General features: G+C 70.8%; 44 protein-coding genes (2 of these 44 cut by a window edge). 26 read left to right on the forward strand and 18 right to left on the reverse strand.

What is annotated here, in order from left to right; genetic code table 11:
* The 3 genes in view from pglZ to KUM03_RS05585 are tightly spaced (each overlapping or abutting the next) and all read left to right on the forward strand, a layout consistent with a single transcriptional unit that may run on beyond the window.
* A protein-coding gene (pglZ, locus tag KUM03_RS05575; protein WP_217245870.1) for a BREX-2 system phosphatase PglZ crosses the window boundary here: on the forward strand, window positions 1-151 show its 3' end. It extends 2,651 nt beyond the left edge of the window; only the last 151 of its 2,802 coding nucleotides appear in the window; its start codon lies off the left edge, out of view; it ends in the stop codon at window positions 149-151.
* Window positions 148-1,482: a BREX system ATP-binding protein BrxD gene (gene brxD, locus KUM03_RS05580; RefSeq protein ID WP_217245871.1), complete on the forward strand. Its 1,335-nt coding sequence runs from the start codon at window positions 148-150 to the stop codon at window positions 1,480-1,482. Before pglZ ends, brxD begins: the two co-directional genes overlap by 4 nt.
* Window positions 1,479-3,638 carry a DEAD/DEAH box helicase gene (locus KUM03_RS05585; RefSeq protein ID WP_217245872.1) on the forward strand — a complete coding sequence of 720 codons (2,160 nt, stop codon included), beginning with the start codon at window positions 1,479-1,481 and terminating at the stop codon, window positions 3,636-3,638. The genes brxD and KUM03_RS05585 overlap by 4 nt, the downstream gene beginning before the upstream one ends.
* Window positions 3,639-4,365: 727 nt before the next feature.
* Here KUM03_RS05585 and KUM03_RS05590 read toward each other — a convergent pair.
* Window positions 4,366-6,906, reverse strand: coding sequence for a helix-turn-helix domain-containing protein (locus KUM03_RS05590; RefSeq protein WP_217245873.1), 2,541 nt, complete (start codon window positions 6,904-6,906; stop codon window positions 4,366-4,368).
* A gap of 128 nt (window positions 6,907-7,034) precedes the next feature.
* On the opposite strand from KUM03_RS05590, the gene KUM03_RS05595 reads away from it, so the two are divergent.
* A complete protein-coding gene (locus tag KUM03_RS05595; protein WP_217245874.1) occupies window positions 7,035-7,511 on the forward strand; it encodes a hypothetical protein in 477 nt (158 codons plus the stop codon).
* A gap of 2 nt (window positions 7,512-7,513) precedes the next feature.
* Entirely contained in the window at window positions 7,514-8,200 is a 687-nt protein-coding gene (locus tag KUM03_RS05600; RefSeq protein ID WP_217245875.1) for a hypothetical protein, read from the forward strand.
* Here the strand turns inward: KUM03_RS05600 and KUM03_RS05605 are convergent.
* From KUM03_RS05605 to KUM03_RS05615, 3 genes are all read right to left on the reverse strand, one after another.
* The gene (locus tag KUM03_RS05605) at window positions 8,149-8,442 is read right to left on the reverse strand and encodes a DUF397 domain-containing protein (RefSeq protein WP_217245876.1); all 294 of its coding nucleotides are present in this window, start codon (window positions 8,440-8,442) and stop codon (window positions 8,149-8,151) included. The two genes, KUM03_RS05600 and KUM03_RS05605, sit on opposite strands and share 52 nt — an antisense overlap.
* 148 nt (window positions 8,443-8,590) lie before the next feature.
* Window positions 8,591-10,120 (reverse strand): UDP-N-acetylglucosamine 1-carboxyvinyltransferase, encoded by a 1,530-nt coding sequence (locus KUM03_RS05610; RefSeq protein ID WP_217245877.1) that lies wholly within the window; start codon window positions 10,118-10,120, stop codon window positions 8,591-8,593.
* A 73-nt stretch (window positions 10,121-10,193) separates the two neighbouring features.
* Window positions 10,194-10,403, reverse strand: a complete 210-nt coding sequence (locus KUM03_RS05615; protein ID WP_217245878.1) for a DUF4236 domain-containing protein — start codon at window positions 10,401-10,403, stop codon at window positions 10,194-10,196.
* Between the two features lie 308 nt (window positions 10,404-10,711).
* Between KUM03_RS05615 and acnA the strand changes: the two genes are divergently transcribed.
* Window positions 10,712-13,429 (forward strand): aconitate hydratase AcnA, encoded by a 2,718-nt coding sequence (gene acnA, locus KUM03_RS05620; protein WP_308406257.1) that lies wholly within the window; start codon window positions 10,712-10,714, stop codon window positions 13,427-13,429.
* An 87-nt stretch (window positions 13,430-13,516) separates the two neighbouring features.
* On the opposite strand, the gene KUM03_RS05625 is transcribed toward acnA, so the two are convergent.
* Window positions 13,517-14,047: a hypothetical protein gene (locus KUM03_RS05625; protein ID WP_217245880.1), complete on the reverse strand. Its 531-nt coding sequence runs from the start codon at window positions 14,045-14,047 to the stop codon at window positions 13,517-13,519.
* A gap of 177 nt (window positions 14,048-14,224) precedes the next feature.
* Window positions 14,225-18,028, reverse strand: coding sequence for a GH92 family glycosyl hydrolase (locus KUM03_RS05630; protein WP_217245881.1), 3,804 nt, complete (start codon window positions 18,026-18,028; stop codon window positions 14,225-14,227).
* Window positions 18,029-18,706: 678 nt separating this feature from the next.
* Between KUM03_RS05630 and ngcE the strand changes: the two genes are divergently transcribed.
* The 9 genes from ngcE to KUM03_RS05675 all read left to right on the forward strand — a co-directional run bounded on the left by ngcE (window position 18,707) and on the right by KUM03_RS05675 (window position 30,837).
* Window positions 18,707-20,050 (forward strand): N-acetylglucosamine/diacetylchitobiose ABC transporter substrate-binding protein, encoded by a 1,344-nt coding sequence (ngcE, locus tag KUM03_RS05635; RefSeq protein WP_217245925.1) that lies wholly within the window; start codon window positions 18,707-18,709, stop codon window positions 20,048-20,050.
* A gap of 7 nt (window positions 20,051-20,057) precedes the next feature.
* The gene (locus KUM03_RS05640; protein WP_217245882.1) at window positions 20,058-21,119 is read left to right on the forward strand and encodes a carbohydrate ABC transporter permease; all 1,062 of its coding nucleotides are present in this window, start codon (window positions 20,058-20,060) and stop codon (window positions 21,117-21,119) included.
* Window positions 21,116-22,024 (forward strand): carbohydrate ABC transporter permease, encoded by a 909-nt coding sequence (locus KUM03_RS05645; protein ID WP_217245883.1) that lies wholly within the window; start codon window positions 21,116-21,118, stop codon window positions 22,022-22,024. Before KUM03_RS05640 ends, KUM03_RS05645 begins: the two co-directional genes overlap by 4 nt.
* Window positions 22,025-22,277: 253 nt before the next feature.
* Window positions 22,278-23,489 (forward strand): ROK family transcriptional regulator, encoded by a 1,212-nt coding sequence (locus KUM03_RS05650; RefSeq protein WP_217245884.1) that lies wholly within the window; start codon window positions 22,278-22,280, stop codon window positions 23,487-23,489.
* A 133-nt stretch (window positions 23,490-23,622) separates the two neighbouring features.
* Window positions 23,623-24,726 carry a sugar ABC transporter substrate-binding protein gene (locus KUM03_RS05655; protein WP_217245926.1) on the forward strand — a complete coding sequence of 368 codons (1,104 nt, stop codon included), beginning with the start codon at window positions 23,623-23,625 and terminating at the stop codon, window positions 24,724-24,726.
* Between the two features lie 163 nt (window positions 24,727-24,889).
* Window positions 24,890-25,681, forward strand: coding sequence for an ATP-binding cassette domain-containing protein (locus tag KUM03_RS05660; protein WP_164412101.1), 792 nt, complete (start codon window positions 24,890-24,892; stop codon window positions 25,679-25,681).
* Window positions 25,678-26,970 (forward strand): sugar ABC transporter permease, encoded by a 1,293-nt coding sequence (locus KUM03_RS05665; protein WP_217245885.1) that lies wholly within the window; start codon window positions 25,678-25,680, stop codon window positions 26,968-26,970. The genes KUM03_RS05660 and KUM03_RS05665 overlap by 4 nt, the downstream gene beginning before the upstream one ends.
* Window positions 26,971-27,229: 259 nt before the next feature.
* Window positions 27,230-29,158 (forward strand): 1-deoxy-D-xylulose-5-phosphate synthase, encoded by a 1,929-nt coding sequence (gene dxs, locus KUM03_RS05670; protein WP_217245886.1) that lies wholly within the window; start codon window positions 27,230-27,232, stop codon window positions 29,156-29,158.
* A gap of 119 nt (window positions 29,159-29,277) precedes the next feature.
* Window positions 29,278-30,837 carry an amino acid permease gene (locus KUM03_RS05675; RefSeq protein ID WP_217245887.1) on the forward strand — a complete coding sequence of 520 codons (1,560 nt, stop codon included), beginning with the start codon at window positions 29,278-29,280 and terminating at the stop codon, window positions 30,835-30,837.
* 215 nt (window positions 30,838-31,052) lie between these two features.
* On the opposite strand, the gene KUM03_RS05680 is transcribed toward KUM03_RS05675, so the two are convergent.
* The gene (locus tag KUM03_RS05680) at window positions 31,053-31,430 is read right to left on the reverse strand and encodes an NTP pyrophosphohydrolase (protein WP_217245888.1); all 378 of its coding nucleotides are present in this window, start codon (window positions 31,428-31,430) and stop codon (window positions 31,053-31,055) included.
* 70 nt (window positions 31,431-31,500) lie between these two features.
* On the opposite strand from KUM03_RS05680, the gene KUM03_RS05685 reads away from it, so the two are divergent.
* Window positions 31,501-32,517, forward strand: a complete 1,017-nt coding sequence (locus KUM03_RS05685) for a hypothetical protein (RefSeq protein WP_217245889.1) — start codon at window positions 31,501-31,503, stop codon at window positions 32,515-32,517.
* A gap of 99 nt (window positions 32,518-32,616) precedes the next feature.
* Here KUM03_RS05685 and KUM03_RS05690 read toward each other — a convergent pair whose 3' ends face one another.
* From KUM03_RS05690 to KUM03_RS05710, 5 genes are all read right to left on the reverse strand, one after another.
* The gene (locus tag KUM03_RS05690) at window positions 32,617-34,746 is read right to left on the reverse strand and encodes a 3-hydroxyacyl-CoA dehydrogenase NAD-binding domain-containing protein (RefSeq protein ID WP_217245890.1); all 2,130 of its coding nucleotides are present in this window, start codon (window positions 34,744-34,746) and stop codon (window positions 32,617-32,619) included.
* The gene (locus KUM03_RS05695) at window positions 34,743-35,960 is read right to left on the reverse strand and encodes an acetyl-CoA C-acyltransferase (protein ID WP_217245891.1); all 1,218 of its coding nucleotides are present in this window, start codon (window positions 35,958-35,960) and stop codon (window positions 34,743-34,745) included. The genes KUM03_RS05690 and KUM03_RS05695 overlap by 4 nt, the downstream gene beginning before the upstream one ends.
* 157 nt (window positions 35,961-36,117) lie before the next feature.
* On the reverse strand, window positions 36,118-37,404 hold the full coding sequence (locus KUM03_RS05700) for a ribonuclease D (protein WP_217245892.1): 1,287 nt from the start codon (window positions 37,402-37,404) through the stop codon (window positions 36,118-36,120).
* Window positions 37,405-37,565: 161 nt separating this feature from the next.
* Window positions 37,566-38,228 carry a response regulator transcription factor gene (locus KUM03_RS05705; protein WP_003972894.1) on the reverse strand — a complete coding sequence of 221 codons (663 nt, stop codon included), beginning with the start codon at window positions 38,226-38,228 and terminating at the stop codon, window positions 37,566-37,568.
* 292 nt (window positions 38,229-38,520) lie between these two features.
* Complete coding sequence (locus KUM03_RS05710; RefSeq protein WP_217245893.1) at window positions 38,521-39,198, reverse strand: DUF3000 domain-containing protein; 678 nt, start codon at window positions 39,196-39,198, stop codon at window positions 38,521-38,523.
* Between the two features lie 162 nt (window positions 39,199-39,360).
* Between KUM03_RS05710 and hemE the strand changes: the two genes are divergently transcribed.
* A complete protein-coding gene (gene hemE / locus KUM03_RS05715; protein ID WP_217245894.1) occupies window positions 39,361-40,428 on the forward strand; it encodes a uroporphyrinogen decarboxylase in 1,068 nt (355 codons plus the stop codon).
* 281 nt (window positions 40,429-40,709) lie between these two features.
* Here hemE and KUM03_RS05720 read toward each other — a convergent pair whose 3' ends face one another.
* Window positions 40,710-42,236 carry a glycoside hydrolase family 3 N-terminal domain-containing protein gene (locus KUM03_RS05720; RefSeq protein ID WP_217245895.1) on the reverse strand — a complete coding sequence of 509 codons (1,527 nt, stop codon included), beginning with the start codon at window positions 42,234-42,236 and terminating at the stop codon, window positions 40,710-40,712.
* Window positions 42,237-42,715: 479 nt separating this feature from the next.
* On the opposite strand from KUM03_RS05720, the gene KUM03_RS05725 reads away from it, so the two are divergent.
* From KUM03_RS05725 to KUM03_RS05755, 7 genes are read left to right on the forward strand one after another with little or no spacing between them, the layout of a single operon-like run.
* On the forward strand, window positions 42,716-43,771 hold the full coding sequence (locus KUM03_RS05725; RefSeq protein ID WP_217245896.1) for a phytanoyl-CoA dioxygenase family protein: 1,056 nt from the start codon (window positions 42,716-42,718) through the stop codon (window positions 43,769-43,771).
* Window positions 43,753-45,087 carry a DUF6271 family protein gene (locus tag KUM03_RS05730; protein ID WP_217245897.1) on the forward strand — a complete coding sequence of 445 codons (1,335 nt, stop codon included), beginning with the start codon at window positions 43,753-43,755 and terminating at the stop codon, window positions 45,085-45,087. The genes KUM03_RS05725 and KUM03_RS05730 overlap by 19 nt, the downstream gene beginning before the upstream one ends.
* Entirely contained in the window at window positions 45,084-46,283 is a 1,200-nt protein-coding gene (locus tag KUM03_RS05735; RefSeq protein WP_308406255.1) for a type III PLP-dependent enzyme, read from the forward strand. Before KUM03_RS05730 ends, KUM03_RS05735 begins: the two co-directional genes overlap by 4 nt.
* On the forward strand, window positions 46,276-46,824 hold the full coding sequence (locus KUM03_RS05740) for a GNAT family N-acetyltransferase (protein WP_217245898.1): 549 nt from the start codon (window positions 46,276-46,278) through the stop codon (window positions 46,822-46,824). The genes KUM03_RS05735 and KUM03_RS05740 overlap by 8 nt, the downstream gene beginning before the upstream one ends.
* A gap of 5 nt (window positions 46,825-46,829) precedes the next feature.
* On the forward strand, window positions 46,830-48,026 hold the full coding sequence (locus KUM03_RS05745) for an MFS transporter (RefSeq protein ID WP_308406256.1): 1,197 nt from the start codon (window positions 46,830-46,832) through the stop codon (window positions 48,024-48,026).
* A 9-nt stretch (window positions 48,027-48,035) separates the two neighbouring features.
* On the forward strand, window positions 48,036-48,587 hold the full coding sequence (locus KUM03_RS05750) for an AAA family ATPase (protein ID WP_308406258.1): 552 nt from the start codon (window positions 48,036-48,038) through the stop codon (window positions 48,585-48,587).
* Window positions 48,588-48,597: 10 nt separating this feature from the next.
* The gene (locus KUM03_RS05755) at window positions 48,598-48,942 is read left to right on the forward strand and encodes a hypothetical protein (protein ID WP_217245900.1); all 345 of its coding nucleotides are present in this window, start codon (window positions 48,598-48,600) and stop codon (window positions 48,940-48,942) included.
* Between the two features lie 22 nt (window positions 48,943-48,964).
* On the opposite strand, the gene KUM03_RS05760 is transcribed toward KUM03_RS05755, so the two are convergent.
* Both KUM03_RS05760 and KUM03_RS05765 read right to left on the reverse strand, forming a co-directional pair.
* Window positions 48,965-50,362, reverse strand: coding sequence for an FAD-dependent oxidoreductase (locus tag KUM03_RS05760; RefSeq protein ID WP_217245901.1), 1,398 nt, complete (start codon window positions 50,360-50,362; stop codon window positions 48,965-48,967).
* 27 nt (window positions 50,363-50,389) lie between these two features.
* A complete protein-coding gene (locus KUM03_RS05765) occupies window positions 50,390-51,373 on the reverse strand; it encodes a DUF4349 domain-containing protein (protein ID WP_217245902.1) in 984 nt (327 codons plus the stop codon).
* A gap of 176 nt (window positions 51,374-51,549) precedes the next feature.
* Here KUM03_RS05765 and hemG point away from each other — a divergent pair, with 176 nt between their 5' ends.
* Both hemG and hemQ read left to right on the forward strand, forming a co-directional pair.
* The gene (hemG, locus tag KUM03_RS05770; RefSeq protein WP_217245903.1) at window positions 51,550-53,028 is read left to right on the forward strand and encodes a protoporphyrinogen oxidase; all 1,479 of its coding nucleotides are present in this window, start codon (window positions 51,550-51,552) and stop codon (window positions 53,026-53,028) included.
* A 4-nt stretch (window positions 53,029-53,032) separates the two neighbouring features.
* Window positions 53,033-53,764: a hydrogen peroxide-dependent heme synthase gene (hemQ, locus tag KUM03_RS05775; protein WP_217245904.1), complete on the forward strand. Its 732-nt coding sequence runs from the start codon at window positions 53,033-53,035 to the stop codon at window positions 53,762-53,764.
* Window positions 53,765-53,903: 139 nt separating this feature from the next.
* Here hemQ and KUM03_RS05780 read toward each other — a convergent pair whose 3' ends face one another.
* The 3 genes from KUM03_RS05780 to KUM03_RS05790 all read right to left on the reverse strand — a co-directional run.
* Window positions 53,904-55,484 carry an alpha/beta hydrolase gene (locus tag KUM03_RS05780; protein ID WP_217245905.1) on the reverse strand — a complete coding sequence of 527 codons (1,581 nt, stop codon included), beginning with the start codon at window positions 55,482-55,484 and terminating at the stop codon, window positions 53,904-53,906.
* Window positions 55,485-55,598: 114 nt separating this feature from the next.
* Window positions 55,599-56,393, reverse strand: coding sequence for a TIGR04222 domain-containing membrane protein (locus KUM03_RS05785; RefSeq protein ID WP_217245906.1), 795 nt, complete (start codon window positions 56,391-56,393; stop codon window positions 55,599-55,601).
* Between the two features lie 105 nt (window positions 56,394-56,498).
* Window positions 56,499-57,671: the 3' portion of a DUF692 domain-containing protein gene (locus KUM03_RS05790; protein ID WP_217245907.1), read on the reverse strand. The gene runs 162 nt beyond the window's last position; the window shows 1,173 of its 1,335 coding nt (coding positions 163-1,335); the start codon falls outside the window, past its right edge; its stop codon occupies window positions 56,499-56,501.

Genomic DNA, 57,671 nt, shown 5'->3' on the forward strand with positions numbered 1-57,671 from the left:
CACCGTGCAGCGTCTGCTCAACGTCGAGGGATATCCGGTGCTCGGCTTCGTCGACGCCGGTCACGCGGTGAAGCTCGACGTCGCCCTGCTCCGGGACCAGTTCCTGGCGGACGAAGCGAAGACCGGCTCGGCGAGGAAGGAGACGTCATGAGCGCGGTGACCCCGGCCAGCCCCGTACGCATGCGGGAGGTCGTGGACGCGCTGCGGCGCGGCACCGTACCGCAGGCCGGGCTGGACCTGCTCGCCGTCGGCTTGGACCGGTTCGAGACCGCGCTCGACGACGACCTGGCGACGACGGCACGAGGCGGAGCGGCGTTCCACGCCGTCCGCGGCGAGTACGGCTCCGGGAAGACGTTTTTCGCGCGGTGGCTCGCCGAGCGCGCCAAACGTGCCGGACTCGCTACGGCGGAAGTCCAGATCTCCGAGACCGAGACCCCGCTGCACCGGCTGGAGACGGTCTACCGCAGGCTCACCGAGCGCTTGACGACCGCTACCCACCAGCCCAGCGCACTGCGCGCGGTCATCGACTCGTGGTTCTACACCCTGGAGGAAGAGGTCCTCGACGCCGGGGGGACGAACGAAGAGGACGAGGCGGCACTCACCGCGGCCGTCGACGCGCTCATGGAACGCAGACTCGCCGACGTCGCCAGGACCACCCCCGCCTTCGCCGCCGCTCTGCGCGGCTACCGGCGGGCCGTGGCCGCCGGGGACGGGGCGACGGCGGAAGCCCTCATCGCCTGGCTCGGAGGACAGAAGTCGGTCGCGGCTTCCGCCCGCCGCAGCGCCGGCGTCCGAGGGGACCTCGACCACTTCGCGGCCCTCGGCTTCCTGCAAGGGCTGCTCACTGTGCTGCGGGACTGTGGCCATCCGGGCCTCCTCCTCGTCCTCGACGAGATCGAGACCCTGCAACGCGTACGGGGCGACGTCCGGGAGAAGGGCCTCAACGCGCTGAGGCAGCTGCTGGACGAGATCGACGCGGGCCGGTTCCCGGGCCTCTTCCTCGTCATTACGGGAACCCCGGCGTTCTACGACGGGCAACAGGGTGCGCAGCGGCTTCCCCCGCTAGCACAACGGCTGGCCACCGACTTCACGACCGACCCGCGCTTCGACTCCCCGCGTGCCGTCCAGCTCCGGCTGCCGGGGTTCGACCTGCTCCAACTCGGCGAACTCGGTCGTGCCGTGCGCGATGTGTACGCCCGGACCGCACGCCATCCCGAGCGGGTGACCGAGCGGGTCGACGACGCGTACCTGACGGAGCTGGCCAGAGCCGTCACCGGCGGACTCGGCGGCAAGGTCGGCGTCGCACCCCGCGTGTTCCTGCGCAAGCTGGTGGCCGACGTCCTCGACCGCGTCGACGAGTTCGAGGACTTCGCCCCCCGCACGCACTACGCGCTCACCATCACCGCGTCCGAACTCACCGACACCGAACGCAACGCGGCCGCGTCCGGCGACGCCGGTGCCATCGAGCTGGAGCTGCCTTGAGCGCCGGGGACTTGGACCCGGCGCTCCTCCACCACATCGTCAACACCCTGGGCTGGCGGAGCCTGCGTCCACTCCAGGAGGCAGCCGCCACCCCCCTGGTCTGCGGAGACGACGCCGTCCTGCTCGCTCCCACCGCGGGTGGCAAGACCGAGGCGGCCGCCTTCCCCCTGCTGACCCGGATGGCGGGGGAGCGGTGGAGCGGTACGTCCGTCCTCTACGTCTGCCCCCTGAAGGCCCTGCTCAACAACCTGCTGCCGCGCTGGGAGACCTACGCCTCCTGGCTGGGCCGCACCGCGGCCCTGTGGCACGGCGACACCTCGGCCGGTGCCCGCAAACGGATCCTCGCCGCCCGCCCCGACGTCCTGCTCACCACGCCGGAATCACTCGAAGCGATGCTGGTGAGCGCCAACGTCGACCACACCTCGTTCTTCTCGGGGATGCGGGCCGTCGTGGTGGACGAGGTGCACGCCTTCGCCGGTGACGACCGGGGATGGCACCTCCTCGCAGTGCTGGAACGGCTGCAACGGGTTGCGGGCCGACAGGTGCAACGTGTCGGCCTCTCGGCGACGGTCGGCAACCCCGATGCACTGCTCACCTGGTTGCAGGGCTCAGGCGCGGGCAAGCGGCCCGGACAGGTGATCGCTCCCCACCTCGACGGGTCCCCGCCCACGGCACCCGCGGTCACGTCTCCCCCCGCAGCAACCGGTGGATCGACTGCCGTCCCGCCGGGAGACGTCCAACTCGACTACGTCGGCTCGCTCGACAACGCGGCCACCGTCATCGCCGCACTGCACCGTGGCGAGAAGCGCCTCGTCTTCTGCGAGTCACGGAGATACGTGGAGGAACTCGGGGAGAAGCTTCTGGCGAAGGGCGTCACCACCTTCCTCTCGCACGCCTCCCTCTCCCTCGACGAGCGCCGGCGTGCCGAGGCGGCCTTCGCCGAAGCCCGGGACTGCGTGATCGTCTCCACCAGCACGCTGGAACTCGGCATCGACGTCGGTGACCTGGACCGGGTCATCCAGATCGACGCCCCCGCCACGGTGGCCTCCTTCCTCCAACGGCTCGGCCGCTCCGGGCGACGCGAGGGCACCGCACGCAACTGCCTGTTCCTCGCCCTGGACGAGGAAGGTTTGCTGGGAGCGGCCGGACTGCTGCTCAAGTGGTCGCAAGGATGGGTGGAGCCCGTCGTGGCACCACCGGAACCCCGGCACATCGTCGCCCAGCAACTCCTTGCCCTGTGCCTGCAGGAGAACCGTGTCGGCGAGCACCTGTGGCAGGAATGGTGGAACGGACTCGGCCCCTTCGGCGCGCCGGCCGAGCCGATCGTGCGCCACCTCATCGACCAGGGGTACCTGGACCGGGACGGCGGCATGCTGTTCATCGGCCCGGAGGCAGAACGGCGCTTCGGACACCGCCACTTCATGAACCTCACCGCCGTGTTCACCGCGCCCCCGCAGTTCACCGTCCTGCAGGGGCGTGCGGAGATCGGCCGGACCGATCCCAGCCTCCTCACCGAACGGGTCGACGGCCCGCGTCGGCTTCTGTTGGCCGGCCGGAGCTGGCAGGTCACCTACATCGACTGGCGGCGCAAGCGCTGCTTCGTCGAACCCGTCGACGGGGGAGGCAAGGCCAAGTGGAGCAGCCCCGGGTTCGGCTCGGCGGACTCCTACGAACTCACCCGCGCGGAACGCCGTGTGTTGCTGGGTGAGGATCCGCCCGTGAAAGTGACGGGGCGGGCGGCCAGTGCCCTGCGGCGAGCCCGTGAGGAGTACCTGGAGCGGGTACATCCCGGAGGCACCCTGATCATTCAGGATGCGGGGGGACAGAAGCGTTGGTGGACCTGGGCGGGCCACCGCGCGAACGCCACACTCGCCACGACCCTCGACTCGGTCGCCGTGCCGCGACAACACGTCAACGACCGCTGGATCCGGCTGCGCGAGGACGTCACTGTGCATACCTGGAATGAGGTGAAGAAGGATGCGACCGACCGGTTGTGCCTGCCGGACGTAGACGAACGCGCGGTACGCGGCCTGAAGTTCGGCGAGGCTCTTCCACCACGCCTGGCCGAGGCCACGCTGTCGGCCCGGCTGGCCGACACGGAGTCCGCCACCGCTGTGCTCACGGAACCGGTGCGCTTCATCCAACACGAACGATGACACCACTCGGCGTGCGGGCTGAGTGAGGAGAAGAGCAGCCGCACAGGCTGAGCATACGGAAACCGGGCATCCGGCCGTCGCTGCCATGGACCCGGAACAATGAACCGCCGATGACCTCGCAGATCTCTCCGGCTTCCCGCCCTCACAGAGCCACTTCCGTGGACTATGCCCCCTTCGCTCACCTCACCACCCCCAACGTGCCATCCACTGCCAGGTCCTGCGTGCGTTCCTCGCCGCCAAGGAGCGGTTCGCGGTGCATCTGCGGCCGGATGACGTGTACGCCGCCTTGGACGTGGGGAGCCGACCCGCCGACACGGTGGCGGTGGCGCAGACGTAGGCAGTGGCGTGGCCGGACACGCATCCTCTCCGCGAGGTCAAACCAACGTGGGAACGGGAGACCCCGCTCCGAACCGAACGGACGCGCAGAGCCCCGCTCGTGGAGATCGGTGCCCTTGTCGCAGTCTGGGCTCGGAGTGAGCGCAGACGCGTTTGCGGCCGTGTACAGGTCCAGGTCCTCAATCATGCAGGAGCTCGACGCCAACGAGCGCTAGATTGCAGGCACTGGGCATACGTACGGCTTCGACCAGACCAAAGGACCACGACTAGCAGTTTCACGCCTACTAAACGCAGGGCCGCTGCGAGCCCCCGGAGGGCCACACCGCTCCCTTCTGCAAAGGCCGACCGCGAGAAGGAGGTACGCGAGGCACACGGCCCCCTCACCGAGCAGCTACGGGGTGCCATCGCCAAGGGCGAGTGAAGGGCGGCCACCCTCTGCCGCCTTTGGGTCAGTACCGTGGTGGAGGCGCTCGCTGTCTCGGATCGCCCTGTCCAGTGCGCGACGTAGTCCGAGGTGCCGGCCCTTCTCGTACGCACGCGTGTACTCCGTGTCTCCGAGCAACCGACGAGCGTTCTCCAGAGCCCGCTCCCGGTGGGCAGTCAAGAGAGCGAAACCGAAAAGCCGAGGAGTGCCGGACGGCTGCCACACGCGGTCCACGGCTCCCAGCAGGACCGCCGCCGAGCGTGCGTCGCCGTAGGAGGAGAGAATCCAGGCGAGAGTCTCGCTGAGGGTTGCCTCTCCCAGGTGCTCGCCGATCGTTCTGGTGTGCTGGACGGCACGGCGAAGAAGCTGTTGGGTAATCTGCGGCTGCCCGGCTTCAGCATGGTGGACTGCGAGGGCCCACAGCAGGTAACACTGATGCCACGTGTTCCCTTGGGCCTCGGACATCGTCAGGGCCTGTTCGAGCAAGGTGAGAGAGCGGGTGCGCTCACCTTGGAGAACAGCGGAGAAGCCGAGTTGAGCGATGCACTGCTGCTGGGTCAGCATCGGCACGGACCAGTGCCCGGTTGCCAGAGAAGAGTTCGCATGCCGTGTCGCCGTTTCCGTGTCCCCGGCGACCAGTGCTGCCAAGCTCCGTAGTTGCAGAAACGCAGCGGTGAGTTCGGCCGGTGTGTCGGATTCGGCGGGCGCGTCGGCCAGGACCTGTTCGCTACGGTTGATCACATCGTGAGCGCTGTTGTGGTCTCCGTGGAGAAGCAGCAGAAACCCGGCCACCCATGCGGCTCGGCACCACGTGGTGGTGGTCTCGAAGGAGGGCGGTTGAGGGTGCCGTTGGAGGATCTGGCGCATCCACTGAGCTCCCTCACCTACATTGGCCGACGTCAGACAGTGCAGCCAGAAGCCGAGGGACGCGCGCAATACAGTTTCTGCACACTCGCCGGCCGGTGGCGGTGCCGTGACGATCTGCCGCAGGTTGAAATGCTCGGCGCGCAGACGACGCAACCACTCGGCCTGGTGAAAGGAGCCGTAAGCAGTTCCCGCTTGCGCGGCGAGTTCGAGGTACCAAGTGCGATGGCGGCGCAGAGCGAGCTGCGCCCGGCCGTTTTGTGTGAGGCGTTCCTGCCCGTACGCACGGACGGTCTCGAGCATGTGCAGGCGGGTGCGACCGTCTGTCTCGATGCTGGTGAGGAGTGACTTGTCCACGAGCCCGGACAGCGCTTCGAAAACATCATCGGTTGCGTCGGCATCAGGGTCTTCACCTGCTGTATATCCTCCGCAGAGTTGCTCAGCATCGGTGAGCAGCACACCGCCGAAACACAGCGACAGTTGCTGCCAGGCCGTTCGCTCGGCCTCGGTGCACAACTCGTAGCTCCAGTCGAAGAGTGCGCGCAGCGCCAGGTGGCGAGGGTGCGCTGTGCGGTCGCCCGCAGCGGGACCGAGCAGGCGGAACCTTTGGTCGAGTCGCTCAAGGAGCTCGTCGAGGGACAGGGTGCGCAGCCGTCGTGCAGCGAGCTCCAGGGCGAGGGGCAGGCCGTCCAGTCTCTGGCATACCCGAGCGACGGTGTGCGGGTCTGCCTCGCGGGCCCGGAACCCGGAGGCGGCAGCCTCTGCACGGTCCATGAAGAGGGTCATGGCGGGAGAGGCCAGAGAACACTCGTCCGTGGCACCTGTCTCGTGCACGTTTCCGTCCAGCAAGGTGGGCAGACTCAACGGTCGTACTTGGAGTACATGCTCGGCGCCGACATCGAGGGGCTGTCGACTGGTAGCGAGGATGCGCAACTCCGGCAAGCGCGTGAGCAAGTCACGGACCGTGCGAACGCATCCGTCCAGCACATGTTCACAATTGTCGAGCAGCAGGAGGACATTGCGGCCCCGCAGTGCTCCGACAAGTGCTGATATAGTCTCCTGCCTCGCCCCGGCAACCACGCCGAAGGCAGAGGCAACCGCCTCGGTGACGGCGCCGTCGCTGCTGAGATCGGCCAGCTCCGCACAGTACGTACCGTCCGCAAACCGCTCTGCCACCTCCTGGACGATTCGCCCGGCCAACCGAGTCTTACCCACTCCGCCGGTCCCGACCAGCGTGACCAGTCGGCATCGCTCCAGCAGGCGACCGCCGGCCGCAAGTTCACGTGAACGGCCCACGAAACTGGTGGTTTCACCATGGCCGAAGCCAAACGGGGTGTCGCGGGCTGGGTTCTCCTGCGTCGCCGACCTGTATACGGCACGTCGTACCTGCTCCCAGCGTTCGTCCCACGAGTGGGGATCCTCGCCGCAGGCGCGGACGTACGCGTGGAGTACCTCTCGGCTGGGCAGCCGCTGCCCGGCGGCTGCCTGCGACAGGGTACTGGGCGAGAAATGGGCCAAGTCGGCCATCGCTGAGTAGGTGAGTCCAGCTCTCTCGCGAAGTGAGCGCAGTCCCAGCGCGAGGCGTTCCAGCGGACCCGCCTCTGGATCGAGCGGCTGCTCTCGACGCCCCGGCCTGCCTGCCAACTCCGTCCACCTCTCCGGACATGCAGATTGATTGGTTGATTATGGCTGCTCATGCAGAGTGGCGAACAATCCGTGCCGTCTCCGATGCTCAAGGAAATCGGAACGGTGGTATCCAGGAGGTTGTAGTGATGGGCGTCGAAATTGCGGTCGGATACGTGTTCGCCTGGTTGGTGGCCAAGGGGCGCCGGGTGGCAGGTCGTGCTGATGCGGAGATCGACCGCGGCCTGGACTCCGGAATGGACCGACTGCACGACTTGGTCAGCCGCAAGCTCGGGCAAGACTCTGCGTTGGAACGTGCCCGTGAGGAGGCGGAGACTGGACAGACCGAGATCTCGGAGCGGACGCGACGGCGGCTGGTGGATTCGCTGACGGACGCGGCTGAGCGGGATGAGGCCTTTGCCGAGGCCTTGGAGAAGGTGATTGCGGATCTTGAGGCGGAAGCAGGCTCCGGCTCCGGGAGCGTATCCGCAACGAGTGGCGGTCTGGCCGTCGGAGGGAAAGTGGACGTCCGAGCTGAGGGCGGTTCGGTGGCCGCGCTGAGGATGGGGAATGTGACGCTCGGGTCGTCCCCAAACCCTCGTCAGCCGGGTTCGAACAAGGGCTGACCGTGCCCGGCGCTCCTGCAGACCATGACTCCGTACCGCATGCCCCTGCAGGCAACACAGCCATTACTGCCAATCGCGGCAGCATCGCTGCTGGCAGCATTGGGCAGCTCACTCACATCCGAAACAAGAAGACTATCAGCTTTTGGGGGATCGCAGCTGCGGTCCTGCTTGCCGGTGGTGGTGCCACGTACGGGATCATCGAAGCCAACTCGGCGTCCAGCGTCGGTGCGGCCGACGGCGAAGCCGGTGTGCGCGACACGTGGCAGGCGACGGCTACGGCCGTCCAACTGCGCAGTGGCGAGACCGTCTGCGCGCTGATGACCCCGGAGTTCCGTAAAGGGCTGGAAGACAGGGCGTCAGGGACGTGCGCCCAGTCGGTCGGTGAGGTGTTCGGCAGTACCGACGCCTCCACCCTTGAAGAAGTCCGCTCCAACCGCCTTGAGGAGGTAGTGGTCAAGGGGCAGTGGGCCGAGGTAGTCGAGTCGGTACCGGGAACGTCAGAGCCCAGCTATCGATACATGGAGCGGCTCAGCGACCGATGGCGCTGGTCGCAGCACTTCTTGTACGCCGAGTTCCATCCGGACAATTGCCCTGAGATCAATCAATACAACTGGTATGAGCAAGCTACCGAAGGGGATCAGAAGTGTTTTCGGGATTCGGTCTTCGGTTCCGATGCTTCCGGACCATGACTGACCCCCACGCCGCGCCCCGCGTCGGTCGGATCCGGCGCGGGGCGTGAAAGTCGGATCTGGGCAGCGCAGGAGCTGAGGTCGCTCCACGCGGTGGGGGAGAGGGGCGAGTTCGGGGCTCCGCTGGTCCTTGGAGTCCCGGACGTGATCGCCTGTGTGCCGTTCGCCACCTCGATGCAGGCGCCACCCTCGGAACCGCTGTAGCTGCTCTTGAACCAAGCCCGCTTTTTGGTGCTGCTCATAGCGCTCCTCGCAGTCGGATGAGTAACTTACGAGCTGGAAGCGGCAGTTTGCAGGCCCACGGGACGTCCCAGAGGCGTCGCCACCTCCCTTCCCACCTTGCATTGATGCAGGTCATCAGGGGAGTGACGACGCCTTTCCTGAAGGATCTCAGATATCCCGGAAAATCTCGATCTGCGCCCCGATCGAGTTCAGCCGCTCCGCGAGATCCTCGTACCCCCGGTTGATGACGTACACGTTGCGCAGCACCGACGTGCCCTCCGCCGCCATCATCGCCAGCAGGACGACCACGGCGGGGCGCAGGGCCGGCGGGCACATCATCTCGGCGGCGCGCCAGCGGGTGGGGCCCTCGACCAGGACGCGGTGGGGGTCCAGGAGCTGGAGGCGGCCGCCGAGGCGGTTGAGGTCGGTGAGGTAGATGGCGCGGTTGTCGTAGACCCAGTCGTGGATGAGGGTCTGGCCCTGGGCGGAGGCGGCGATGGCCGCGAAGAAGGGGACGTTGTCGATGTTCAGGCCCGGGAAGGGCATCGGGTGGATCTTGTCGATCGGCGCCTCCAGCTTCGACGGCCGGACGGTCAGGTCCACCAGGCGGGTGCGGCCGTTGTCCGCGAAGTACTCCGGCGTGCGGTCGTGGTCGAGGCCCATCTCCTCCAGGACCGCCAGCTCGATCTCCAGGAACTCGATGGGGACCCGGCGGACCGTCAGCTCCGACTCGGTGACCACGGCGGCGGCGAGCAGGCTCATCGCCTCGACCGGGTCCTCGGAGGGGGAGTAGTCCACGTCGGCGTCGATGACCGGCATGCCGTGGACGGTGAGGGTGGTGGTGCCGATGCCTTCGACGCGGACGCCCAGGGCTTCGAGGAAGAAGCAGAGGTCCTGGACCATGTAGTTGGAGGAGGCGTTGCGGATGACGGTGACGCCGTCGTGGCGGGCGGCGGCCAGGAGGGCGTTCTCCGTCACCGTGTCGCCGCGCTCGGTCAGGACGATGGGGCGGTCCGGGCGCACCGTGCGGTCGACCACCGCGTGGTAGTGGCCCTCGGTCGCGGCGACGTCCAGGCCGAAGCGGCGCAGCGCGATCATGTGCGGCTCGATGGTGCGGGTGCCGAGGTCGCAGCCGCCGGCGTAGGGCAGCCGGAAGCGGTCCATGCGGTGCAGCAGCGGGCCGAGGAACATGATGATGGAGCGGGTGCGGACGGCGGCCTCGGCGTCGATGGCCTCCATGTCCAGCTCGGACGGCGGCACGATCTCCAGGTCGGTGCCGTCGTTGATCCAGCGGGTGCGGACGCCGATGGAGTTCAGCACCTCCAGGAGGCGGTAGACCTCCTCGATGCGGGCGACCCGGCGCAGCACCGTGCGCCCCTTGTTGAGGAGCGAGGCGCACAGCAGCGCCACGCAGGCGTTCTTGCTGGTCTTGACGTCGATGGCACCGGAGAGGCGCCGGCCGCCGACCACACGCAGGTGCATCGGGCCCGAGTAGCCGAGGGAGACGATTTCGCTGTCCAGCGCTTCGCCGATACGGGCGATCATCTCAAGGCTGATGTTCTGGTTGCCGCGCTCGATGCGGTTGACGGCGCTCTGACTGGTGTTGAGCGCCTCCGCAAGCTGTGACTGGGTCCAGCCGCGGTGCTGCCGGGCGTCACGGATGAGCTTGCCGATGCGTACGAGGTAGTCGTCTGCCATGAGGTTGAGGCTATCTCAGATATGAGATGGCGCCTCTCGGGGGGTCCGTTCGAGTGACGGGGCATCAAGGGGGTCAACGACCGCCTCGGCGGCGCCTGCTGGTTGTCGTGCGGCGCCATCCGAAAGGTCCGGGCAAATCCATCGATGTCGTATGACGTCCGGTGCTGCTGTGTGTGTGACGCGGGCCGTTCCTGCTGCCGGTCGTGACGGACCACGAGCGTTTGTTGATGTTCAGCCGCACTCCGGGGAGGATCCGGAAGCTCTTGCGGAACGTGAGCGGCATCGTGCCTCCTTCCGAGTCGTGCCGGGCGCGAGCGCCCGGCACAAGTCGGATACCCCCGTCCGGCGTACTGATGGCCGCACGGGTCACCCGGGATGGGGTGCACGCCACACCGTGCCCGGACATGACCAGTCCGCCCCCATGTACTAGAGTTATCTCGACATCGAGATATCTGCCGAGGCGCACCGGAGCCGCACGCCGCTGCCGGTCTAACGGTAAGGGTTACCTAACTTAGCCTTCCTTAGCGGATTGGCCAGGGCGACGTGGCGGCAGGATGCGGTGGTACGCGCACATAAATGAAGGAGACTGTCGTGTCGGCGAACAGCTTCGACGCCCGCAGCACACTGCAGGTGGGCGACGAGTCGTACGAGATCTTCCGGCTGGACAAGGTCGAGGGCTCCGCGCGCCTTCCCTACAGCCTGAAGGTGCTGCTGGAGAACCTGCTCCGCACCGAGGACGGCGCGAACATCACCGCCGACCACATCCGCGCCCTCGGCGGCTGGGACTCGCAGGCCCAGCCGTCGCAGGAGATCCAGTTCACGCCGGCCCGCGTGATCATGCAGGACTTCACCGGCGTGCCCTGTGTCGTCGACCTCGCCACCATGCGCGAGGCCGTCAAGGAGCTCGGCGGCGACGCGAACAAGATCAACCCGCTCTCTCCGGCCGAGATGGTCATCGACCACTCCGTCATCGCCGACAAGTTCGGCACCAACGACGCCTTCAAGCAGAACGTCGACCTGGAGTACGGCCGCAACCGCGAGCGCTACCAGTTCCTGCGCTGGGGCCAGACCGCCTTCGACGACTTCAAGGTCGTCCCGCCCGGCACCGGCATCGTCCACCAGGTGAACATCGAGCACCTGGCCCGCGTCGTCATGACCCGTGACGGCAAGGCCTACCCCGACACCCTGGTCGGCACCGACTCGCACACCACCATGGTCAACGGCCTCGGCGTCCTCGGCTGGGGCGTCGGCGGCATCGAGGCCGAGGCCGCGATGCTCGGCCAGCCGGTCTCCATGCTGATCCCGCGCGTCGTCGGCTTCAAGCTGACCGGCGAGCTGACCCCCGGCACGACCGCCACCGACCTCGTGCTGACCATCACCGAGATGCTCCGCAAGCACGGCGTCGTCGGCAAGTTCGTCGAGTTCTACGGCGAGGGTGTGGCGGCCACGAGCCTCGCCAACCGCGCCACCATCGGCAACATGTCGCCGGAGTTCGGCTCCACCGCCGCCATCTTCCCGATCGACGGCGAGACGCTGAACTACATGCGCCTGACCGGCCGCTCCGAGCAGCAGGTCGCGCTGGTCGAGGCGTACGCCAAGGAGCAGGGCCTCTGGCTGGACCCGAAGGCCGAGCCGGACTTCTCCGAGAAGCTGGAACTCGACCTCGCCACGGTCGTGCCCTCCATCGCCGGCCCGAAGCGCCCGCAGGACCGCATCGTCCTCGCGAACGCCGCCCAGCAGTTCAAGCAGGACGTCCTCAACTACGTGGACGTGGTGGACGAGGCGGGCAAGGAGTCCTTCCCGGCCTCCGACTCCCCGGCCGTCGCCCCGAACGGCGCCCCGTCCAACCCGGTCCCGGTCACCGCCCCCGACGGCACCACCTACGAGCTGGACCACGGTGCGGTGACGGTCGCGGCCATCACCTCCTGCACCAACACCTCCAACCCGTACGTCATGGTCGCCGCCGCCCTGGTGGCCAAGAAGGCGGTCGAGAAGGGCCTGACCCGCAAGCCGTGGGTCAAGACCACCCTCGCCCCGGGCTCCAAGGTCGTCACCGACTACTTCGAGAAGGCGGGCCTGACCCCCTACCTCGACAAGGTCGGCTTCAACCTCGTCGGCTACGGCTGCACCACCTGCATCGGCAACTCCGGCCCGCTGCCGGACGAGGTCTCCAAGGCCGTCAACGACCACGACCTCGCCGTCACCTCGGTGCTCTCCGGCAACCGCAACTTCGAGGGCCGGATCAACCCCGACGTCAAGATGAACTACCTGGCGTCCCCCCCGCTGGTCGTCGCCTACGCGCTCGCGGGCTCCATGAAGGTGGACATCACCAAGGAGGCCCTGGGCACCGACCAGGACGGCAACCCGGTCTTCCTGAAGGACATCTGGCCCTCCGAGGCCGAGGTCAACGACGTCGTCGCCAACGCCATCGGCGAGGACATGTTCTCCAAGTCCTACAGCGACGTCTTCGCCGGCGACGCCCAGTGGCAGGCGCTGCCGATCCCGACCGGCGACACCTTCGAGTGGGACGGCGAGTCCACCTACGTCCGCAAGCCCCCGTACTTCGAGGGCATGGGCATGGAGCCGGCCCCGGTCGAGGACATCTCCGGTGCCCGCGTGCTCGCCAAGCTGGGCGACTCGGTGACGACCGACCACATCTCGCCCGCCGGCGCCATCAAGGCCGACACCCCGGCCGGCAAGTACCTCACGGAGCACGGCGTCGAGCGCCGCGACTTCAACAGCTACGGCTCGCGCCGCGGCAACCACGAGATCATGATCCGCGGCACGTTCGCCAACATCCGCCTGCGCAACCAGATCGCGCCGGGCACCGAGGGCGGCTACACCCGCGACTTCACCCAGGCCGACGGTCCGGTGTCGTTCATCTACGACGCCTCCCGCAACTACATCGAGCAGAACATCCCGCTCGTCGTCCTGGCCGGCAAGGAGTACGGCTCCGGCTCGTCCCGCGACTGGGCCGCCAAGGGCACCGCGCTCCTCGGCGTCAAGGCCGTCGTCGCCGAGTCCTACGAGCGCATCCACCGCTCGAACCTCATCGGCATGGGCGTCCTGCCGCTCCAGTTCCCGGAGGGCCAGTCGGCGTCCTCCCTCGGCCTGACCGGCGAGGAGTCCTTCTCCATCGCCGGCGTCACCGAGCTGAACGACGGCACCACCCCGCGCACGGTGAAGGTCACCACCGACACCGGTGTGGAGTTCGACGCGGTCGTCCGCATCGACACCCCCGGTGAGGCGGACTACTACCGCAACGGCGGCATCCTGCAGTACGTGCTGCGCAGCCTGATCCGCAAGTAGGCGGCACCGCACCGCGGTCGAGGGCCGCATCCCCGGTGACGGGGGTGCGGCCCTCGCCGTGTCACGTGCCGGGGCCGGGATGCCGGGTCAGGCGATCGCCGCGCCGGTGCCGCGGGCCGCGTCGATGTAGTCGGCGCGGCCGGAGCCGTCGTAGAGCGTGATGTCCACGTAGGCGCCGTCCGGGATGTTCAGGTCCTTCACCGTCAGGTCCACGGTGTCCGAGGTGCCGGGTGCCGAGAAGGTGCCCACGTTGTGGTACGAACCGCCGGACGAGTAGCCGACGGCCACGTAGAAGGTGTCGCCGTCGTTCTTGGTGTCGTAGATCCAGAGCTTCTCGTCGTTCGGGTGGAACTCGACCTTGCCCACGAACCAGCCCGCGTCGTTCAGTTCCATCTTGACGGCCAGCCCGCCCGCGTCGCGGGCGAAGTAGGTGCCGTCGAACGGGTCGGTGAGCGTGCCGCCGCTGCACGGGCAGCCGTCGGTGTCGCGGTAGTACGTGGAGACGCTGGGGTCGGGGCTGTACGCCTGGGCCGGGGCGGCCGTCGCGAACAGGGCCCCCGCGGCCAGCAGCGCGCCCGTGACCAGTCCCGTGAACCGTCTGCCGATGTCCGTCCGCACGTGTTCCCCCTCAGATAGACGCGCGATGCGCCGTCCGGCGGCCGCCGGAGGCCCGCGCCATTCTGGTGCATCGGTCACGCACGGGGAATGGGTCCTCACACGGGAGAGGCGGGTTCAGGCCACGCCCGAAGGCCCCGGCCCGAACCCGCCACTCCACTCTGCTCCGACGGGATCCGCCTACGCCAGCAGCTCCACCTCCGCCAGCGTGTGCTCACCGTCGAGCACCAGGCGGTACTTCTGGTACGTCCCCGGCGACTTCACCGAGAACGCCCGGGTCTGCCGGTCCCAGGCGAAGGATTCGCCCGAGCGCTCGTCCAGCGTCCGCCATGCCGTGCCGTCGGCCGAACCCTGGAGCTTCCAGCCCGCCGGGGCCTTCGCGCCGTCCGCCGGCGACGTCAGCGTGTACTGGACGGCCTTGGCGCCCTCGCCGGACACCGGCAGCTCCACCAACGTCACGGCCGCCTCGGTCGCCGACGTGTTGTCGAAGAGGGCACCCTCGCCCTCGGTCACGTCGGCGCGCGGGGTGGGCACCTCGTCGTCCTTGGTGATCGACACCGGAGCGGCGTTCTCGCCGGTGCCCCAGGACGACGGCCGCGGGCCCATGTCGAACTCCAGGACACCGCCCCTGGCGATCAGGTCGTGGGGGAGCGCGGTGGAGTTCCAGCGCTTGCCGTTGACCTTCAGGCCCTGCACGTAGATGTTCCGGTTGCTGTTCTTCGGCGCCTTGACGACCAGCTCGCGGCCGTTCTCCAGGTGCACGGTCGCCTTCTTGAACAGCGGGGAGCCGATGGCGTACTCGCCGCTGCCCATCACCAGCGGGTAGAAGCCGAGCGCGGAGAAGAGGAACCAGGCCGACTGCTCGCCGTTGTCCTCGTCGCCGTGGTAGCCCTGCCCGATGTCGCTGCCGGTGTAGAGGCGGGAGAGCACCTCGCGGACGTTCTTCTGCGTCTTGTACGGCTGCCCGGCCGCGTCGTACATGTACAGGGCGTGGTGCGCGACCTGGTTGGAGTGCCCGTACATGCCCATCCGGACGTCCCGCGCCTCGGTCATCTCGTGGATGACACCGCCGTAGGAGCCGACGAACTCCGGGGAGGCCGTCTCGGGCGTGGACAGGTACTCGTCGAGCTTGTCGGCCAGGCCCTCGCGGCCGCCGTACAGGTTGGCGAGGCCGCGGCTGTCCTGCGGGGCGGTGAAGGCGTAGCCCCAGCCGTTGGTCTCCGTGTAGTCGTAGCCCCACACACGCGGGTCGTACTTCTCGGAGTCCACGCGCCAGTTACCCGCGAGGTCCTTGCCCTGGAAGAAGCCGGCCTTCGCGTCGAACATGTTGACGTAGTCCTGGGCGCGGTTGAGGAAGTACGCCGACTCCTCCTTGTACCGCTTCTCGCCCGTCTGTGCGTATAGCTTCTCGGCCATCTTCGCGATGCCGTAGTCGTTGAGGTAGCCCTCCAGCGCCCACGACATGCCCTCGTGCGTCTCGGTGCTGGTGTAACCGAGGAACGGCGAGGTCTCCATGCCCTTGCGGCCCACGCCCGAGGACGGGGGCACGACGGTGGCGTTCTTGACGGCCGCGTCGTACGCCGCCTTCGCGTCGAAGTCGACGCCCTTGACGTAGGCGTCGGCGAACGCCACGTCCGAGGAGGTGCCGGTCATCAGGTCCGCGTAGCCCGGCGAGGACCAGCGGGAGGTCCAGCCGCCGTCCTTGTAGTGCTGCACGAAGCCGTCGACCAGCTCACCGGCCTTGGACGGGGTCAGGAAGGAGTACGCGGGCCAGGTGGTCCGGTACGTGTCCCAGAAGCCGTTGTTGACGTAGACCTTGCCGTCCACGATCTTGGCGCCGGTCTCCGTCGGGGTGTCCTCCTTGACCGCCTTGGAGAACGGGGAGGCGTACTTGTACGTGCCGTCGACCTTCTCGTGGCCCGCGTTCGGGTACAGGTACAGCCGGTAGAGGCTGGAGTACAGGGTGGTCAGCTGGTCCTGCGTGGCGCCCTCGACCTCGACCTTGCCGAGGATGCGGTCCCACTGCTTGCGGGCGTCGCGCTTGACCTTGTCGAAGGAGGCGCGCTTCGGGATCTCCTGGCGCAAGTTGTCCTTCGCCTGGTCGACGCTGATCAGCGAGGTCGCGATGCGCAGCGTCACGGTGCGGTCCTTGCCCGCGTCGAAGCGCAGGTGGCCCTTGACGCCGCTGGAGTCGCCGCCGGTGACCTTGGAGTCGAACTCGCCGTAGACGAAGAGGCGGGTGGCGCCCGTGGAGAGCCCGGACTTGACGTCCGAGTAGCCGTGGAAGGTGCCGTTCTCCTCGTCCAGGGTCAGGCCGGCCTGGTCCTCGACGTTGTCGAAGATCACGCTCGCGTCGTCACCCGGGTAGGTGAAGCGCATCATCGCCGCGTGGTCGGTCGGCGCCATCTCGGCCTTCAGGCCGTTCTCGAAGCGCACGCCGTAGTAGTACGGCCTGGCCGTCTCGTTCTCGTGCCGGAAGGCCAGCTCGCGCTGCTCCCGGCCGGTGTCCGGGGTGCCGGCGGCGGCGGACGGCATCACCTGGAAGGTCTGCCGGTCGCCCATCCAGGGGCTCGGCTCGTGGCTCGCGCTGAACGCCTGGAGGGTGGGCAGGTTGTCCGCGTTGTTGCCGCGCGCGTAGTCGTACAGCCAGCTCAGCGACCCGGCGTTGGTCACCGGGACCCAGAAGTTGAAGCCGTGCGGCACGGCGGTCGCCGGGATGTTGTTGCCCCGCGAGAAGCTGCCGCTGGAGTTGGTGCCGCGGGTGGTGAGCGCGTAGTCGGACAGGTGGGCCTTGGGCCGCTCGGGCTTCGCTCGCTCGATCTCCACGTCGTCCAGCCAGCCCCGGAACTTCGCCGGGCCCTTGGGGGAGTCGTACGCCACCAGGATCCGGTCGACGGTCTTGCCGGCCGCGACCGACCCGATCCCGGACTTCACGCTGTTCCACTGGTTGACGTAGAGGATCTTGGCGTCGCCCTGACCGCGCGGCGTCAGCGGGAACCCGTGCTGGTCGGTGGCCTTGAGGTCGCTCAGGTAGGTGCCGTCGGTGAAGGCGAGGTCGACGGAGACGTTCGTGGCGTCGTAGTCGAGGTCGCCGTCCGCCATCGACGGGAAGATCTTGTAGCTGAGCTCGGTGCGGCGCTCGACCCTCACATTGACGTCGAAGACCTTGTTGTACGAGTACGCCCGGCCGTCCGCGGTGTGCCGGCCCGCGTACTTGAGGGCGCGCGTGCCGGTGAAGCCGGCGCCCGCCTTCGCCGTCGGCGAGCCGGTCGGGCCGCGGTCCACGTGGGAGAGCATGTCCTCGGGGACGGGCGTCTCGGTGTCGGCGGTGGCCAGCTGCACGTCCGCGAGCTGGAGGATGTCCCCGCCGTTGTTCTTGGTGATCTCCAGTCGGAAGTGCCGGTACTCGGCCGGTCCGTCCAGTTCGTAGGTCTTCGTCTCGAAGCGCTCGCCGAAGGATTCGCCCGAGCGGCTGTCCAGGGTCTGCCAGGTCTCGCCGTCCGCCGACCCCTTGAGCGTCCAGTCGGCGGGATCGCGCTCGTCGTGGTCGTTGGCCGAGGTGAGGGCGTACTTGGCGATCTTCGCCGGCTCGTCCAGGTCGAACTCGACCCAGCCGGTCCTCTCGAACGCCAGCCACTTGGTGGTGGGCTCACCGTCGACGAGGTTCTCCTTCACCTCCCCGCCGCCCGTGTTCTCGGCGCTCGCGCGCACCTCGGTGACGCGGTCGGTGACGTTGCCCGGTATGCCGGTGCGGTAGCCGCCGTCCACGCCCGAGGAGCGCTTCTTCCCGCCCGGCCCCGTGTCCACCGTGTCGAGCCAGTCTGGAACCGGGTCGTCCGCCTCGAACGAGGACGCGAACTCCCGGTCGGTCTTCGCGGGCGCGGCGGGCAGTGCGACCGCCGCCCCCTGTGAACCCACCGCCACGGCGAAGGCGGTCGTCAACACGACCGCCGGACCCCATCTGTGCCGAACTCTGTACCGCATGCCCGGACCACCCTCCCAGCGCCTGGGGACAACGTTGTCAATTCATCTGCGCAAGGACCAGTAGGGGTCAAGTGGCAAGTGATGTCAAGGGTGTTGGATGGGGCGTTCGGGGCTTATGCCGGGGATTCTTCCGGCAAGTGGCACACACCCCACTCATATTTCCGGGAGGTCTCAACTCGGAAAAGACGTACCGCCAACCTTGCATTCGATCTTGCTCAGCTGGCGTGAAGTGGACTATACCTGTCGGCATTCCGGGGCATCTTCACCGCACCCGACCTTGTACGGCCGCATTTCCTGCACGACCCAGCTTGACCCGAACGCGGTGCCGGGGAGGATCCGGTTCACCGCCTGAGTCCTGGAGAAGGCGAGGACTTGAGCATGGGATCCACCACCGGCGTAGGCCATCGCGATCTGATCAGGCGGAGCGCGACCGCTGCTCCGGCCCCGGCGACTGTTGTGCCGGCATCGCTCAGCTGATCATCGGCGTCGCACCGCGGCTCCGAGACGACGGCGACAACGCCCCACGTGCGGCCGGCGCAGGACCGGTCCGGCCCCGACGGGCGCACACGCAGCACACTCGTACAGATCCATTCGATCAGTGAGGATGCAGAGATGACCATTCGTGCCGGCTCTCTTGACAGGCGGACGCTCCTGCGGGGGGCCATCGCCACCGCGGCGATGGGTTCGTTCGCGGTCGCGTGCAGCTCTCCCTCCAGCGAGGACGGCGGCGGCGACGGCGGCCCGAAGGGCGAGAAGAGCGCCAACAACCCGTTCGGTGTCGCCGCGAACTCCACGGTCGAAGCGGCCATCTTCGACGGCGGCTACGGCACCGACTACGTCGACTACACCAACCAGGTGCTCGGCAGCCAGGTCAAGGGCCTCAAGGTCCAGGTCAAGCCGGTCGTCGACATCGCCCCCCAGCTCCAGCCCCGCTTCGTCGGCGGCAACCCGCCGGACCTCATCGACAACTCCGGTGAGGATCAGATCGGCTTCCTCGGCATCCTCGACCAGTTGGAGGAGCTCGACGACCTCTTCGAGGCCAACACCTACGAAGGCAAGAAGATCGCCGACATCGTCTACCCCGGTGTCAAGGCGCCCGGCACGTTCAAGGACAAGTTCGTCGCGCTCAACTACGTGATGACCGTGTACGGCGTCTGGTACTCGAAGACGCTCTTCGAGGAGAACGGCTGGACCCCGCCGAAGACCTGGGACGAGGCGCTCGACCTCGGCCAGCAGGCGAAGAAGAAGGGCAAGTACCTCTTCGTCCACGGCAAGGAGGCGGCGACCTACTACCGCACGCTCCTGATCGACTCGGCGATCAAGGAGGGCGGCGACGAGGTCCGGCTCGGCCTGGAGAACCTGGAGAAGGGCTGCTGGTCGCACCCGGCCATCCAGGGTGTCATCAAGGTCATGGAGACCATGGTCAAGCAGAAGATGTTCGTCCCCGGTGGCTCCGGCACCCAGTTCCAGAAGGCGCAGGCGATCTGGAGCAACGACCAGAAGGCGCTGCTCTACCCGTCCGGTGGCTGGATCGAGAACGAGATGAAGAAGGCCACCAAGGCGGACTTCCAGATGACCGGAATCCCGTCGATGACGCTCACCGACAAGCCGGCGCTGCCCTACGAGTCGCTCCGCGCGGCCGCCGGCGAGCCGTTCATCGTGCCCAAGCAGGGCAAGAACCCGGCCGGCGGCAAGGAAGTGCTGCGGGCGATGCTGTCGGAGAAGGCGGCCGCCAACTTCTCCAAGACGAAGCTGGCCCCGACGATCGTCAAGGGCACCGTGCCCGCCGACGGTTACGGATCGACGGCCCTCGTCTCGCAGACGACGATGCTGGAGGCCGCGGGCACCAACATCTTCAACTACATGTTCGTCGAGACCTACGGGATGAACACCGACCAGCTGGTGCCGTGGAACTCGTTCCTCGCCGGTGACCTCGACGGCAAGGGGCTGACCTCGGCCCTGCAGAACATCTCCGACAAGGTCCGGGAAGACGATTCCGTCGAGAAGGTCAAGGTCAGCTAGCACCGCGATGAAAGACACGATCCCCACTGCCGAAACTGCGAGCCGCCGGCCCGAGCCGGCCGCTCGCGGCGGGCGGCCACGGCGCCGCAAGCTCACGTTCGACCGGGTGACGTTCTTCCTCGCGTTCCTCGGTGTCCCGCTGGCCATCTTCGTGATCTTCGTTCTGATCCCGTTCGGCCAGGCGATCTTCTGGGGGATGACCGACTGGCGCGGCTTCAGCCCGGACTACAACTTCGTCGGCTTCGACAACTTCACGAAGATGTTCCAGGACGACATCTTCCTGAAGGCGTTGCGCAACGTCGCCCTCCTCGCGGCCTTCGTGCCGCTGGTGACCTTGACGCTCGCCCTCGGGGTCGCCGTGGCCGTCACCCTGGGCGGGCCCAGCAAGGGCCCCGTCCGAGGGATCCGGGGAGCGTCGTTCTACCGGATCATCTCCTTCTTCCCCTACGTCGTGCCGGCGATCATCGTCGGTCTGATCTGGGCGCAGATGTACGACCCGAACGCCGGCCTGCTCAACGGCGTTCTCACCGGCCTCGGCCTCGACCAGTTCGACACGTTCGCGTGGCTGGGCGAGAAGACGACCGCGATGCCGTCCGTGATGTTCGTCATCGTCTGGGGGCTCGTCGGGTTCTACGCGGTGCTCTTCATCGCCGCGATCAAGGGCGTTCCCGCGGAGCTGTACGAGGCGGCGAGGATCGACGGGGCCGGCCGGTTCCGCACCACGCTCTCGGTCACCTTGCCGGCGATCCGGGACAGCGTGCAGACGGCGTACATCTACCTGGGCATCGCCGCCCTCGACGCGTTCGTCTACGTCCAGGCGATGGTGCCGAACGGCGGCCCGGCCAACTCGACCCTGACGATCAGCCAGCGCCTGTTCAACGTCGCTTTCGCCAAGCAGCAGTTCGGCTACGCCACCGCGATGGGCGTCGTCCTCGCCGTCGTCACCCTGGTGTTCGCGGCGCTGGTGTTCCTCGTCAACCGCCTCACGGGCGGCGGCGAGGGCGAGAGCAAGAGGAAAGCACCTGGGTCCAGAGCTCGGCGTGCCGCAGCCAAGGGAGGGGCCCGGTGAGCGTCATCGCCGCCGACCGGAAGCCGGCCAGTGACCGGAAACCGGCGAGAGACCGGAAGCTGACGCGCGTCGCCGCGAGCAGCGACCGCAGATTCGCGGCGATCTCGCACGCCCTGCTGATCCTGTGGTCCGTGATCGTGATCGTGCCCATGCTGTGGGTGCTGATGTCGTCGTTCAAATCGACCGGCGAGATCCTTTCGTCGCCGTTCTCGCTGCCGGATCACTGGCGGTTCGAGAACTACGCGAACGCGTGGACCGACGCGAACATCGGGAAGTACTTCCTGAATTCCGTGATCGTCGTGGTCTCGGCACTGATCCTGGTGATGCTGCTCGGCGCGATGTGCGCCTACATTCTCGCCCGGTTCGAGTTCCCCGGCCGGCGGCTGATCTACTACGTGATGCTCGCCGGCCTGACTTTCCCGGTCTTCCTGGCGATCGTTCCGCTGTTCTTCCAGTTGCAGAACTTCGGGCTGCTGAACACGCGTCTCGGACTGATCCTCACCTATGTCGCGTTCGCGCTGCCGTTCACGATGTTCTTCCTCTATTCGTTCTTCCGGTCGCTGCCGCACGACGTGTACGAGGCCGCGCTGATCGACGGTGCCGGGGACTGGCGGGCGTTCTTCCAGGTGATGCTGCCGATGGCCCGCCCGGGCATGGCGGCGGTGGCGATCTTCAATTTCCTGGGCCTGTGGAACCAGTTCCTGCTGCCGGTGGCGCTCAACACCGACCAGGACATGTGGGTCCTCACCCAGGGCATGGCCGCCTACGCGTCCTCGCAGGTCTACGACATCGACTACGGCGCGCTGTTCGCGGCGATCGTGATCACGGTGGTGCCCGTACTGCTCGTGTACTGCGTCTTCCAGCGGCGGATCGCCGGTTCGGTGTCGCAGGGCACCTTCCGCTGACGCCCACCGCCGGTCCACCTGTCGTACACAGGGGTCCGGCCCCGGAGAGAACAGCTCTCCGGGGCCGGACCCCTGCGGTGTACCACCGGTAGTCGGCCGTGGACACGGTCTGGAACCGAGTGGACACGGCCTGGAACCGATTCCTGTCAAGGTCTTGACGCCACTGGGTGATTCATCGGAGCTTGGAGTTCATAACTTGTACAAGGTCCGGTCGCCCAAGGGTGACGCGGGCCAGGGATGAGGGTGAGAGTCAATGGAGACTCCGGGGTCGCAGTCGTCGCTGCACCGAGCTAACCTGGAGCGGGTCGTCCGAGCAGTACGTCTTGCGGGTTCGCTCACCCAGGCCGAGATCGCGAGGACGACGGGCCTGTCCGCGGCGACGGTCTCCAACATCGTTCGGGAGCTGAAGGACGGCGGCACGGTCGAGGTGACGCCCACCTCGGCGGGCGGCCGCCGGGCCCGCAGCGTCTCGCTGAGCGGGGACGCCGGCATCGTCATCGGCGTGGACTTCGGGCACACCCACCTGCGGGTCGCGGTGGGCAACCTCGCCCACCAGGTGCTCGCCGAGGAGTCCGAGCCGCTGGACGTCGACGCGTCCGCCGCACAGGGCTTCGACCGGGCGGAGCAGCTGGTCAGCCGGTTGATCGAGGCGACCGGCGTCGACCGCTCCAAGATCGCCGGAGTGGGCCTCGGCGTGCCCGGCCCGATCGACGTGGAGTCCGGGACCCTGGGCTCGACCGCCATCCTGCCCGGCTGGGGCGGCACCAAGCCCGCCGAGGAGCTGCGGGGGCGGCTCGGCGTGCCGGTGCACGTTGACAACGACGCCAACCTCGGGGCCCTGGGCGAGCTGGTCTGGGGCAGCGGGCGGGGCGTGCGGGACCTGGCCTACATCAAGGTCGCCAGTGGTGTCGGCGCCGGCCTGGTGATCAACGGCAAGATCTACCGCGGCCCCGGCGGCACGGCCGGCGAGATCGGGCACATCACCCTCGACGAGGCCGGCCCGGTCTGCCGCTGCGGCAACCGGGGCTGCCTGGAGACCTTCGCCTCCGCCCGCTACGTGCTCCCGCTGCTCCAGCCGAGCCACGGCACCGACCTCACGATGGAGGGCGTCGTGCGGCTCGCGCGGGACGGCGACCCGGGCTGTCGGCGGGTCATCGCCGACGTGGGCCGGCACATCGGCAGCGGTGTCGCCAACCTCTGCAACCTGCTCAACCCCAGCCGCGTCGTCCTCGGCGGCGACCTCGCGGAGGCCGGTGAGCTGGTGCTCGGGCCGATCCGGGAGTCCGTCGGCCGGTACGCGATCCCCAGCGCCGCGCGTCAACTCTCCGTCTTCTCCGGGGCACTCGGGGGCCGCGCCGAGGTGCTCGGCGCGCTCGCCCTGGCGCTCAGCGAGATGGGCGATTCGACCCTCTTGGACGGAACTGCGACCGGTGCTCTGCCGGTGGCCACCCCTGCCTTCACTTAGAGCACGGATGGCACCGTTGTCATCTCGTTAAGGATTTACTTCTTGACGTCGCACGTGCGGCCGAGTTGACTTCCAGCCACCTCGGCCGCAACGACGCGGCCTCGTCAGGGAGGTTTCTGAAGTGAACACGCGTATGCGTCGTGCCGCCGTTGCCGTTGCCACCACCGCGATGGCAGTCTCGCTCGCCGCCTGTGGCAGCGCCAAGGAGGCCGACGACAGCAAGGACTCGTCCGACTCGGCCGCCAAGAAGGGCGACGCCATCAAGGTCGGTCTGCTGCTTCCGGAGAACCAGACGGCGCGCTACGAGAAGTTCGACAAGCCCTTGATCGAGAAGAAGGTCAAGGAGCTCACGAACGGCAAGGGCGAGGTCGTCTACGCCAACGCCAAGCAGGACGCCACGCTGCAGGCGCAGCAGGTCGACACGATGATCACCAACAAGGTCGACGTGCTGATCGTGGACGCGGTGGACTCCAAGGCCATCGCCGGCTCCATCACCAAGGCCGAGCAGGCCGACATCCCGGTCGTCGCCTACGACCGCCTGGCCGAGGGCCCGATCGACGCCTACACCTCGTTCGACAACGTCACGGTCGGCAAGACCCAGGGCGAGGCCCTGCTGAAGGCGCTGGGCGACAAGGCCAAGGACGGCCAGATCGTCATGATGAACGGCTCCTCCACCGACCCGAACGCCGCCCAGTTCAAGGAGGGCGCCCACTCCGTCCTCGACGGCAAGGTGAACATCGGCCGCGAGTACGACACCAAGGAGTGGAAGCCGGAGAACGCCAACGCCAACATGCAGGCCGCGATCTCCGCGATCGGCAAGGACAAGATCATCGGCGTCTACTCCGCCAACGACGGCATGGCGGGCGGCATCATCACCGCCCTCAAGCGCGCGGGCATCGCCGACATCCCGGTCACCGGCCAGGACGCCGAACTCGCGGGCGTGCAGCGGATCATCACCGGCGAGCAGTACATGAGCGTCTACAAGTCCTACCCGCAGGAGGCCGCGGTCGCCGGTGAGATGGCCGTCGCCCTCGCCAAGGGCGAGTCGCTCGACTCCATCGCCACCAGCAAGGCCGACAGCGCCACCACCAAGGACATCCCGTCGGTGCTCGTCCCGGTCGTCTCGCTGACCAAGGACAACATCAAGGAGACCGTCATCAAGGAGGGCTTCTACACCCTCGACGAGATCTGCGCCGGCAACTACAAGGCCGCCTGCGACAAGATCGGCCTCAAGTAAGCAGTCCCGCTCCCCGTACCGCCTGAGCGCGTACGGGGCCGGCTGCCCCCGGTTTCCTCCGGTGCCCCGCACTCGACAGCCCCGCAAGCTACGCGGGGCGCCGGACGGAACAACCCCCCTCATACTTCTGCACAACCTCCCGCCGGGTCAGGCGGCGAAGGAGATGGTTCACGTGTCCGCTACGCCCGTGCTGGCGTTGCGCGGGGTCTCCAAGCGATTCGGTGCCGTCCAGGCGCTCACCGACGTAGAGCTTGAGGTCCACGCCGGTGAAGTGGTCGCCCTGGTGGGCGACAACGGCGCCGGAAAGTCCACGCTGGTCAAGACGATCGCCGGCGTGCACCCCATCGATGAAGGCGCCATCGAGTGGGACGGCAAGGCCGTCAGCATCAACAAGCCGCACGACGCCCAGAACCTGGGCATCGCGACCGTCTACCAGGACCTCGCGCTGTGCGACAACATCGACGTCGTCGGCAACCTCTACCTGGGCCGCGAGATCCGCAGGCGCGGTGTCCTGGACGAGGTCGAGATGGAGCGCCGCTCCCGCGAGCTGCTGGACACGCTGTCCATCCGCATCCCCAGCGTCCGCATCCCGATCGCCTCCCTCTCCGGCGGTCAGCGCCAGGTCGTGGCGATCGCCCGGTCCATGCTCGGCGAGCCCAAGCTGGTCATCCTCGACGAGCCCACCGCCGCGCTCGGCGTCGAGCAGACCGCGCAGGTCCTCGACCTCGTGGAGCGGCTGCGCGAGCGCGGTCACGCCGTCATCCTCATCAGCCACAACATGGCCGATGTCAAGGCGGTCGCCGACAAGGTCGCCGTCCTGCGCCTCGGGCGCAACAACGGCGTCTTCGAGGTCAAGTCGACCTCGCAGGAAGAGATCATCTCCGCCATCACGGGCGCCACGGAGAACGCCGTGACCCGTCGTGCGGCGCGCACCAATGGGGAGATCAAGAAGTGAGCATCGACAAGACCTCCACCCCCGCCGAGGACAAGACGCCGGAGAACCCCGCCGCGGCCTCCGGCGCGGCCACCGCGGTCGACCCGCGGCTGCTGGTGCGCGAGCAGGGATTCGCGGGATACCTCGGCGAGTTCAAGCGGAAGATGAAGGCGGGCGACCTCGGGTCCATCCCGGTCGTCGCCGGCCTGCTGATCATCTGGGCCATCTTCACCAGCCTGAACTCCAACTTCCTCACCGCCGGCAACTTCTCCAACATGTCGGTCACCATGGTCGGCACGGGCATGATCGCCATCGGCATCGTGTTCGTCCTGCTGCTCGGCGAGATCGACCTGTCGGTCGGCTCGGTCAGCGGTGTCGCGGGCGCCACCTTCGCCGTGCTGAACATCACGCACGGCATGAACGAGGTCCTGGCCCTGGTCCTGGCCATCCTCACCGGCACCGTGGCGGGCGCCATCCACGGCTTCTTCTTCGCCCGCATCGGTGTCCCCGCCTTCGCCGTGACACTGGCCGGCCTGCTGTTCTGGCAGGGCTTCATGCTGCAGATACTCGGCAGCAACGGCACCATCAACCTGAACAGCGACGGCATCGTCGTCAAGCTGACCAGCTACTACTTCAGCGACGTGGCCGCCGCCTACGGCCTGGCGATCGTCGTGACGGCGGGGTACTTCGTCTCCGCCTTCTTCGACAACCGCCGCCGCGCCGCCGCCGGGGTGCCGTCCCGGCCGCTGAACGAGGTCATCGTCCGCACGGTGCTGCTCGCCGTGCTGGCCTTCGCCGTGGCGATCGTCTTCAACCAGTACAAGGGCCTGCCGCTGGCCGTGGTGATCTTCCTGGCCTTCCTGCTGCTCACCGACTTCGTACTGCGCCGCACGTCCTACGGCCGCAAGGTCTTCGCGCTCGGCGGCAGCGTCGAGGCGTCCCGCCGCGCCGGCATCAACGTGGAGCTGGTCCGGATCTCGGTCTTCGCGATCGCCGGCACCTTCGCCGCGATCGGCGGCCTGTTCGTCGCGTCGAAGATCGCCTCCGCCAACCAGGGCGCGGGCACCGGCGAGTTCCTGATGAACGTCATCGCCGCGGCCGTGATCGGCGGCACGTCCCTCTTCGGCGGCCGCGGCCGCACCTGGGACGCGCTGCTCGGTGTGATGGTCATCGTCTCCATCCAGTACGGCCTCGCCCTGGAGGGCATCGCCTCGCCGGTCCAGTACATGATCACCGGTGGCGTGCTGCTGGCGACCGTCGTCATCGACGCGGTCACCCGCAAGACGCAGAAGACGGCCGGCCGCGCCTAGGCGCCCACCGCGCCCTCGCAGCCGACCCACCGCCCGCCCGGGCTGAGCCCCCGGGCGGGCGGTCCGTCGTCCGCCCGCCGCCCCGCACGCCGACCGGGACGGCGGGCGGACCACACCCCCGGACGCAGAAGTCGTAGAACCGGTTCCGGATGGGTAAGGCCGAACGCGTGACGTACGACGCACCGCCCGGACACGTTCCGCCGGAGCGGAACATTAGACTCGACGAGCCCGGCAACAGCTCTACTGCAAGGAGGCACGGGTGCCGCTGCTGACCCGCATCACGGGACCGCGCGATCTGGACCGGCTCAGCCTGGAAGAGCTGGGCCGGCTGGCAGAGGAGATCCGCACCTTCCTCGTCGACGCCGTCTCCAAGACCGGCGGCCACCTCGGCCCCAACCTCGGCGTGGTGGAGCTCACCCTCGCCCTGCACCGCCTCTTCGACTCGCCGAAGGACAAGGTGCTCTGGGACACCGGCCACCAGTCCTACGTGCACAAGCTGCTCACCGGACGCCAGGACTTCTCGAAGCTGAAGATGAAGGGCGGCCTGTCCGGCTACCCCTCGCAGGCGGAGTCCGAGCACGACGTCATCGAGAACAGCCACGCCTCCACCGTCCTCGGCTGGGCCGACGGCATCGCCAAGGCCAACCAGGTCCTGGAGCGCGACGACCACGTCGTCGCCGTCATCGGCGACGGCGCGCTCACCGGCGGCATGGCCTGGGAGGCGCTGAACAACATCGCCGCCGCCAAGGACCGCCCCCTCGTCATCGTCGTCAACGACAACGAGCGCTCCTACGCCCCCACCATCGGCGGCCTCGCCAACCACCTGGCGACCCTGCGCACCACCGACGGCTACGAGCGCTTCCTGGCCCGCACCAAGGAGGTCCTGGAGCGCACCCCGGTCGTCGGGCGCCCGCTCTACGACACCCTGCACGGCGCCAAGAAGGGCCTGAAGGACTTCATCGCCCCGCAGGGCATGTTCGAGGACCTCGGCCTGAAGTACGTCGGCCCGATCGACGGCCACGACCTCGAGGCCCTGGAGTCCGCCCTCACCCGCGCCAAGCGCTTCGGCGGCCCCGTCATCGTGCACTGCCTCACCGAGAAGGGCCGCGGCTACCAGCCCGCCCTGCAGGACGAGGCCGACCGCTTCCACGCCGTCGGCAAGATCCACCCCGACACCGGCCTGCCCATCTCCACCTCCGGCGCCGACTGGACCAGCGTCTTCGGCGACGAGATGCTGAAGCTCGGCCGGGAGCGCGAGGACGTCGTCGCCATCACCGCGGCCATGCTCCAGCCGGTCGGCCTCGACAAGTTCGCCAAGGCCTTCCCGGACCGCGTCTACGACGTCGGCATCGCCGAGCAGCACGGCGCGGTCTCCGCGGCCGGTCTCGCCCACGGCGGCGTCCACCCGGTCTTCGCCGTGTACGCCACCTTCCTCAACCGCGCCTTCGACCAGGTGCTGATGGACGTGGCCCTGCACAAGTGCGGCGTGACGTTCGTGCTGGACCGGGCCGGCGTCACCGGCACCGACGGCGCCTCCCACAACGGCATGTGGGACATGTCGATCCTCCAGGTCGTCCCCGGCCTCCGGCTCGCCGCCCCGCGCGACGCCGACCAGGTCCGCGCCCAGCTGCGCGAGGCCGTCGAGGTGGACGACGCGCCGACCGTGGTCCGCTTCTCCAAGGGCGCCGTCGGCCCCGCCGTGCCGGCCGTCGGCCGCGTCGGCGGCATGGACGTGCTGCGCGCCCCGGGCACCGACGACCCGGACGTCCTGCTGGTCTCCGTCGGCGCCCTCGCCCCGATGTGCCTGGAGGTGGCGGACCTGCTGAACAAGCAGGGCATCTCCACCACCGTCGTCGACCCGCGCTGGGTCAAGCCCGTCGACGAGGCCATGGCCCCGCTCGCCGAGCGCCACCGCGTCGTCGTCACCGTCGAGGACAACTCGCGCGTCGGCGGTGTCGGCTCCGCCGTCGCCCAGGCGCTGCGCGACGCGGGCGTGGACGTCCCGCTGCGCGACTTCGGCATCCCGCCGCGCTTCCTCGACCACGCCTCGCGCGCCGAGGTCCTCGCCGAGATCGGCCTCACCGCGCCGGACATCGCCCGTCAGGTCACCGGCCTGGTCGCCAAGCTCGACGGCCGCTACGAGCGCACGGGCGCCGACGTGGACTCGGTGGAGGCCGCGCGCGACTGACGCACGCGACCGAGGTACGGCCGGATGGGCAGGTACTCCACTCGTTGCAGTGGTGAAACCTGCCCATCCGTATGAATCCGCTCACGCCGGGGCATACGCAGTACGCCCCCCTCTCGATCATGTCGGGGACGACAAGCTCGGAGGTACCCGTGAGCAGCAGCAGTCTTTTCAGGACCAAGAAGATCGAGCAGTCCATCCGGGACACGGAGGAGCCCGAGCACGCGCTCAAGAAATCCCTGTCCGCCCTGGACCTGACGGTCTTCGGCGTCGGTGTCATCATCGGCACCGGCATCTTCGTACTGACCGGCACGGTCGCCAAGAACAACGCCGGGCCCGCCGTGGCCCTGGCCTTCGTCGTGGCCGGCGTGGTCTGCGCGCTCGCCGCGCTCTGCTACGCCGAGTTCGCCTCCACCGTGCCGGTGGCCGGTTCGGCGTACACCTTCTCCTACGCCTCGCTCGGCGAACTGCCCGCCTGGATCATCGGCTGGGACCTGGTCCTGGAATTCGCGCTCGGTACGGCGGTGGTGGCCGTCGGCTGGTCGGGCTACATCCGTTCGCTGATGGACAACGCGGGCTGGCAGATGCCCGAGGCGCTGGCCGGACGGGACGGCGCCGAGGGCTTCGGCTTCGACATCCTCGCCGCCGTCCTGGTGCTGGTCCTCACCGGCATCCTCGTCCTCGGCATGAAGCTCTCCGCGCGGGTCACCTCGCTCGTCGTCGCCATCAAGGTGACCGTCGTCCTCATCGTGATCATCGCGGGCGCCTTCTTCGTCAAGGGCTCCAACTACGACCCGTTCGTCCCCGAGTCGAAGCCGGTGGAAGCGGGCGGGGGACTCGACTCGCCCCTGATCCAGCTGATGTTCGGCTGGGCACCGGCCAACTTCGGCGTCATGGGCATCTTCACCGCCGCCTCGGTCGTCTTCTTCGCCTTCATCGGCTTCGACATCGTCGCCACGGCCGCCGAGGAGACCAAGAACCCGCAGCGGGACATGCCCCGGGGCATCCTCGGTTCGCTCTTCATCTGCACCGCGCTCTACGTCGCCGTCTCGATCGTCGTCACCGGCATGCAGCACTACAGCGAGCTGTCCATCGACGCCCCGCTCGCCGACGCGTTCAAGTCCACCGGGCACCCCTTCTTCGCGGGTGTGATCAGCTTCGGCGCCGCCGTCGGCCTGACCACCGTCTGCATGATCCTGCTGCTCGGCCAGACCCGGGTGTTCTTCGCGATGAGCCGCGACGGACTGCTGCCGCGCTTCTTCTCCCGCGTCCACCCGAAGTTCCGGACCCCGTACCGGCCGACCATCCTGCTCGGCGTGATCATCGCGATCGTCGCCGGCTTCACCAGCCTGAGCGAGCTGGCGGAACTGGTGAACATCGGCACCCTGTTCGCGTTCGTCGTCGTCGCGCTCAGCGTCATCATCCTGCGCCGCACCCGTCCCGACCTGCCCCGCGCCTTCCGCACCCCGCTGGTCCCGCTGCTGCCGATCGTGTCGGTCGCCGCCTCGCTGTGGCTGATGCTGAACCTGCCCGCGGAGACCTGGGTGCGGTTCGGCGTCTGGATGGCGATCGGCGTCGTCGTGTACTTCCTCTACAGCCGCACGCACAGCCGCCTGGGCCGCGGCGAGGAGGCCCCGGCCGGCGGCCCGTCGAAGCCGTCCGGAGGCGGCGGGACCCCGTAGCCCCGGTTCGCCGCTCAGGCCCCGTACGCCTTGCTCTCACGCGGCGGCGGGGCCGGTCCCTTTGGACGGAGGGCGGATCTCGTGCGCCGCCGGACGCCGCGCCCGGCCCGCTCGGCCGCCCGGCTCTTCCGGCGGCGTGAGCCGGCGGCGTGCGTGGCCGGGCCAGTACGTGGACGATGGTGCGCGGCTCGGGCAGACGGGCGACCCGAGCGCCGTCACACCGGTCGTACCGTCCGCGGCCCCGCCACCCGAGCGCCCAGCTCCGTCACCCGGCGGCGCAGCTCGCGGTCGGCCGTCACCACCAGGACGGCACGGTCACCGGTGGCACCCGCGACCAGCGCGACCATGTGGTCGTCCCCGCTGCCGGGCGCCGACTCCACCCGTACGCCGGGCACGGAGCCCACTCCCCGGGCCGCGCCCTCGACGACGAGGACGACCTCCACCGGAGAGCCCAGCCCCGGCACCCCGTCCGCCGCCAGCCGGTCCCGCAGCCGCTCCGCGGCCCCCCGCCGATCCCGCCACCAGCCGTCGGGAACCGACCCGACGACGTTCGCGGCGTCGACGATCACCAGGAGGGGGCCACTGTCGCTCATGAGGTCAGGGTCGCACGCGCCGACCCACCCGGCCGGAGCGAGCCCGGATACGGCCGCATAAAATGATCAGGTGAACGGCGAGTGGCTCATACGCGGCCGGGACGGCCGACTCAGCGTCTATCAGAAGTCCCACGATGCCGCCCTGTGCCGGGCGGAGCAGGCACCGGGCGGTTCCTGGGGCGCCCCGCGCAGGATCGGCGGTGACCAGCGGCTGCACCCTGTGCTGACGGTCGGCCAGGGCACCGACGCCTACGCGCACCTGGTCGCCTGGCGGCCCACATCCCCCGGCGAGTCCGGCCTGGTGCACTGCACGCACTTCCGGCCGCTGCTGGCCTCCCTGGACTGGGAACCCATCGGCCACCCGAACGGCAAAGGGGACCGGACCGGCACGCCCACCGTCGCGGTCGACCACCAGGGACGCGCCCACGTCTTCGTGCGCAACGGCGGCGGCGGGCTCAGCATGCGCGCCCAGAAGGAGAAGGGCGGCTGGGGCCCGTGGCGCGACTTCAAGGGCGAGGAACTCCACGACTCGCCAGTCGGGGTGGTGGGCAGAGCCGGGCGCATCGAGGCCTACGCATCCCGCCCCGGCCGTGTCATGCACTGGCGTCAGGAGGAGATGGGCAAGCCGATCCAGCTGGTGGAGACGGTGGAGACCGAAGTCCGTCCGGGCACCCTGCGCGCCCTGGCGACCTCCGACGAGAACACCACCCTGTTCTTCATCGACGCGTCCGGCACCCTGTGCGCCTGGCGCCCCGGAGCCGAGCCCGTGCCCTTGGTCACCGCGGCGGGCCCCGGCCCGATCGCGGCCGTCCGCTGTGAACTGGACGGCCACGACTGCACGCTGCTGGCACAGCGCTCGTCCTCCGGCCGGATCGCGTTCGCGGCCTACCCCAGCGAACAGGAGCCGGCGGGCGCCTGGTGGACCGAGTCTGGGCCGGTGCTGCCGACCGACGCGACGGTCTCCCTCGCCCTGGACGCCGACGCCCGCGTGGTCGCGGCGATCCTGTCCCCGTCGACCGGGGAGCTGCTGCTGGCGAGGCGGAAGGACGAGGCGGGGCTGGCGCTGGGGGCGTGGGAAGCGGTGTGACGACCGAGCCGGCGTCCGTCGGCACCACGAGTGACGGAACGCCCGATGGGCCGTACCGGACGAATCCGGTACGGCCCATCGGTCTGTCCGAGGCCGGAGCTACGCGGGAACCGAAGCCACCCCCGGCTCCAGGAACCGCTTCCCGTTCACCCGCTCGGAGACGCCCTCGCGGTCCAGGTACGGCGTGATGCCGCCCAGGTGGAAGGGCCAGCCGGCGCCGGTGATCAGGCAGAGGTCGATGTCCTGGGCCTCGGCGACGACGTCCTCGTCGAGCATCAGGCCGATCTCCTGGGCCACCGCGTCGAGCACCCGCGCCCGCACCTGCTCCTCCGTCAGGACGGTGTCGCCCTGCTTGAGGAGCGCGGCGACCTCCGGGTCCAGCTCGGGCTTGCCGCTGTCGTAGAGGTAGAAGCCGCGCTTGCCGGCCTCGACTACCGCCTTGAGGTTCGGGGAGACCGTGAAGCGCTCCGGGAAGGCCCGGTTCAGGGTCTCGGAGACGTGCAGGCCGATCGCCGGGCCGACCAGCTCCAGCAGGACCAGCGGGGACATCGGCAGGCCGAGGGGCTCGACCGCCTTCTCCGCCACGTCCACCGGCGTGCCCTCGTCGATGACGTTCTGGATCTCGCCCATGAAGCGGGTCAGGATGCGGTTCACGACGAACGCCGGGGCGTCCTTGACGAGGACCGCGGTCTTCTTCAGCTTCTTGGCGACGCCGAACGCCGTGGCCAGCGAGGCCTCGTCGGTCTGCTCGCCGCGCACGATCTCCAGCAGCGGGAGGATCGCGACCGGGTTGAAGAAGTGGAAGCCGACGACCCGCTCGGGGTGCTTCAGCTTCGACGCCATCTCCGAGACGGAGAGGGACGAGGTGTTCGTCGCCAGGATCGCGTGCGCCGGGGCGACCGCCTCGACCTCCGCGAAGACCTTCTGCTTGACGCCCATCTCCTCGAACACGGCCTCGATGACGAAGTCCGCGTCCGCGAACCCCTCGGCCTTGTCCAGGACGCCGGAGACGAGCGCCTTGAGGCGGTTGGCCTTGTCCTGGTTGATACGGCCCTTGCCGAGCAGCTTGTCGATCTCGGCGTGGACGTAGCCCACACCCTTGTCGACGCGCTCCTGGTCGATGTCGGTCAGGACGACCGGCACCTCCAGGCGGCGCAGGAACAGCAGCGCGAGCTGGGAGGCCATCAGGCCGGCGCCGACCACGCCCACCTTGGTGACCGGGCGGGCCAGCGACTTGTCCGGGGCGCCCGCGGGGCGCTTGCCGCGCTTCTGCACCAGGTTGAAGGCGTAGATGCCGGAGCGCAGTTCGCCGCCCATGATCAGGTCGGCGAGGGCCTGGTCCTCGGCGTCGTAGCCCTGCTGGAGGTCGCCGTTCTTGGCGGCGGCGATGATGTCCAGGGCGCGGTAGGCGGCCGGGGCCGCGCCGTGCACCTTGGAGTCCGCGATGAAGCGGCCCTTGGCGACGGCCTGGTCCCAGGCCTCGCCGCGGTCGATCGCCGGACGCTCGACCGCGATCTCGCCGTTGAGGACGGACGCCGTCCAGATCAGCGACTGCTCCAGGAAGTCCGCGCCCTCGAAGATCGCGTCCGCGATGCCGAGCTCGTAGACCTGCGCGCCCTTGAGCTGCTTGTTCTGGTTGAGGCTGTTCTCGATGATGACCGAGACGGCCTTGTCGGCGCCGATCAGGTTCGGCAGCAGCGTGCAGCCGCCCCAGCCGGGGACCAGGCCGAGGAAGACCTCGGGGAGGGAGAACGCCGGGAGGGCCGCCGACACCGTGCGGTACGCGCAGTGCAGGCCGATCTCGACGCCGCCGCCCATGGCGGCACCGTTGTAGTACGCGAAGGTCGGCACGGCCAGCTTCGCCAGCCGCTTGAAGACGTCGTGGCCGCCCTTGCCGATGGCCAGCGCGTCCTCGTGCCGCTTCAGCAGCTCGACGCCCTTGAGGTCGGCGCCGACCGCGAAGATGAACGGCTTGCCGGTGACGCCGACGCCGACGATGTCGCCGTCCGCGGCCTCCTTCTCGACCTGGTCGATCGCGGCGTCGATGTTCGCCAGCGACTGGGGGCCCAGCGTGGTCGGCTTGGTGTGGTCGTGGCCGTTGTCCAGGGTGATGAGCGCGAAGCGCCCGGCGCCGAGGGGCAGGTCGAAGTGGCGCACGTGGGCGCTGGTGACGACCTCGCCGGGGAACAGCTCGGCCGCACCCTTCAGAAGCTCTGCGGTGGTGCTCACTTGTCCCCCTCGAAGTGCGGGTTCTCCCAGACGACCGTCGCGCCCATGCCGAAGCCGACGCACATGGTGGTCAGGCCGTAGCGGACGTGCGGCTGCTCCTCGAACTGGCGGGCCAGCTGCGTCATCAGGCGGACGCCGGAGGAGGCCAGCGGGTGGCCGAAGGCGATGGCGCCGCCGTACTGGTTGACGCGGGCGTCGTCGTCGGCGATGCCGTAGTGCTCCAGGAAGGCGAGGACCTGGACGGCGAAGGCCTCGTTGATCTCGAACAGGCCGATGTCGGAGATGGACAGCCCGGCCTGGGCCAGGGCCTTCTCCGTGGCCGGGATCGGGCCGTAGCCCATGACCTCCGGCTCCACGCCCGCGAAGGCGTAGGAGACCAGGCGCATCTTCACCGGGAGGTTGTTCTCCCGGGCGAAGTCCTCGCTCGCGATGAGGGAGGCGGTGGCGCCGTCGTTCAGACCGGCCGCGTTGCCCGCGGTGACCCGGCCGTGCACGCGGAAGGGCGTCTTCAGGCCCGCCAGGTTCTCCAGCGTGGTGCCCGGACGCATCGGCTCGTCGGCGGTGACCAGGCCCCAGCCCGTCTCACCGGCCTCCTCGTTGGTGCGGCGCACGGAGACCGGCACCAGGTCGGCCTGGATCTGGCCGCCTGCGTACGCCTTGGCGGCCTTCTCCTGCGAGCGCACCGCGTACTCGTCGGCGCGCTGCTTGGTGATGCTCGGGTAGCGGTCGTGCAGGTTCTCCGCGGTCATGCCCATGAACAGGGCGGACTCGTCGACCAGCTTCTCGCTGACGAACCGCGGGTTCGGGTCGACGCCCTCGCCCATCGGGTGGCGGCCCATGTGCTCGACACCGCCCGCGACGGCGACGTCGTACGCGCCGAAGGCGACCGAGCCGGCCACCGAGGTGACGGCGGTCAGGGCGCCCGCGCACATGCGGTCGATGGAGTAGCCCGGGACCGAGGTGGGCAGGCCCGCCAGGATGCCGGCGGTGCGGCCGATGGTCAGGCCCTGGTCGCCGATCTGCGTGGTCGCGGCGACGGCGACCTCGTCGATCTTCTTGGGGTCGAGACCGGGATTGCGGCGCAGCAGCTCCCGGATCGCCTTCACGACCAGGTCGTCGGCGCGGGTCTCGTGGTAGATGCCCTTCGGGCCCGCCTTGCCGAACGGGGTGCGGACGCCGTCTACGAAGACGACGTCCCTGACGGTACGAGGCACGATGGCTCTCCTCCAGGGTGCGGGATGGCACTGCTGCGGCACGCATGCACTGAGCGCGCGCTCAGCCCCATGCTACTTGTGGGTAACGTAGCTGCCCAGTCCCCCCGGCGCGAGCGGCGAACGTCACACCACCGGGGGCATCCCGCGACCCGTCCTCCTACGACACGCCCTCGGCCAACGCCGTCACCAGCACCGGCGTCACCTGCTCCACCTGCCAGGGCCGGGCCCCGTGCCCGGCGAGGGCCCCGCCCACCGACTCCTCGTCGAGGGTGGCCGGCGGCTCCCAGCACACCCGGCGCACCGTGTCCGGGGTGATCAGGTTCTCCTGCGGCATGCTCAGCCGTTCGGCCAGTGCCGTCACCGCCGCGCGCGCCGCGGTGAGCCGGGCCGCGGCAGCCGGGTCCTTGTCGGCCCACGCCCGCGGCGGCGGGGGACCGGTCACCGGCTGGCCGGGCTGCGGCAGCTGCGACTCGGACAGGCCCCGGGCCCGGTCGACCGCCACCTGCCACTGCTCCAGCTGTCGGCGGTTGACCCGCCCGAACCCGTTCAGCGCGGCCAGCGCGTGCGCGTTGGGCGGCAGCGCGAGCGCGGCCTCGACGATGGCGGCGTCCCCGAGCACCTTGCCCGGCGAGACGTCCCGGCGCTGCGCGATCCGGTCCCGGGTCTGCCACAGCTCCCGTACGACGGCGAGCTGCCGGCGGCGGCGCACCTTGTGCATGCCGGACGTACGGCGCCACGGGTCCTTGCGGGGCTCGGGCGGCGGGGCGGAGGCGATCGCGTCGAACTCCTGCCGGGCCCAGTCCAGCTTGCCCTGCCGGTCCAGTTCCTTCTCCAGCGCGTCGCGCAGGTCGACCAGAAGCTCGACGTCGAGCGCGGCGTAGCGCAGCCAGGGCTCGGGCAGCGGGCGGGTGGACCAGTCGACGGCCGAGTGGCCCTTCTCCAGGACGAAGCCCAGCACGTTCTCCACCATCGCGCCGAGACCGACCCGCGGGAAACCGGCCAGCCGTCCCGCCAGCTCGGTGTCGAAGATGCGGGTGGGCACCATCCCTATTTCACGCAGGCACGGCAGGTCCTGGGTGGCCGCGTGCAGCACCCACTCGGTGTCGGCGATCGCCGCGCCCAGCGCGGACAGGTCGGGGCAGGCCACCGGGTCGATCAGCGCGGTGCCGGCGCCCTCGCGGCGCAGCTGCACCAGGTACGCCCGCTGCCCGTAGCGGTAGCCGGAGGCGCGCTCGGCGTCGACGGCGACCGGGCCGTGCCCGGCGGCGAAGGCGGCGGTCACCTCGGCGAGGGCCGCCGCGTCGGCGATCACCGGCGGAATGCCCTCGCGTGGTTCCAGCAAGGGTGTCGGCGCCTGACTCGCAGAAGATCCGGCGTCGTCCGGAGGGGCGCCTCCGGTGGTTCGCAGTGAAAGGTCTGCTGCGGTTTCGTGGGCGTCGGTCACCTGTCAAGGGTATCCGTGGATCGACCGCGCCCGCCGACGGAACGTTCCGTCGGCGGGCGCCGGAGGGTCGTAAACCAGTCAGGTCAGTGAAAGATCGGCTTCACGGGGACGGTGGCGGCGGGCATGGGAGGGGGAGGGGAGGGGAAGGAGTGGGGGAGCGGTCAGTGGATGATCCCGGTCCGCAGGGCCACGGCGACCATCCCGGCGCGGTCGCCCGTGCCGAGCTTGCGGGCGATGCGGGCCAGGTGGCTCTTGACGGTCAGGGCGGACAGGCCCATCGAGACGCCGATCGCCTTGTTCGACTGGCCCTCCGCGACCAGCCGCAGCACCTCGACCTCGCGGCCGGAGAGCTCGCGGTAGCCGCCCGGGTGGCTCGGGGCGCCCGGGGGGCGGCGGTGCAGGCGGGCGGCGGCGGCGCCGATGGGTGCGGCGCCCGGCCGGGTGGGCAGCCCGACGTTGGTGCGGGTGCCGGTGACGACGTAGCCCTTGACGCCGCCGGCCAGGGCGTTGCGCACGGCGCCGATGTCGTCGGCGGCGGACAGGGCGAGGCCGTTGGGCCAGCCCGCCGCGCGGGTCTCCGACAGCAGGGTCAGGCCGGAGCCGTCGGGGAGGTGGACGTCGGCGACGCAGATGTCGCGGGGGTTGCCGATGCGGGGACGAGCCTCCGCGACGGACGAGGCCTCGATGACGTCGCGCACACCGAGCGCCCACAGGTGGCGGGTGACGGTGGAACGGACGCGCGGGTCGGCCACGACCACCATGGCGGTCGGCTTGTTCGGGCGGTAGGCGACCAGGCTTGCAGGCTGCTCGAGGAGAACGGACACCAGGCCTCCTGGGGTGCGGGACGGGGCCGGCTCGTGGGGGACGAAGCCGGGACGAACCGTGCTTTCAAGGTCACAGTCGTCTTCGGCACCGAACGCGTCCGCCTTTAGAGAATGATCACGATCTGGTGAGTAACAATCCGAGCAATTCGGACACGCGGTCGATCATTCGAAGACCGAACGGTTTCGCACTTTGTCGATACAGGGCCGAAAGTGGCCGTGTCGACAAAGTGACGGAACGTTTCGCGGGCCGGAGCGGGCCCCGGTGTGGAGGACGCGGAGGGGGTGGGCGGGGCTAGCGCGACTGCGGGCCGCGGCGCTGCGGCAGCGTCACGATCGACGCGTCGCCGGGCGCGGCCGGCGGCAGACCCGCGACCTGCGCCAGCAGATCGCACCACGAGGCCAGGTGCGCGGCGGTGTCCGGGACGCCGCCCAGCCCTTCGCGCGGCGTCCAGGAGGCCCGGATCTCGATCTGCGAGGCGGACGGCCGCGCGGAGAGCCCGCCGAAGTAGTGGGAGCTCGCCCGCGTGACCGTGCCACTGGGCTCGCCGTAGGTCAGTCCGCGCGCCTGGAGCGCGCCGGTGAGCCAGGACCAGCAGACGTCGGGCAGCAGCGGGTCGGCGGCCATCTCCGGCTCCAGCTCGGCCCGCACCAGCGTCACCAGCCGGAAGGTGCCGTGCCAGGCGTCGTGTCCGGCCGGGTCGTGCAGCAGCACCAGCCGTCCGTCCGCCAGGTCCTCGTCGCCGTCGACGACCGCCGCCTCCAAGGCGTACGCGTACGGGGCGAGCCGCTTCGGCGGGGGTACCGCCTCCACCTCGACCTGCGGCCGCAGTCGCGCGGCCCTGAGCGCTTCGACGGCGGCCGCGAAGGGCGGCGGAGCCGTACTCCCCGTACGCCGGGAATCCTCCTCGGTACCCTTCGTCTCGTCCATTCCGCCAGCGCCGTCCGACAGTCGTCCCTGAGCCGCAGCCATGCGGGGAAGATTAAGCGGAACAGCGCCCCGGCGCAGGGAGGGACACCCGCGTGCGGGCGCGATGTCCGGATCACGCCGTTCCGTGCGGGCGCCCCCGCGCGGCTCGCGCGCGGTCGCACCCGTGGTCGGGCGCTGTCCGAGGGGCATGCGAGACTTGCCGGTGTGAGTGCCGAACAGAGCCCCGCGGGCAAGCAGCCGACCGCCACGTACGACTCCGCGTTCCTCAAGGCGTGCAGGCGTGAGCCGGTGCCGCACACCCCCGTGTGGTTCATGCGGCAGGCCGGGCGCTCGCTGCCGGAGTACCGCAAGGTGCGCGAGGGCATCCCGATGCTCGAGTCCTGCATGCGGCCGGAGCTGGTCGCCGAGATCACCCTCCAGCCGGTGCGCCGGCACGGCGTGGACGCGGCGATCTACTTCAGCGACATTGTGGTCCCGCTCAAGGCCATCGGTATCGACCTCGACATCAAGCCCGGCGTCGGCCCGGTCGTCGAGAAGCCGATCCGCACTCGCGCCGACCTGGCCCGCCTGCGCGACCTCACCCCCGAGGACGTCTCCTACGTCACCGAGGCGTACGGCCTGCTCACCCGCGAGCTGGGCGCCACCCCGCTGATCGGCTTCGCGGGCGCCCCCTTCACCCTCGCCAGCTACCTCGTGGAGGGCGGCCCGTCCCGCAACCACGAGCACACCAAGGCGCTCATGTACGGCGACCCGCAGCTGTGGGCCGACCTCCTGGACCGCCTGGCCGACATCACCGCCGCCTTCCTCAAGGTGCAGATCGAGGCGGGCGCGAGCGCGGTCCAGCTCTTCGACTCCTGGGTCGGCGCCCTGGCCCCCGCGGACTACCGCCGCTTCGTGCAGCCGGCCTCCCGCAAGGTCTTCGAGGCCGTCGCCGGGTACGGCGTGCCGCGCATCCACTTCGGCGTCGGCACCGGCGAACTCCTGCGCGACATGGGCGAGGCCGGCGCGGACGTCGTCGGCGTCGACTGGCGGGTCCCGCTGGACGAGGCCGCCCGCCGCGTCGGCCCCGGCAAGGCGCTCCAGGGCAACCTGGACCCCGCCCTCCTCTTCTCCACCCCGCAGGCGGTCGAGGCCAGTGCCCGCGAGATCCTGGACGCGGCGGCCGGCCTGGAGGGCCACGTCTTCAACCTCGGCCACGGCGTCCTGCCCGACACGGACCCGGACGCGCTGAGCCGCCTCGTGGAGTACGTGCACACGCAGACCGCGCGCTGAGCGCCGAGGACCGTCGGCGCGCCGACGCACCGGGCAGCCGCCGGGTGACGACGGGTTCCGCCCGGTGACGACGGGCTCCGTCAGGCCCGTCGGAGCACGCTCCTCTCACCTCGGCGCTCCGTTGCGCCTCCGCGCTCCGGACACGGCATCGACCCGCCGTCGCCGCGCCCGCGTAACCGCTGCGGGCGGCGAGGTGTCGGGAGACGGCGCAGCCGACGTCTCCCGTTCGCCGCCACCCGGGTGCGGGAGGCCGTCCGCATTCACCCTCGAAGACGCCCCGCTCAGCGTGGAGCAGCGCCTGTCAGGACTTCCGCCGCGGCCACCCCCGAAGCGGCGCTCGCGCCGTGGGTGAAGATCCGGGCCGTTCCGGTGCCGTAGGTGCCCGGCAGGCCCATCTCCACCACGATCGCGTCCGGTCGCGCCGCGGTGAGGCCGGTGACCGCGCGGTCCATCCAGGCGTGCCGGGCCGCGTCCCGGGCGACGATCACCAGCGGTCGCCCCGCGGCCGGTTCGAGGGCGCAGCGCTCCAGGGCGACCGTCCCCTCCTCCAGTTCCCGATCGCCCACCCGCACGGAGGTCGTGCCCGGCAGCCGCTCCCGCAGCGGATCGGCGACGCCCCACGGCGTCTGGCTGCCGACGGCCAGGTTGGTGAGCGGCGCGAGTTCCACGACGTGCGGCGCGGCGGTCAGCGGCAGGGCGTCCCGCGCGGCCCCGGTGAGCCGTACGGCACGGCGTGCGGCGACCTGGCCGACGGGGTCCGCGGCCACCGGTCCGGCACCGGCGGAGCCGGCCGCCCTCAGTCCCGCCGACCAGTCGGCGAACTCCCGGACCCGGCGCGCCGCCTCGGCCAGCCGTTCCTCCGGCAGCTCACCGGCGTCCACCGCGGTGACCAGCGCCTTGACCAGGAGGTCGACGGTGGCCTCCTCGGCGCTCTCGCCGCCCACGCACACGGCGTCCACCCCGGCGGCGACGGCCTTCGCCGCGGCCCCGTCGATTCCGTGCCGGGCGGTGACGGCGCCCATCTCGATGGCGTCGCTCACGATCAGGCCGTCGAAGCCCAGGTCTTCGCGCAGCAGGCCCTGGAGGATGCGCCGGCTGAGTGTGGCGGGCAGGTCGGGGTCGTAGGCGGGCACGAGCAGGTGGCCGCTCATGACGGCACGGACGCCGGCGGCCACGGCGGCGCGGAACGGCGGCAGGGCCTGGGCCTCGATCGCCTCCCGCGCGGCACCGTAGGCCGGCAGGTCGTGGTGGGAGTCGACGGCCACGTCGCCGTGGCCGGGGAAGTGCTTGGCGCAGGCGGCGACCCCGGAGGACTGGAGCCCCGTGATCCACGCGGTGGTGTGCCGTGACACCACCTCCGGATCGGCGCCGAAGGAGCGTACGCCGATGATCGGGTTGTCGGGGTTCGAGTTGACGTCCGTGCTCGGCGCGTAGTCGAGGCTTACCCCGGCGGCGTGCAACTGCCGGCCCAGGTCGGCGGCGACGGCCTCGGTCAGCTCCGTGTCGTCGACGGTGCCGAGGGCGAGGTTGCCGGGCCGGGACGACCCGGTGGCGGACTCGATGCGGGTGACATCCCCGGCCTCCTCGTCGATGGCCACGATCAGCGCGGGGTTCTCCGCGCGCAGCCGAGCGGTCAGCCGGGCGACCTGTTCGGTGGAGACGATGTTGCGGGAGAAGAGCACGACGGAGGCCAGTCCGTCGGAGATGTCGCGCAGGATCCAGTCGGGCGGCTCGGTGCCCACGAATCCCGGCTGGAGGACGGAGAGAGCGAGCCGACGCAACTCGCTGCTGGGCCTGCTGGAGGACATCGACCGCGCCTTTCGGTTCGGAGGCTTGGTATAGACCAAGCCGTTGCGTGCCCAGGTTAACCAGACGTGTCAAGAGGTGACTTGTCGACGCCCCAGCGTCAACTCTGGTCGCTACAACGGTTGTTGACAGTGCCGCTTGGTCTAGTCCATTGTGAGGCGCAAGTTCGGCGAGGGACGCATGTGACACGAGCGTCCTCCCGTCGGCGCTCTGCCACGGCCGGCCGCCAAGGCCGCTCCCGCGGCGACGACTTCCGTGACGACCACCCCGGACGAGACGACCACCCGGACGGGGGCGCGGACCGGGTCACCCCCGACCAGGGAGACCCCGTCCCTCCGAGCCGCCCTCGCCGCCCTGACCCGCTCCGCACCGGACGCGAGCGGGCCCCGCTGCCCACCGACCTCATGCGTGACGGCCCGACCTCCGTCGCGCACTCCGCCGACGCCCTCGACCAGGCGACGGCGAGGATCTGGAGCACCCCATGGCGACGCCCGATTCCTTCCTCCACCGAGCCCCGTCGGCCATCCCCTACTTCAGCGCGGACGCCGACACCTACCTGGCCCGCACCCAGTTGCGCGACCTCGACAAGACACGCCCCCTGCGGGTGCTGTCCGAGGAGGACTTCGCCCACTGGCAGACCTACGGCTACGTCGTGGTGAAGGAGGCGATACCCGCCGACTCCGCGCGCCGGCTCCTCGACTTCGCGTGGGAGTTCCAGGGCCTCGACCCCGGCCGCCCCGACACCTGGTACCAGGACCGCGAGTACCGCTCCGACCTCGACCGGGAACTGCACATCTACGGCTTCGTCGAGGCGTACCACCACCAGCTCGTCTGGGACAGCCGCCAGACCCGGCGCGTCTACGACGCCTTCGTCGACGTGTGGGACTGCGAGGAGCTCTGGGTCACCCTCGACCGCCTCAACCTCAACCCGCCCAACACCGGCAACCGCGACCGCGCCCTCATCGACAAACCGGACCGCGGCTTCGACATCGAGCTGCACTGGGACGTAGACACCTCCCTCGGTGTCCTGCCCCAGCGCGTGCAGGGCATCATCGCGCTCGACGACACCAAGCCGGACCACGGCGGCTTCCAGTGCTGTCCCGAACTCTTCCGCCGCTTCGACCGCTGGAAGGCGCTCCAGCCCGACGACCGCGACCCGATCCGTCCCGCGATCGACCGCGAGGACATGCCCGTCGTACGGCCCGACCTGGAGGCCGGCGACCTGCTCATCTGGAACGGCCTGCTGGCCCACGGCGTGGCGCCCAACACCTCCGGCGACGGCGTCCGCGCGGTCCAGTACCTGTCGATGATGCCCGCGCTGGAGACCCACCGGACCCTGCGCGACTCCCGCGTCCACTCCTGGCGCACCCTCGCCACCCCCGAGTGGAACGCCACGCTCCTCGGCGACGCCCGCCGCCCCGAGTCCGAGCGCTACGGCCCCGCCGAACTGAACGACCTGGGCGCGAGACTGCTGGGCCTCAAGTCCTGGCACGGCGACGACACCACCGGGGAAGCCGCATGCGCAGCATCTGCCTGACCCTGCCCACCAACCGGCACTGCCCGGACACCATCGCGGCCCTCGGCGCCGAAGCGGCACACGCCGTGCACCACTTCGACGTCGACGTCCAGCTGCTGGTCCTCGACTCCTGCCCGCCCCCGGTGCACGCCGAACACGCCGAAGCCGTACGGCGCCTGCCCGCGCACCCCCGGATCACGGCGCACCACCTCGACGAGGCCGCCCAGCGCGGCTTCCTGCGACGGGTCACCGCCCGGTCCGGCGACGCCAAGCCCGACCTGCTCCTCGACCTGCTGCTCCCGGACGGCGTCTCCTACGGCGCCTGCACCGACCGGGCCTTCCTGATCGCGGCGGCGCTCGGCTGCGACTCCGTCCACCGCAGGGACTCCGACAGCCGCTACCAGAGCCCGCACGGCCGTACGGTCTTCCCCGTCCACCACGAACTGCTCTCGCTCGGCGTCCGCGCGGCCGACGCCCTGCCGCACGTCACGGAGTCCACCCTGCCGGACCGGCTCCTGGACCGGCGGGTGGCCATGGTCGGCGGCTCCTTCGTCGGCGAACTCTCCGTCGACCTCGCGCGGATGCGCGACGCCGACCCGGAGGTCTACCACGACGTCGTCGCCCTCTGGGCGCCCGGACACTGGTCCGCCGAGCGGAAACGGGAACTGGTCGAGGAGTCCTTCCGGGGCGCCGGCACCGACCCCTTCACGGGCGACCACTCGCTGCTCGCGCTCGTCGACCCGATGCGGGTGGACATGTGCAACATCGCCTTCCACGCCGGAACCGTCACCGAACGGGTGCCGCTGCCGCCCGCCAGGGACACCATCGGCAGCGACTACTTCCTCATCCACCTGGTGCACGACGCCCGGCTGCCCGGCGTGCTGCACAACCGGCACATCGTCAACTACCACACCGGCGAACGCAGAACCGGGCCCGGCTTCCTCGCCTACCAGACGCGCTTCGCCAAGTTCCTCCTGTCGATGCTCCACTTCCACCACGTCTACGACCGGATGGCCGAGGCCGGCGACGCACTGCTGGACGAACACGGCCGGCCCCGCCCCGCGGCCGTCGCCGCCCTGGCCCGCGAGAGCACGGAACTCGACCCCGCGGAGAACGTCCGCCGCCTCGACACCCTGGACACCGCCTACCGGCGCCTCGGCGGCCGGTACGCCGAGTTCGCCGGACTGCTGGCCGGCCGGCGCGACCGCCTCCTCGACGAGGCACGCGGCGACATGGCGGACTTCGCGCTGCTGACGGAGGCCTGGGAAGGGCTGGTGGCCGCCGCCAAGGACACACCCGTCCCGCCCTCGGCCGGGCAGCCGGGGCGGGCGCGGTGACGGCCGCCGTCCTCAGCGAGTCCCTGGCCGCGGCCCTCGCCGCCGCCCCCGGGGACCGGATCGTCTACGACCTGGCCGGCATCGAGCGGCGCTACGACGCCCTGCGCCGCGAACTGCCGGACGTCCGGGTGCGGTTCGCGATGAAGGCCTGCCCGCTCGACGAGGTCCTCGGCCTCCTGGCGCGCAAGGGCGCGGGGGTCGACGCGGCGAGCCCCGGCGAGGTGGCGCAGGCGCTGCGGGCCGGGGTGCCGGCCGGGCGGACGCACTACGGCAACACCGTCAAGTCCGACCGGAACATCGCCGAGGCGCACCGCCTCGGCATCCGCACCTTCGCGACCGACAGCCTCCAGGACGTGGCCGCCCTCGCCGTCCACGCCCCCGGCGCCCGCGTCTTCTGCCGGGTGGCGACCGGCGGAGCGGGCGCCGTGTGGGGCCTGAGCCACAAGTTCGGGAGCCCGCCCGGCGACGCCGTACGCATCATGGAACGGGCCCGGGACCTCGGGCTGGTCCCGGCCGGACTGTCCGTGCACGTCGGCTCCCAGCAGATGACGGGCGAGGCGTGGCACACGGCCCTGGAGGATCTGGGCGCCGTCCTGCACGCCCTGGACCTGCGGGGCATCCGCGTCGACCACGTCAACCTCGGCGGCGGCCTGCCCGCGCTCGGCTACCGGGACCGGCACGGCGCCCCGCTCGAACCGCCGCTGGACAAGATCTTCGCGGTGATCCGGGAGGGCATGGACGAGCTGCGCCGCGTGCACGGCGGCCCCCTGGAGTTCGTCATCGAGCCCGGAAGGCACCTCGTCGCCGACCACGGTGCGATCCGCGCGCACGTCGCCCGCCTCGCCGAGCGCCGCGGGACGGACGGCGAGCGCCGGCACTGGCTCTACCTGAGCTGTGGCAAGTTCAACGGCCTGTACGAGATGGACGCGCTCCAGTACCCGCTGGTCTTCCCGGGCCACACCACAGGGCCGTACGTCCCCGCCGTCGTCGCCGGACCCACCTGCGACAGCGACGACGCCTACGCCCACGAGGCGGGACTGGTCCCGGTACCGAGGGCGCTGGCCTCGGGCGACCCGGTCTGGGTGCTGTCCAGCGGGGCGTACGCGACCAGCTACACGACCCTGGGCTTCAACGGCTTCGCCCCGCTTCCGCACGCCTGGGCGGGCCGGCCGGACGGGGCCGGCGCCGATGGCTGACACCGTGCGCGTACGCCGCATCGCCGTCGGCGACTGGGACACCGTCGTGGAGTTGGAGCGGGACGCCTACACGGGACTGGGCCTCTCCGAGGGCCGGGCGGTGCTCCAGTCCCGGGCGGCGGCGTCGCCGGACACCTGCTTCGTCCTGGACGTCGGCGCCCGCACGGCCGGCTACCTGCTGGCCCTGCCCTACCCCTTCCGCCGCTACCCGGACCTGGAGCGGGCCGAGGACACGGCGACCGGGCCCGGACCCGGACCCGGCAACCTCCACCTGCACGACATCGTCGTGGCGCCGGACCTGCGCCGCCGGGGCCTGGCCCGGCACCTCCTGCGGCACCTGACCGGCACCGCCCGGGCGCGCGGGGACGAACGGATCTCCCTGGTCGCCGTCGCCGGCACCGGGCCCTTCTGGACGACACGCGGCTTCCTGCCGCACCCCGGGGTCGTGCCCGACGGCGCCTACGGCACGGACGCCGTCTACATGTCCCGACCGGTCCCGGCGGCCCCCTCCCTCCTCCCGTCCCTGCGCGAAGTGAGCTGATGCGCGTGTCCCCTCCCCGCGACTCCCATACCCGCGATCCGTTCCGGCGCGGCCAACTGGCCATCGCCGCGCTGTTCCTGTCCCTCGGCTTCCAGTACGCCACCTGGGCCGCACGGATCCCGGCCCTCAAGTCCGACCTGGAGCTGACCGCCGCCGAAGTGGGCGTGCTCCTGATGGCCGCGGGGGTCGGCGCGGCGGTGTCCTTCCCCCTCGTCGCCTGGCTGATGCGGCGCCTCGGCTCCCGGCGGCTCGCCCTCCTGTCCCAGCTCGGCCTGGCGCTCCTGCTGCCCGCGCTGGCCGCCGCCCCGAACTACCCGGTGGCCCTGCTGGTGCTGTGCGCCGACGGAGTCCTGGTGGGCTGCCTGAACGTGGCCATGAACGCACAGGGCGCGGCCCTGGAGGCACGGCACGAGCGCAACACCATGGCGAAACTGCACGCGACGTTCAGCGCCGGGTCGCTGCTCGCGGCCCTCGTCGCCTCCGGCATGACCGCCGTCACCGGATCGGTCGCCGCGCACTTCGGCGTGGCCGCCGCCCTCCTCGTCGTCCTGGGCGCGTCCGCGCGCACGGGACTGCTCGACGACGACGCACCGGCCGCTCCCGAGCCGGAGCGCCGGAGCGGCCGCTGGACTCTCCCGTCCCGACCGACCCTGTGGATGTGCTGCGCCATGGTCTTCGGCACGGTCGCCGAGGGCGCCATGAACGACTGGTCCGCCCTCTACCTGAAGGACGTCGCCCGGGCGTCCGCGGAACTGACACCCCTCGGCATCGCGGTCGTGTCGGGAATGATGGTCGTCGCCCGCCTCTTCGCCGACGGCTGGCGGGGCCGCTGGGGCGACGGACGGGTCGTCCTGGTGGGCAGCGCGGTGGCCGGCACCGGCCTCGCCGTCGCCCTGGTCATCGGCGGCGTCGCCCCGGCCCTGGCCGGCTTCGCCTGCATGGGCCTGGGCATCGCGGCCGTGACCCCCTGCGTCTACGCGGCCGCCGCCCGGCAGGGCTCGGACGCGCTGACCCTCGTCGCCGCCATGGGAACCACCGGCCTGCTGGCCGGCCCGCCCCTCATCGGCTTCATCGCGGGCGCGAGCAGCCTGGCGTGGGGCATGGGCGCCGTGGCCGCCGCCGCGGTCGCCGTCTCCCTGTGCGGCACCCGCATCCGCTGGACCCCCGCACCGGCCGTCCGGGGCGAGACGTCCCCGGTCTGAGATATCTGGATCTACGGGGCTTTCGGCAGCGGCAAGACCACCCTCGTCGCGCAGTTGCGCGACCGCGTGCCGACGGCCCTGGTGTTCGACCCCGAGTCGGTGGGGGAACTGCTCGGCGGCATCGTGACCATCCCCCTGTGGCGCACCGAGGTCGCGGCCATCGCTGCCGGCTTGGTGCTCCAGTACCGGCGTCCGTTGCTCGTGCCGATGACACTGCTCAAGAAGGAGTACGTCGCGGAGATCTTCGGTCTGCTCGACATGGCCGCCGTCCGTGTCGAACACTTCTTCGTCGACGTCCCCGCGGAAGTCCTGGCGGCACGCATCGACGCGCGAACCGAGTACCTGGGCGACCCCGAGGCCGAAGCGGCAGATCCAGCCCCTGCATCCGGAAGGCGCGCTCGGCGCCCTCGCGGACGAGATCCTCGAAAGGGTGGGCCCGCTGCCGGCACCGGAGGAGACACAGGTGTCCCGAAGCGCTTGAGTGAACGCCGCGGTCCCGCCGTGCGTATGTCCCCTCAACCGCCCGCGTCCCGGGGAAGGCGGGGCGCGGGAACGACGTGAGGAACAGGCGATGAACGAACGGGTCACAGCGGCTCCCGCGATGCACGCCCTGCCCGACGGCGAGGCCGAGGTCGCCCTCGTGCTGCGGCTGCCCTGGGAGGACGTCGCCCGGCTCGGACAGGAGGCCGGGCGGCTGGCCGCGCAGATGCGGCGGCCGGTCACACTGGACGAAGCGGTCAGTCACCGGCTGCGCTCCGCGCGGGGTGCCGCGCACGCCAGGCCGGCCGGCGAGCAGCCGCCCGCGGTGGGCGCCCCGGCCACGACGACCGCCCCGGCCTCGGTGTCGTCCCTGCCCTCGCGGCCCCCGGCCGAGCAGGCGCGGCAGGCCATCGACCGGATCAACGGAACGGCGTGAGGGGCCGCTCGCGCGCCTCGTGTCAGCCCTGCCGCTCCACCGCCCGCACCGCCTTGCGGGCGGCCACCAGCACGGGGTCCCACACCGGTGAGAACGGCGGCGCGTAACCGAGGTCCAGGGCCGTCATCCGCTCCACCGTCATCCCGGCCGTGAGGGCCACCGCGGCGATGTCGACCCGCTTGCCCGCGCCCTCGCGGCCGACGATCTGCACGCCGAGCAGCCGCCCGGTGCGCCGCTCGGCGAGCATCTTCACCGTCATGGGAGAGGCGCCCGGGTAGTAACCGGCGCGGCTGGTGGACTCGATGGTGGCCGTCACGAACCGCAGTCCCGCCCGCAGCGCGTCCTTCTCGCGCAGCCCGGTCCGCGCGATCTCCAAGTCGCAGACCTTGCTGACCGCGGTGCCCACCACACCCGGGAAGGTGGCGTAACCGCCGCCCGCGTTGGTGCCGATCACCTGGCCGTGCTTGTTGGCGTGGGTGCCGAGCGGGATGTGCCGCTCCTGCCCGGAGACCAGGTCCAGGACCTCCACGCAGTCGCCGCCCGCCCAGATGTTCTCGTGCCCGCGCACTCGCATGGCCAGGTCGGTCAGCAGCCCGCCGTGGGCGCCCAGCGGCAGCCCGGCGGCCTCGGCGAGCGAGGTCTCGGGACGTACGCCGATGCCGAGGACCACCACGTCCGCCGGGTACTCGGCGTCCGCGGTGGCCACCGCGCGGACCCGGCCGTCGTCCCTGGTGAGCACCTCGGTGACCTCGGCGCCGTTCACCATGGTGATGCCGAGGCCCTCCATCGCCTCGTGCACCATGCGGCCCATGTCGGGGTCGAGGGTCGACATCGGCTCCCGGCCCCGGTTGACCACCGTGACCTCGTAGCCGCGGTTGATGAGGGCCTCGGCCATCTCCACGCCGATGTACCCGGCGCCGACGACCACCGCGCGGCGGCCGCTCGTGCCGGCCAGCGTGTCGAGCAGCGCCTGCCCGTCGTCCAGCGTCTGCACCCCGTGCACGCCGGGCGCGTCGACGCCCGGCATCCGGGGGCGGATCGGGCGCGCCCCGGTGCCGATGACGAGCTTGTCGTACGACGTCCAGGTCTCCGCCCCCGAATCGACGTCACGCGCGCGCACTCGCCCGCCCGCGACGTCGATCTCCGTGACCTCGGTCCGCATCCGCAGGTCGATGTCCCGCGCGCGGTGCTCCTTCGGCGTCCGGGCGATCAGCTCGTCCCGGTCGGTCACGTCACCGCCGACCCAGTACGGGATGCCGCACGCCGAGAACGAACTGAAGTGGCCGCGCTCGAACGCCACGATCTCCAGCTCGTCCGGGCCCTTCAGCCGGCGGGCCTGTGACGCCGCGGACATCCCCGCGGCGTCACCGCCGATCACGACCAGTCGCTCTCTCGTACCGCCCGCAGCGCTCATGTTCATGCGAACACGCTACGGGGGCGGGGCATTTCAGTCCCGCCCGCCGGGGGCCGGCCGGGCCGTCGGCAGCGGGGCCGACGCGGCGGAGGGCGCGGTCGTGGGCGCGGTCGTGGGCGCCGCGGGCACCGGTGCCGTCCGGCGCGGTAGCCGGGGCCGCACCACCCGCAGCCACAGCAGCACCAGCAGCGCCGCCACCGCGGCGAAGGGCAGCACCGCGCCCACCGCCACCGCCAGCCAGCGCAGCATCGTCACGAAGGCGTCCCAGCCGCCGGCCAGCGCGTCCGTGAACCCGGGGTCGTCGTCCTTCTCCGCCCGTTCCACCGGCGTCTCGGACAGGGAGAGGGTGATGGTGGCCAGGCTGGTGCGGTCCTTGAGGGACGCCTGCTGGGCCAGCAGCGCCTCCAGTTCCGCCTGACGGCTGCTCAGCTCGCCCTCCAGCGTCACCACGTCGCTCAGCTTCGTCGCCCGGTCCATCAGCTCGCGCACCCGGATCACGCTGGCGCGCTGCGACTTGATCCTGCTCTCCACGTCGACGACCTGGTCGGTGACGTCCTCGGCCTTCGCGCTGCGGTCCAGCAGCTTCCCGGTGCCCTCCAGGTCGTCCAGGACGTCCTGGTAGGAGTCGACGGGCACGCGCAGCACGACCCGGGTCCGTTCGCGGCCCTCCCCGTCCCGGCGAGTGGTCTCCTCGCCCACGTAGCCGCCCGCGTTCTCGGTCGTGGCGCGGGCCTGGTCGAGGGCCTTGGGGACGTCCTCGACCCGCACGGTCAGCGAGGCGGTGCGGATGACGTGGCTCGCGGCGGCCTTCGGCGGCTTCGTCCCTTCCGTCGTGTCGCCGCCCGCGGCGCCCTGCCGGTCGCTCGCCCGGGTCGGGGCGGCTTCCTTGGCGGCGCTGTCCGCAGCGCTCCCGGCCGAGTCGTCGCCCCCCGAACTGCACCCGGTGAGCGCCAGGGCCGCCGCCAGCAGGACGGCGGCCAGCGCCGGAACGGGACGCAGGGAACGTGGTGTGCGCATATGGACCCCCGAGATCGTCGGTACGACTGTCGTTCCTACGACGCGGCAACGGGCCCCGGGGTCGGCGCGAAACGGTCCCGAACAGGTCACGGTCCGGACTCGCGGGGCCCTCTCGACGCCGCCGGGCCCGCCGTCCCGCACCCCGAGCTGTCAGTGCGGTCTGAGACGCTGGAGGCATGAGCGCAAGGGAGAACTCCGCGGGTGGGACGTCCGTGGACGCCGGGCAGGTTGTCGTTGTCGGAGGCGGGATCGCCGGGCTGGCCGCCGCCCACCGGCTGCTGGAGCGGGGCGTGCGGGTGACCGTGCTGGAGGCGTCGGACCGCGTCGGCGGCAAGCTGCTGCCCGGCGAGATCGCCGGCGTGCGCGTCGACCTGGGCGCCGAGTCCATGCTGGCCCGCCGCCCCGAGGCCGTCGGCCTGGCCCGCGAGGTGGGACTCGCCGACCGCCTCCAGCCGCCGGCCACCGCGTCGGCCTCCCTGTGGACCCGCGGCGCCCTGCGCCCCATGCCCAAGGGTCACGTCATGGGCGTGCCCGGCACCGCCGCCGCCCTGTCCGGGGTCCTGACCGAGGAGGGCCTGGCCCGCATCGAGCGCGACGCCGAGCTGCCCCGCACCGAGATCGGCGACGACGTGGCGGTGGGGGAGTACGTGGCGGCGCGCCTGGGCCGCGAGGTCGTCGACCGCCTCGTCGAACCGCTGCTGGGCGGCGTCTACGCGGGCGACGCCTACCGCATCTCCCTGCGTTCGGCCGTGCCCCAGCTCTTCGAGGCCGCCCGCACGCACACCTCCCTGACCGAGGCGGTGCGCGCGATCCAGGGCCGGACGGCCACCGCGCCCGCGACCGGCCCGGTGTTCATGGGCATCGAGGGCGGCATCGGCACCCTCCCGCCCGCTGTCGCGGAGTCGGTGCGCGCGCGGGGCGGCGAGATCGTCACCGGCGCGCCCGTGACGGAGCTGCGCCGCACCGCCGACGACGGCTGGCGGATCACCGCCGCCGACCGGGTGCTGCACGCCGACGCGGTCGTCGTCGCCCTCCCCGCCCGCCCCGCCGCCGAGCTGCTGCGCGCCGAGGCCCCCGCCGCGGCGGCCGAGCTGGCCGGGGTGGAGTACGCGTCGATGGCCCTGATCACCCTCGCGTACCGCCGCGCGGACGCCGCCACCCTCCCGGAGGGCAGCGGCTTCCTGGTCCCGCCGGTAGACGGCCGCACCATCAAGGCGTCCACCTTCGCCTCCCGCAAGTGGGGCTGGATCGACGCCGAGGACCCCGACGTGGTCGTCCTGCGCACCTCCGTGGGCCGGTACGGCGAGATGGAGGTCCTCGGCCGTGACGACGCCGGCCTGGTCGACGTGTCCCGGCGCGACCTGGAGCAGGCCACCGGTCTGGCCGCCGCGCCCGTCGCCACCCGCGTCACCCGCTGGCACGACGGCCTGCCCCAGTACCCCGTCGGCCACCACGCGCGCGTGGCCCGCGTCCGCGAACACGTCGCGAAGCTCCCGGGCCTCGCCGTGTGCGGAGCCGCCTACGACGGCGTCGGCATCCCGGCGAGCATCGCGAGCGCGTACGCCGCCGTCGACCAGCTCCACGGCGACCCGCGGGGTGTGCAGCGGCTCACGGCCCACCCGGTGCAGAGCCTGCACGGCGGAGCGGGAGAATAGGGTCATGAGTGACGACGCCTCCACCCCCGCCGCCGAGCGGATCCCCAACAAGGGCAAGCTGGCCAAGGACCTCAACGAGGTCATCCGCTACACCCTCTGGTCCGTCTTCAAGCTGAAGGACACCCTCCCCGAGGACCGCGCCGGGTACGCCGACGAGGTCCAGGAGCTGTTCGACCAGCTCGCCGCCAAGGACGTGACGATCCGCGGCACCTACGACCTGTCCGGGCTGCGCGCGGACGCCGACCTCATGATCTGGTGGCACGCCGAGACCGCCGACCAGCTCCAGGAGGCGTACAACCTCTTCCGCCGCACCAGGCTCGGCCGCGCGCTGGAGCCCGTCTGGTCGAACATGGCGCTGCACCGCCCCGCCGAGTTCAACCGCTCGCACATCCCGGCCTTCCTGGCCGACGAGACGCCGCGCGACTACATCAGCGTCTACCCGTTCGTGCGCTCCTACGACTGGTACCTGCTGCCCGACGAGGACCGCCGCCGCATGCTCGCCGACCACGGCAAGATGGCCCGCGGCTACCCGGACGTGCGCGCCAACACGGTCGCCTCCTTCTCCCTGGGCGACTACGAGTGGATCCTCGCCTTCGAGGCCGACGAGCTGCACCGCATCGTCGACCTCATGCGCCACCTGCGCGCCTCCGAGGCCCGCATGCACGTCCGCGAGGAGATCCCCTTCTACACCGGGCGCCGCAAGGATCTCGGCGAGCTGGTGGCCGGGCTGGCCTGATCGGTCGGCGTGGTTGTCGGGTCGGCCGGGGGTCCGGGGGTTGTCCCCCGGGGGAAGCAGCACCGGGCGCCGCAAGGATCTCGCGGAGCTGGTGGCCGGGCTGGCCTGAGCGCACCTCGTGAGCCGGTGGCCGGGCCGGTCAGGCCCTCGGCTCCGGCTCCGGGCGCGGGGCGCACGACGTGTCCCGCGCCGGGAGGCGGCCGTCCAGCAGGTACGCCTCCAGGTGGCCGTTGACGCACTCGTTCGGCCCGCCGCCGACGCCGTGCGACCCGGCGTCCCGCTCGGTCACCAGCACCGACCCCGACAGCCGCCGGCGCAGCTCCAGAGCCCCCTCGTACGGGGTCGCCGCGTCCTCTTCGGCGGCCAGGATCAGAGTCGGCGGCAGCTCACCCGGCCCGGTGCGCACGTCGAGCGGCTGCTGCCGGGGCGCCTGCCAGTAGGCGCACGGCAGGTTGGTCCACACGTTGTCCCACGTCTCGAACGGCGCCCGGCGGGCCAGCCGCGTGTTGTCCCGGTCCCAGACCTCGAAGTCCGTCGGCCAGGGCGCGTCGTTGCACTCGACGGCCGTGTACACGGCGTTGGAGTTCTCCGCCCCGACCGCGCCCTCCTCGGTCCGGGTCCCCGCCTGGTCGATCAGCGGCTGCGGGTCGCCCTTCAGATACGCCGACAGTGCCTCGGCGCGGTGCGGCCAGTAGTCGTCGTAGTAACCGGCCTTCAGGAACGCCCCCTGCAACTGCGCGGGCCCCACCGTCCCGCCCGCGGGCTGTGCCGCGAGCCGCTCGCTCGCCTCCTCGTAGCTGTTCTGAACCTCCCTCGGCGAGTCCCCGAGCCCGTACACGGCGTGGTGCTCGGCGATCCACTCCTTGAAGTCCGTCCAGCGGTCCTCGAACGCCTCCGACTGCTCCAGGTTGTTGCGGTACCAGATCCCCTCGGGATCGGGGTTCACCACCGAGTCGAACACCATCCGCCGCACCCGCGAGGGGAACAGCTCGGCGTACAGCGCCCCGAGGTATGTGCCGTACGACGCCCCCATGAACGTCAGCTTCTCCTCGCCCAGCGCGGCCCGCACGACCTCCAGGTCCCGGGCGTTGTTGAGGGAGTGGTAGTGCCGCAGCGCGTCCCCGGCCCGCTCGGCGCAGCCGCGCGCGTACGCCTCGGCCTCGGCGGCGCGCTGCTCCTTGTACGCGTCCGAGGGCCGCGTCGGCGCCGGACGGGGTCCCTTGAAGAAGTCCCCGGGGTCCTGGCACGACAGCGGCGCCGAGGGCGCGACCCCGCGCGGGGCGTATCCGACGAGGTCGTACGCGGCGGCGATCCGCTTCCACTCGGGCACCATGCCGACCAGCGGGAAGTACAGCCCCGAGGCGCCCGGTCCACCGGGGTTGTAGAGGAGCGCGCCCTGTCCGGGAACCTCGCGCCCGTCGTCGTCCGAGTGCTTGTGGGTGGCCCGCACCCGGCTGACGGTGAGCTCGATCCGCTTCCCGTCGGGGTGCGCGTAGTCCAGGGGCACGGTGACGGTGCCGCAGCGCATGGCGGCCGGCAGTTCCTCCGCCTTCGGGCACCTGCCGAACTCGATGCCGGCCGCCGCCGCGCGGGTGGCGGCCACGGCGGTGCCGCGCGCCTCGGCGGTTGTGGGCCCGCCCGGGGTCCCCTCCGCCGGAGCGGCGGCGAGGGTGGTCAGCAGCAAGGACCCGGCGGCCGAGTAGAGGGCGGCAGCTCGCATCGCGTATCCCTTCGGTGCACGGAGTGACACAAGGGATGTTTGGTACGGCGACCCGGCGAGGCAAGCACCGCCCCCGGGTGTCGGCGCCCAGTGCCTCCGTACGCCCCCGGCGCGTCAGCCCTGGCGCTCCTGGTACTCCTCGACGTGGCGCTCGCGGTGGGCGAAGGCCGCACGCAGGTCCGGTTCGCCGATCGCGTGCACGCCGCGCACGGCGACCGAGGTCAGGTACGTACGGTCGTCCGCCGAACCGTCGGCCTTCCGGACCAGGGCGCCGATCATCCGCTGCCCGGCCGGGGACGCCCAGCGCGAGTACGGGTGGACCTCCATCCGCGTGATGGCGAGGCACCCCAGGGTGAGGGTGAGCGGCAGCGCGAACCACAGGGCGATCAGCGGGCGCGGCTGGTCCACGGGCAGCGGCAGGGCCAGCGCGGCGGCGCCCAGCGCGACCACGGTGACGGCGGCGACCTGCACCCGCTGCACGCCGGCCGCGACACCGCGGGCGCCGTCCGGCACGGCGAGGCCCGCCCGGACCAGCCGGTCGGCCAGCCCCCGCACCGCTTCGGCGGCGGCCGCGGTGGCCCGCACCGGCGCTATCCGGGACTGCCCCTCGGGTCCTATCGCCCCTATCACCGAACGCTCCATCTCGTCCCGCCCGCAAGGGTCGACGACGGTCGCCCAGCCGGTGTGCGCGAGCAGCAGCCGCCGCTGGCGGGCCATGGAGACCAGCGTCAGGTCGGCGACCCTCCGGGGGCCGCCCGCCAGGAACGCCGCCTCGTACAGCGTCAGCGCGTGCTCACGGTCGACGGCGTGCGGGGCGGCGGCCGCCGCGCGCACGGCGGCCAGGCACAGCCGCAGGCACGCCAGGCCGGCGACGGCCCAAGCCGCCAGGAGGAGAAGGACCCAGAACATGCCGTACTTCTATGCCAAAGGCTTTCGCCGGCGCCATGCCCTGTTCACATTTCGGGACGCAGTGTTGTGGGTATGTGACGTTCCGTTTGTCCGGATCAGGCCAGGTCAGGTCCGGCCCGGTGCGGTCCGGCGGCGCAGCAGCGCCCGCCCGGTCGCACGCGCCCACCGCGCCCCGGGACGCCGCGGACGCGGCACCGGCCCCTCTCGCTCCAGCCACCACTCCCGCAACTCCCGCCGCACGGCCTCGTCCTGCGGGAGTCCGTCCCGCAGCAGATGCTCGGCGAAGTCGAGGGCGTCGCGGCGGTAGCCCCCGGCCATCGGCCGCCCCTGGGCGTAGGACAGGAAGGCCGGCCGGTATCCGGTGCCGAGGATCACCGGCAGTTCGGGCGCGACCTTCGCGACCACGTCCGCCCGCTTCCCGGCGAGCGCCCGCGCCTGCACGCCCAGCCGCACCCGGTCGAACCCCTCGGGCACGGGCGTCCCGGCGACCAGCGCGGACAGCAGCGCGGCCTGCGCGAGGGCCAGCCGCTGCCGTACGGCGTCCCCGGCGCCGGCCGCGTCCCGCGCGGCGGTCCGCCTCCCGGCGACGGGTCCGCCCGCCGCCGCCCGCCCCTTCTCCACGGCGGCGCGGATCGCCGCCACCTCGCCCTCCAGCTCCTCGGCCGCGGGGAAGTTCTCGTCGCGCTCCAGCAGGACACCGGGCGGCGCCACCCGCGAGGCGAGGTCGGTCAGGATGTCGAGCACCGGCTGCGCGACGGGGTGGGCGTGGCTGTCGTGCCACACGCCGTCCCGCTCGAAGCCGCCCGCGACATGGACGTAGGCGATGGCCTCCAGGGGCAGTTCGCCGAGCGCCTCGGCCGGGTCTTCACCGCGGTTGACATGGTTGGTGTGCAGGTTCGCCACGTCGATCAGCAGCCGCACCCCCGTCCGGTCGGCCAGCTCGTACAGGAACTGTCCCTCCGTCATCTCCTCGCCCGGCCAGGCGATGAGCGCGGCGATGTTCTCCACGGCGAGCGGCACGGGCAGCGCGTCCTGTGCGATGCGCACGTTCTCGCAGAGCACGTCAAGGGCGTCGCGGGTGCGCGGTACGGGCAGCAGGTGCCCCGCCTCCAGCCGCTGCGAGGCGGTCAGGGGGCCGCCCGCCCGGACGAACGCGATGTGCTCGGTCACCAGCGGCGACCCCAGTGCCTCGGCCCGTTCGGCCAGCGCCGCGAGCCGTCCGGCGTCCGGCCGTTCGGCCCCGCCGAGCCCGAGCGAGACCCCGTGCGGCACCACGGT

Origin of the sequence: Streptomyces sp. AC602_WCS936, from assembly GCF_019049125.1 — a bacterium.
In the GTDB taxonomy this organism is placed as follows: Bacteria; Actinomycetota; Actinomycetes; order Streptomycetales; family Streptomycetaceae; genus Streptomyces.

What these genes read in the sequence shown, in the direction of transcription:
- KUM03_RS05765 (WP_217245902.1), bottom strand. Translation starts at nt 51,373, where the DNA reads ATGCGCACACCACGTTCCCTGCGTCCCGTTCCGGCGCTGGCCGCCGTC.
- KUM03_RS05615 (WP_217245878.1), bottom strand. Translation starts at nt 10,403, where the DNA reads ATGCCGCTCACGTTCCGCAAGAGCTTCCGGATCCTCCCCGGAGTGCGG.
- KUM03_RS05720 (WP_217245895.1), bottom strand. Translation starts at nt 42,236, where the DNA reads ATGTCCTCCAGCAGGCCCAGCAGCGAGTTGCGTCGGCTCGCTCTCTCC.
- brxD (WP_217245871.1), top strand. Translation starts at nt 148, where the DNA reads ATGAGCGCGGTGACCCCGGCCAGCCCCGTACGCATGCGGGAGGTCGTG.
- KUM03_RS05760 (WP_217245901.1), bottom strand. Translation starts at nt 50,362, where the DNA reads ATGAACATGAGCGCTGCGGGCGGTACGAGAGAGCGACTGGTCGTGATC.
- KUM03_RS05730 (WP_217245897.1), top strand. Translation starts at nt 43,753, where the DNA reads ATGCGCAGCATCTGCCTGACCCTGCCCACCAACCGGCACTGCCCGGAC.
- KUM03_RS05680 (WP_217245888.1), bottom strand. Translation starts at nt 31,430, where the DNA reads ATGAGCGACAGTGGCCCCCTCCTGGTGATCGTCGACGCCGCGAACGTC.
- KUM03_RS05610 (WP_217245877.1), bottom strand. Translation starts at nt 10,120, where the DNA reads ATGGCAGACGACTACCTCGTACGCATCGGCAAGCTCATCCGTGACGCC.
- hemG (WP_217245903.1), top strand. Translation starts at nt 51,550, where the DNA reads ATGAGCGCAAGGGAGAACTCCGCGGGTGGGACGTCCGTGGACGCCGGG.
- KUM03_RS05595 (WP_217245874.1), top strand. Translation starts at nt 7,035, where the DNA reads ATGGGCGTCGAAATTGCGGTCGGATACGTGTTCGCCTGGTTGGTGGCC.
- KUM03_RS05605 (WP_217245876.1), bottom strand. Translation starts at nt 8,442, where the DNA reads ATGAGCAGCACCAAAAAGCGGGCTTGGTTCAAGAGCAGCTACAGCGGT.
- hemQ (WP_217245904.1), top strand. Translation starts at nt 53,033, where the DNA reads ATGAGTGACGACGCCTCCACCCCCGCCGCCGAGCGGATCCCCAACAAG.
- KUM03_RS05725 (WP_217245896.1), top strand. Translation starts at nt 42,716, where the DNA reads ATGGCGACGCCCGATTCCTTCCTCCACCGAGCCCCGTCGGCCATCCCC.
- ngcE (WP_217245925.1), top strand. Translation starts at nt 18,707, where the DNA reads ATGGGTTCGTTCGCGGTCGCGTGCAGCTCTCCCTCCAGCGAGGACGGC.
- KUM03_RS05640 (WP_217245882.1), top strand. Translation starts at nt 20,058, where the DNA reads ATGAAAGACACGATCCCCACTGCCGAAACTGCGAGCCGCCGGCCCGAG.
- KUM03_RS05675 (WP_217245887.1), top strand. Translation starts at nt 29,278, where the DNA reads ATGTCGGGGACGACAAGCTCGGAGGTACCCGTGAGCAGCAGCAGTCTT.
- KUM03_RS05755 (WP_217245900.1), top strand. Translation starts at nt 48,598, where the DNA reads ATGAACGAACGGGTCACAGCGGCTCCCGCGATGCACGCCCTGCCCGAC.
- KUM03_RS05655 (WP_217245926.1), top strand. Translation starts at nt 23,623, where the DNA reads ATGCGTCGTGCCGCCGTTGCCGTTGCCACCACCGCGATGGCAGTCTCG.
- KUM03_RS05630 (WP_217245881.1), bottom strand. Translation starts at nt 18,028, where the DNA reads ATGCGGTACAGAGTTCGGCACAGATGGGGTCCGGCGGTCGTGTTGACG.
- KUM03_RS05710 (WP_217245893.1), bottom strand. Translation starts at nt 39,198, where the DNA reads ATGGCTGCGGCTCAGGGACGACTGTCGGACGGCGCTGGCGGAATGGAC.
- KUM03_RS05740 (WP_217245898.1), top strand. Translation starts at nt 46,276, where the DNA reads ATGGCTGACACCGTGCGCGTACGCCGCATCGCCGTCGGCGACTGGGAC.
- KUM03_RS05650 (WP_217245884.1), top strand. Translation starts at nt 22,278, where the DNA reads ATGGAGACTCCGGGGTCGCAGTCGTCGCTGCACCGAGCTAACCTGGAG.
- KUM03_RS05780 (WP_217245905.1), bottom strand. Translation starts at nt 55,484, where the DNA reads ATGCGAGCTGCCGCCCTCTACTCGGCCGCCGGGTCCTTGCTGCTGACC.
- KUM03_RS05785 (WP_217245906.1), bottom strand. Translation starts at nt 56,393, where the DNA reads ATGTTCTGGGTCCTTCTCCTCCTGGCGGCTTGGGCCGTCGCCGGCCTG.
- KUM03_RS05660 (WP_164412101.1), top strand. Translation starts at nt 24,890, where the DNA reads ATGGTTCACGTGTCCGCTACGCCCGTGCTGGCGTTGCGCGGGGTCTCC.